General features: G+C 66.0%; 47 protein-coding genes and 1 rRNA gene (1 of these 48 running past the window's edge). 13 read left to right on the top strand and 35 right to left on the bottom strand.

Translation table 11 applies throughout. From position 1 onward, the window contains the following. The 10 genes from EMQ25_RS08590 to EMQ25_RS08635 all read right to left on the bottom strand — a co-directional run. A 16S ribosomal RNA gene (locus EMQ25_RS08590) occupies positions 1–84 on the bottom strand; the annotation flags it as partial. An 804-nt stretch (positions 85–888) separates the two neighbouring features. Then, on the bottom strand, positions 889–2,787 hold the full coding sequence (locus tag EMQ25_RS08595; RefSeq protein WP_127188177.1) for an ABCB family ABC transporter ATP-binding protein/permease: 1,899 nt from the start codon (positions 2,785–2,787) through the stop codon (positions 889–891). Next, the gene (locus EMQ25_RS08600; protein ID WP_127188178.1) at positions 2,784–3,143 is read right to left on the bottom strand and encodes an ArsR/SmtB family transcription factor; all 360 of its coding nucleotides are present in this window, start codon (positions 3,141–3,143) and stop codon (positions 2,784–2,786) included. Before EMQ25_RS08600 ends, EMQ25_RS08595 begins: the two co-directional genes overlap by 4 nt. A 56-nt stretch (positions 3,144–3,199) precedes the next feature. After that, the gene (locus EMQ25_RS08605) at positions 3,200–6,799 is read right to left on the bottom strand and encodes a LysM peptidoglycan-binding domain-containing protein (RefSeq protein WP_127188179.1); all 3,600 of its coding nucleotides are present in this window, start codon (positions 6,797–6,799) and stop codon (positions 3,200–3,202) included. A 45-nt stretch (positions 6,800–6,844) separates the two neighbouring features. Beyond that, complete coding sequence (cimA, locus tag EMQ25_RS08610) at positions 6,845–8,455, bottom strand: citramalate synthase (protein WP_127188180.1); 1,611 nt, start codon at positions 8,453–8,455, stop codon at positions 6,845–6,847. Further along, entirely contained in the window at positions 8,455–8,940 is a 486-nt protein-coding gene (locus EMQ25_RS08615; RefSeq protein WP_127188181.1) for a GFA family protein, read from the bottom strand. The genes cimA and EMQ25_RS08615 overlap by 1 nt, the downstream gene beginning before the upstream one ends. After that, a complete protein-coding gene (locus tag EMQ25_RS08620) occupies positions 8,927–9,301 on the bottom strand; it encodes a VOC family protein (RefSeq protein ID WP_127188679.1) in 375 nt (124 codons plus the stop codon). The genes EMQ25_RS08615 and EMQ25_RS08620 overlap by 14 nt, the downstream gene beginning before the upstream one ends. 8 nt (positions 9,302–9,309) lie before the next feature. Then, the gene (locus EMQ25_RS08625; RefSeq protein ID WP_244606535.1) at positions 9,310–9,642 is read right to left on the bottom strand and encodes an endonuclease domain-containing protein; all 333 of its coding nucleotides are present in this window, start codon (positions 9,640–9,642) and stop codon (positions 9,310–9,312) included. A 473-nt stretch (positions 9,643–10,115) separates the two neighbouring features. Beyond that, the gene (gene cysS, locus EMQ25_RS08630) at positions 10,116–11,531 is read right to left on the bottom strand and encodes a cysteine--tRNA ligase (protein ID WP_127188182.1); all 1,416 of its coding nucleotides are present in this window, start codon (positions 11,529–11,531) and stop codon (positions 10,116–10,118) included. 208 nt (positions 11,532–11,739) lie between these two features. Further along, complete coding sequence (locus EMQ25_RS08635) at positions 11,740–12,747, bottom strand: fumarylacetoacetate hydrolase family protein (RefSeq protein WP_127188183.1); 1,008 nt, start codon at positions 12,745–12,747, stop codon at positions 11,740–11,742. A 142-nt stretch (positions 12,748–12,889) separates the two neighbouring features. Here EMQ25_RS08635 and EMQ25_RS08640 point away from each other — a divergent pair, with 142 nt between their 5' ends. Next, the gene (locus tag EMQ25_RS08640) at positions 12,890–14,053 is read left to right on the top strand and encodes a DUF2865 domain-containing protein (RefSeq protein WP_158626005.1); all 1,164 of its coding nucleotides are present in this window, start codon (positions 12,890–12,892) and stop codon (positions 14,051–14,053) included. On the opposite strand, the gene gltX is transcribed toward EMQ25_RS08640, so the two are convergent. The 3 genes from gltX to EMQ25_RS08655 all read right to left on the bottom strand — a co-directional run bounded on the left by gltX (position 13,998) and on the right by EMQ25_RS08655 (position 17,942). Further along, positions 13,998–15,326, bottom strand: coding sequence for a glutamate--tRNA ligase (gene gltX / locus EMQ25_RS08645; protein WP_127188185.1), 1,329 nt, complete (start codon positions 15,324–15,326; stop codon positions 13,998–14,000). The two genes, EMQ25_RS08640 and gltX, sit on opposite strands and share 56 nt — an antisense overlap. Further along, the gene (locus tag EMQ25_RS08650) at positions 15,323–16,990 is read right to left on the bottom strand and encodes an NAD+ synthase (RefSeq protein WP_127188186.1); all 1,668 of its coding nucleotides are present in this window, start codon (positions 16,988–16,990) and stop codon (positions 15,323–15,325) included. The genes gltX and EMQ25_RS08650 overlap by 4 nt, the downstream gene beginning before the upstream one ends. A gap of 91 nt (positions 16,991–17,081) precedes the next feature. Beyond that, complete coding sequence (locus tag EMQ25_RS08655; RefSeq protein WP_127188187.1) at positions 17,082–17,942, bottom strand: hypothetical protein; 861 nt, start codon at positions 17,940–17,942, stop codon at positions 17,082–17,084. A 220-nt stretch (positions 17,943–18,162) separates the two neighbouring features. Here EMQ25_RS08655 and EMQ25_RS08660 point away from each other — a divergent pair, with 220 nt between their 5' ends. Beyond that, positions 18,163–18,594, top strand: a complete 432-nt coding sequence (locus tag EMQ25_RS08660) for a response regulator (protein ID WP_127188188.1) — start codon at positions 18,163–18,165, stop codon at positions 18,592–18,594. On the opposite strand, the gene EMQ25_RS08665 is transcribed toward EMQ25_RS08660, so the two are convergent. The 5 genes from EMQ25_RS08665 to rpiA all read right to left on the bottom strand — a co-directional run bounded on the left by EMQ25_RS08665 (position 18,585) and on the right by rpiA (position 24,816). Continuing rightward, the gene (locus EMQ25_RS08665) at positions 18,585–20,504 is read right to left on the bottom strand and encodes a PAS domain-containing sensor histidine kinase (protein ID WP_127188189.1); all 1,920 of its coding nucleotides are present in this window, start codon (positions 20,502–20,504) and stop codon (positions 18,585–18,587) included. The two genes, EMQ25_RS08660 and EMQ25_RS08665, sit on opposite strands and share 10 nt — an antisense overlap. 123 nt (positions 20,505–20,627) lie before the next feature. Then, positions 20,628–22,004, bottom strand: coding sequence for a class II 3-deoxy-7-phosphoheptulonate synthase (locus EMQ25_RS08670; RefSeq protein WP_127188190.1), 1,377 nt, complete (start codon positions 22,002–22,004; stop codon positions 20,628–20,630). A 77-nt stretch (positions 22,005–22,081) separates the two neighbouring features. Then, on the bottom strand, positions 22,082–23,458 hold the full coding sequence (gor, locus tag EMQ25_RS08675) for a glutathione-disulfide reductase (RefSeq protein WP_127188191.1): 1,377 nt from the start codon (positions 23,456–23,458) through the stop codon (positions 22,082–22,084). Positions 23,459–23,555: 97 nt separating this feature from the next. Further along, complete coding sequence (locus tag EMQ25_RS08680; protein ID WP_158626006.1) at positions 23,556–24,083, bottom strand: DUF2059 domain-containing protein; 528 nt, start codon at positions 24,081–24,083, stop codon at positions 23,556–23,558. A 37-nt stretch (positions 24,084–24,120) separates the two neighbouring features. After that, the gene (gene rpiA, locus EMQ25_RS08685) at positions 24,121–24,816 is read right to left on the bottom strand and encodes a ribose-5-phosphate isomerase RpiA (RefSeq protein WP_127188681.1); all 696 of its coding nucleotides are present in this window, start codon (positions 24,814–24,816) and stop codon (positions 24,121–24,123) included. 221 nt (positions 24,817–25,037) lie between these two features. On the opposite strand from rpiA, the gene EMQ25_RS08690 reads away from it, so the two are divergent. Continuing rightward, positions 25,038–25,637: a L,D-transpeptidase gene (locus EMQ25_RS08690; RefSeq protein ID WP_127188193.1), complete on the top strand. Its 600-nt coding sequence runs from the start codon at positions 25,038–25,040 to the stop codon at positions 25,635–25,637. A gap of 95 nt (positions 25,638–25,732) precedes the next feature. Continuing rightward, complete coding sequence (moaA, locus tag EMQ25_RS08695) at positions 25,733–26,773, top strand: GTP 3',8-cyclase MoaA (RefSeq protein WP_127188194.1); 1,041 nt, start codon at positions 25,733–25,735, stop codon at positions 26,771–26,773. Positions 26,774–26,776: 3 nt separating this feature from the next. Here moaA and EMQ25_RS08700 read toward each other — a convergent pair whose 3' ends face one another. Next, positions 26,777–27,256: an Lrp/AsnC family transcriptional regulator gene (locus EMQ25_RS08700; RefSeq protein WP_127188195.1), complete on the bottom strand. Its 480-nt coding sequence runs from the start codon at positions 27,254–27,256 to the stop codon at positions 26,777–26,779. Between the two features lie 96 nt (positions 27,257–27,352). Then, positions 27,353–27,901, bottom strand: a complete 549-nt coding sequence (locus EMQ25_RS08705; protein ID WP_127188196.1) for a thermonuclease family protein — start codon at positions 27,899–27,901, stop codon at positions 27,353–27,355. Positions 27,902–28,019: 118 nt separating this feature from the next. Here EMQ25_RS08705 and EMQ25_RS08710 point away from each other — a divergent pair, with 118 nt between their 5' ends. Continuing rightward, positions 28,020–29,549, top strand: a complete 1,530-nt coding sequence (locus EMQ25_RS08710) for a sensor histidine kinase (protein ID WP_244606536.1) — start codon at positions 28,020–28,022, stop codon at positions 29,547–29,549. Positions 29,550–29,552: 3 nt separating this feature from the next. Here EMQ25_RS08710 and cobT read toward each other — a convergent pair whose 3' ends face one another. Next, the gene (gene cobT, locus EMQ25_RS08715) at positions 29,553–30,578 is read right to left on the bottom strand and encodes a nicotinate-nucleotide--dimethylbenzimidazole phosphoribosyltransferase (protein WP_127188198.1); all 1,026 of its coding nucleotides are present in this window, start codon (positions 30,576–30,578) and stop codon (positions 29,553–29,555) included. Positions 30,579–30,663: 85 nt separating this feature from the next. On the opposite strand from cobT, the gene EMQ25_RS08720 reads away from it, so the two are divergent. Together EMQ25_RS08720 and EMQ25_RS08725 are read left to right on the top strand one after the other, a co-directional pair. Continuing rightward, positions 30,664–31,509 carry an adenosylcobinamide-GDP ribazoletransferase gene (locus EMQ25_RS08720; protein ID WP_158626007.1) on the top strand — a complete coding sequence of 282 codons (846 nt, stop codon included), beginning with the start codon at positions 30,664–30,666 and terminating at the stop codon, positions 31,507–31,509. 51 nt (positions 31,510–31,560) lie between these two features. After that, complete coding sequence (locus EMQ25_RS08725) at positions 31,561–32,220, top strand: retropepsin-like aspartic protease family protein (protein ID WP_148114829.1); 660 nt, start codon at positions 31,561–31,563, stop codon at positions 32,218–32,220. Between the two features lie 6 nt (positions 32,221–32,226). Here the strand turns inward: EMQ25_RS08725 and dusA are convergent, their stop codons facing one another. From dusA to EMQ25_RS08765, 8 genes are all read right to left on the bottom strand, one after another. Continuing rightward, positions 32,227–33,216: a tRNA dihydrouridine(20/20a) synthase DusA gene (gene dusA / locus EMQ25_RS08730; protein ID WP_127188201.1), complete on the bottom strand. Its 990-nt coding sequence runs from the start codon at positions 33,214–33,216 to the stop codon at positions 32,227–32,229. A gap of 86 nt (positions 33,217–33,302) precedes the next feature. Then, entirely contained in the window at positions 33,303–34,082 is a 780-nt protein-coding gene (locus EMQ25_RS08735) for an NUDIX hydrolase (protein ID WP_127188202.1), read from the bottom strand. Then, on the bottom strand, positions 34,079–35,146 hold the full coding sequence (locus EMQ25_RS08740; RefSeq protein WP_127188203.1) for an ABC transporter ATP-binding protein: 1,068 nt from the start codon (positions 35,144–35,146) through the stop codon (positions 34,079–34,081). The genes EMQ25_RS08735 and EMQ25_RS08740 overlap by 4 nt, the downstream gene beginning before the upstream one ends. Positions 35,147–35,157: 11 nt before the next feature. Beyond that, on the bottom strand, positions 35,158–36,930 hold the full coding sequence (locus EMQ25_RS08745) for an ABC transporter permease (protein WP_158626008.1): 1,773 nt from the start codon (positions 36,928–36,930) through the stop codon (positions 35,158–35,160). Positions 36,931–36,985: 55 nt separating this feature from the next. Continuing rightward, the gene (locus EMQ25_RS08750; RefSeq protein ID WP_158626009.1) at positions 36,986–39,046 is read right to left on the bottom strand and encodes an extracellular solute-binding protein; all 2,061 of its coding nucleotides are present in this window, start codon (positions 39,044–39,046) and stop codon (positions 36,986–36,988) included. 202 nt (positions 39,047–39,248) lie between these two features. Continuing rightward, entirely contained in the window at positions 39,249–39,458 is a 210-nt protein-coding gene (locus tag EMQ25_RS08755) for a cold-shock protein (RefSeq protein WP_127188206.1), read from the bottom strand. 195 nt (positions 39,459–39,653) lie between these two features. Next, positions 39,654–39,926, bottom strand: coding sequence for a hypothetical protein (locus EMQ25_RS08760; protein WP_127188207.1), 273 nt, complete (start codon positions 39,924–39,926; stop codon positions 39,654–39,656). A gap of 114 nt (positions 39,927–40,040) precedes the next feature. Next, positions 40,041–40,415, bottom strand: a complete 375-nt coding sequence (locus EMQ25_RS08765; RefSeq protein WP_127188208.1) for a hypothetical protein — start codon at positions 40,413–40,415, stop codon at positions 40,041–40,043. 186 nt (positions 40,416–40,601) lie between these two features. Between EMQ25_RS08765 and EMQ25_RS08770 the strand changes: the two genes are divergently transcribed. The 4 genes from EMQ25_RS08770 to EMQ25_RS08785 are packed head-to-tail and all read left to right on the top strand — an operon-like array spanning position 40,602 to position 44,099. Further along, the gene (locus EMQ25_RS08770) at positions 40,602–41,495 is read left to right on the top strand and encodes a metal ABC transporter substrate-binding protein (protein WP_127188209.1); all 894 of its coding nucleotides are present in this window, start codon (positions 40,602–40,604) and stop codon (positions 41,493–41,495) included. After that, complete coding sequence (locus EMQ25_RS08775; protein WP_127188210.1) at positions 41,492–42,418, top strand: manganese/iron ABC transporter ATP-binding protein; 927 nt, start codon at positions 41,492–41,494, stop codon at positions 42,416–42,418. Before EMQ25_RS08770 ends, EMQ25_RS08775 begins: the two co-directional genes overlap by 4 nt. Further along, the gene (locus EMQ25_RS08780; RefSeq protein ID WP_127188211.1) at positions 42,415–43,260 is read left to right on the top strand and encodes a metal ABC transporter permease; all 846 of its coding nucleotides are present in this window, start codon (positions 42,415–42,417) and stop codon (positions 43,258–43,260) included. The genes EMQ25_RS08775 and EMQ25_RS08780 overlap by 4 nt, the downstream gene beginning before the upstream one ends. Positions 43,261–43,304: 44 nt before the next feature. Then, positions 43,305–44,099, top strand: a complete 795-nt coding sequence (locus EMQ25_RS08785) for a metal ABC transporter permease (RefSeq protein WP_280177635.1) — start codon at positions 43,305–43,307, stop codon at positions 44,097–44,099. Here EMQ25_RS08785 and EMQ25_RS08790 read toward each other — a convergent pair. From EMQ25_RS08790 to EMQ25_RS08810, 5 genes are all read right to left on the bottom strand, one after another. Continuing rightward, positions 44,096–44,683, bottom strand: coding sequence for a hemerythrin domain-containing protein (locus EMQ25_RS08790; RefSeq protein WP_127188213.1), 588 nt, complete (start codon positions 44,681–44,683; stop codon positions 44,096–44,098). The genes EMQ25_RS08785 and EMQ25_RS08790 overlap by 4 nt on opposite strands. A 53-nt stretch (positions 44,684–44,736) precedes the next feature. Next, on the bottom strand, positions 44,737–45,645 hold the full coding sequence (locus tag EMQ25_RS08795) for a DMT family transporter (protein ID WP_127188214.1): 909 nt from the start codon (positions 45,643–45,645) through the stop codon (positions 44,737–44,739). Positions 45,646–45,787: 142 nt separating this feature from the next. Then, entirely contained in the window at positions 45,788–46,486 is a 699-nt protein-coding gene (locus EMQ25_RS08800; RefSeq protein WP_127188215.1) for a D-lyxose/D-mannose family sugar isomerase, read from the bottom strand. A 58-nt stretch (positions 46,487–46,544) separates the two neighbouring features. Beyond that, positions 46,545–48,437, bottom strand: a complete 1,893-nt coding sequence (locus tag EMQ25_RS08805; protein ID WP_192895649.1) for an ABC transporter ATP-binding protein — start codon at positions 48,435–48,437, stop codon at positions 46,545–46,547. A gap of 111 nt (positions 48,438–48,548) precedes the next feature. Then, on the bottom strand, positions 48,549–50,399 hold the full coding sequence (locus EMQ25_RS08810; RefSeq protein ID WP_127188216.1) for an ABC transporter ATP-binding protein: 1,851 nt from the start codon (positions 50,397–50,399) through the stop codon (positions 48,549–48,551). A 308-nt stretch (positions 50,400–50,707) separates the two neighbouring features. Here EMQ25_RS08810 and pepN point away from each other — a divergent pair, with 308 nt between their 5' ends. Together pepN and EMQ25_RS08820 are read left to right on the top strand one after the other, a co-directional pair. Then, the gene (gene pepN, locus EMQ25_RS08815) at positions 50,708–53,356 is read left to right on the top strand and encodes an aminopeptidase N (RefSeq protein WP_127188217.1); all 2,649 of its coding nucleotides are present in this window, start codon (positions 50,708–50,710) and stop codon (positions 53,354–53,356) included. A gap of 371 nt (positions 53,357–53,727) precedes the next feature. Continuing rightward, entirely contained in the window at positions 53,728–55,056 is a 1,329-nt protein-coding gene (locus tag EMQ25_RS08820; RefSeq protein WP_158626010.1) for a sensor histidine kinase, read from the top strand. Between the two features lie 3 nt (positions 55,057–55,059). On the opposite strand, the gene EMQ25_RS08825 is transcribed toward EMQ25_RS08820, so the two are convergent. Continuing rightward, on the bottom strand, positions 55,060–57,671 hold the 3' portion of the coding sequence (locus EMQ25_RS08825) for a bifunctional [glutamine synthetase] adenylyltransferase/[glutamine synthetase]-adenylyl-L-tyrosine phosphorylase (protein WP_127188219.1). The gene runs 166 nt beyond the window's last position; the window shows 2,612 of its 2,778 coding nt (coding positions 167–2,778); its start codon lies off the right edge, out of view; it ends in the stop codon at positions 55,060–55,062.

Genomic DNA, 57,671 nt, shown 5'->3' on the forward strand with positions numbered 1-57,671 from the left:
CTCCCTCCGAAGAGGGCGTTCGACTTGCATGTGTTAAGCCTGCCGCCAGCGTTCGTTCTGAGCCAGGATCAAACTCTCAAGTTTGAAATCTGACTATAGTCGACGCATGCACGTTTGCATTGACGAGGACACACAACGCTCAAACACCAAAAGGCGTCCAAGCAAAAGTGTACCTCTTGAAGAAACGTAGCACCGTCGTTGTCGATTAAAACCACACCAGAGCCTCAGCCCCGGCAGGTCTCGCAAGACCACTCGCCGTCCACGTTTCTCTTTCTTCAATCTTCACAATGTCAAAGAGCCGACCTCACAACCCCAAAAAGGAGCGTAACGTCATCGGAGGCAAAACCTCCAAATTCCGCAGAACACAACCTACCATCCGGTCACCCGGCAGCAGACCTGCCCTTTCAGAAAACCGCCAGACAGTGGGAGCAACTCGCTCAACGTCGCCAGCAGTGGGCGGGTTATACTCAGACCATCCGGCCCAGTCAACCCAGTTTTTTCGCAGTCTCCGTTTTTTCTTCCGNACAACCCCAAAAAGGAGCGTAACGTCATCGGAGGCAAAACCTCCAAATTCCGCAGAACACAACCTACCATCCGGTCACCCGGCAGCAGACCTGCCCTTTCAGAAAACCGCCAGACAGTGGGAGCAACTCGCTCAACGTCGCCAGCAGTGGGCGGGTTATACTCAGACCATCCGGCCCAGTCAACCCAGTTTTTTCGCAGTCTCCGTTTTTTCTTCCGGAGGCATCGCCACATTCCCGTTCCGCTTCAGCAGTCTGCCGGGCGGAACCGGATGCGTCGTGGCGACGGATGGGGATGTAGCCCCTCCCCCTTTTCGGGGCAAGGGGCCATCGTGCATTTTTTCCAGCCTGTGGAAAACTTTTCGGCCTATTCGCCCGCCGGGGTCCCCCGCCGCACGAAGCCCTCGGGGTCTTCGGTCGCCTTCCGCAAATGCTCCTCGGCCTCGGTTGCCTCGCGCTGCCGGCTCCACATCTGGGCGTAGAGCCCGCCCTTTTCAAGCAGCTCGGCGTGGCGGCCGCGCTCGGCGATCCGCCCGTCCCTGAGCACCAGGATCTCGTCGGCATTGATCACCGTCGACAGCCTGTGCGCGATGACGAGCGTCGTGCGCCCTGCCGCCACCCGGTCGAGCGCGGTCTGGATGTCGCGCTCGGTCTTGGTGTCGAGGGCCGATGTCGCCTCGTCGAGGATGAGGATCGAGGGCGCCTTGAGGATGGTCCTCGCGATTGCGACGCGCTGCTTTTCGCCGCCCGAGAGCTTGAGCCCGCGCTCGCCCACCGGGGTTTCGTAGCCCTTGGGCAGCGAAGCGATGAAATCGCCCACCTGCGCCATTTCGGCGGCCTGGCGCACGGCCTCGTCATCGGCATCGGGCCGTCCGTAGCGGATGTTGTAGGCAATGGTGTCGTTGAAGAGCACCGTATCCTGCGGCACCATGCCGATCGCGGCGCGCAGGCTCGCCTGGGTCACGTCGCGCAGATCCTGCCCGTCAATGGTGATCGCCCCGCCCGTCACGTCGTAGAACCGGTAAAGGAGGCGCGAGAGCGTCGACTTGCCCGCCCCCGATGGCCCCACCACCGCGACGGTCTTGCCCGCCGGCACCTCGAAATCGATGCCCTTGAGGATCGGCCGGTCCGCGTCATAGTGGAAATTGACGTTCTCGAAGCGGATCACCGGCCCTGCGATCTCGAGATCCTTCGCCCCTGCCCTGTCCTCGATCTCGGGGTTCTGGTCGAGCAGCTTGAACATCTCCTCGATATCGGTCAGCCCCTGGCGGATCTCGCGATAGACGAAGCCGATGAAGTTGAGCGGCCGGTAGATCTGCATGAGGAACGTGTTGAGCAGCACGAAATCGCCCAGCGTCAGATCCCCGTTCATCACGCCCGAGACCGCCATCACCGAGATGATGATGAGCCCGGCATAGAAGATCACCGCCTGGCCGAAATTGAGAAAGCCGAGCGACGTCCAGATGCGGATGGCCGAGCGTTCGTACTTGGCCATGGAGCGGTCGAAGCGCTCGGCCTCCATGCGCTCATTGGCGAAATATTTCACCGTCTCGAAATTGAGCAGGCTGTCGATCGCCTTGGAATTGGCGTCGGTGTCGCTCTCGTTCATGTCGCGGCGGATGGCGATGCGCCAGTTCGAGGCCTTGATGGTGAAATAGAGGTAGAGCCAGATGGTGACGACGAGCACCGAGAGATAGCTCACCCCAAACATCACGACGAAGATGATGCCGACGATGACGAACTCGACGACCGTCGGCGCCGTGTTCAGCATGGTGAACCGGACGATGGTCTCAATGCCCTTGGTGCCGCGCTCGATCACGCGGCTGAGCCCGCCCGTGCGCCGCTGCAGATGGAATCTGAGCGAAAGCCGGTGCAGGTGCTCGAAGGTCTGGAAGGCGAGCTTGCGCACCGCATGCTGGCCGACGCTCGCAAAGAGCACGTCGCGCAATTGCTGGAAGCCGGCATCGATGACGTTGCCGAGCCCATAGGCGATGACGAGCACGAGCGGCACGGCGAGCCCCAGGATCAGCGCGCCATTGGGCGCACTGCCATCGAGCGAATCGATCACCCCCTTGTAGGCGAAGGGCACGATCGTGGTCGCGACCTTGGAGAGCAGCAGCGCCCCCACTGCGAGCAGCACGCGCAGCTTCAGATCGGGCCGGTCGGCCGGCCACATATAGGCCCAGAGATTGCGGACGGTGGAGAGCACCGCCCCCTCGTCGCCGCTGACGCGAGGACGGTTCGGCGCGTCCTGTGGAGAGGTCATGGAGTTCTTTCTGCCTGGCTTTCGCAGGCGGGTTGTTCCGAAAGGGCCCCGAACAGCCGGTCGGCGGCAAGGCTGATCGCCTCGACGCGGTCGGTGCGCAGGGCATAGCAATTGCGGGTGCCGCGCTGATGACGCTCGAGCAGGCCGGCATCGAGCAGCACCTTGAGGTGCTGGGAAACGGTGGACTGGGCGAGCGGCAGGCACTGGGTCAGATCCATGCAGCAGCAATCGCTCTGCCGGCGCGCGGCCAGAATGCGCAGGATGGCAAGGCGCGCCGGATGGCCCAGCGCGCGCAGCATGCCCGCGAGCTGCTCGTCGTCCATCCTTGCGCGATCGTCGACCGGGAGATCTTTCATCGTAACCCTACGATAAAAGAAAGAGCCTTCCGCGGCAAGGCCGCGCCCGCTTGCGGTCAGTCCTCGAGCGCGCCGTCGATACCCTCGCCCACGCCCGGCAGGTCGAACACCTGGCCGGGATAGATGAGCCGCGGAATCCGGATGCGGTCGCGATTGGCCTCGTAGATATCGCGATAGCGCAGCCCGCTGCCATAGACCCGCCGGGCGATCGTCCAGAGATTGTCGCCGCGCCGGATGATGGCCTTGCCCGAAGCGAAGCGCTGCAGTTCCGGATCCCCGAGCGGCGTTGCGACCAGGGTTTCGACCTCCTCGTCGTCGAAGGGCTCGCCCGTCATCTGCGGGACGGGACGAACGGGCTCGAGGCCGGGTTCGGGCGCGACGGGCGCATCCGGCGTTTCGACGGCTGGCACATCCGCTTCGGGCACGACCGGGCTCTCCACCGCAACCTCCGGCGAGACCGGAGCCGCCTCAGGGGTCGACGCCTCGGCCGGCTCGGACAGTTCGGGCCCGACCGGGGCCATCGGCATCGGTTCGGCCGGCGGGGTGTCTTCGGGCTGGTCCACGATTTCCGCGTCTGGCGCGGCGGCCAGTGGCGCAATCGGAGTTTCGGCGTCGCCAAGGTCCGGCGCGGGCGCGCTTTCAGGCTCAAGGTTTGGTTCGAGGGCGGCCGGCGCCTCGACCGGATCCGCCGAAGGCTCGGGGACGACCGGGGCGAACTCGACCGGCTCCGCGGGCTCGGCCTCGGGACCCGCTTCCACCGTTTCGCCCTCGGGCGCAACGACCGGTGCCGCTGCCGGCGCCTCTGGCTCGGGCCGGGTTTCGCGTTCGGCCGCTGGCGCGACGGGTTCGGTCGGAGCTCCCGGCGCCACTGGAGCCAGCTCACCGGCTTCCGCGGGCGTTGGCTCCTGACCGGCGACCACCGGTTCGCCATCGGGCTCGGCAGGTGCCGGCGCAGGCTCTGGCAGGCTTTCAGGGGTGGCCGGCGCCGGAACCGCGTCCGGCGTCACCGGACCATCCAGCGATTCGGCAGGCGCCGCGGGCACGATCGGATCGGACCGAGCAGGTTCGGCAGGCAGGTTCTCTTCGGCAGCCTCCATCGGCGCGCCCGCAGCTTCGGCAGCCTCCATCGGCGCACTCTCGCCGTCGACACCGCTTGCCTGTGGCGCAGTCTCGAGCTCGGGCAATGGTTCTGCTTCGGGTGCTGCGGGCGCCTCGACCGGATCGGCCGAAACCTCGGGCACGACCGGAGCCAACTCCGAGGCTGCCGCAGGCGCGGCCTCCTCCGGGGTATCCACCGTCTCGCGCTCGGGCGCGATGGGGACCACAGGGCTCCCGGCTTCGGGCGCCGCTACGTCTTCGTCCGCAGGCGCCACTGGCAGTGCATCGGACGCTTCGGCCTCGGCCGCAGCTGTCGCGGGTGCCTCGTCGGGCGCCGCCGGCTCGGGAAGAGTCGGCTCGGGCAAAGCAATTGCTTCCGGCTCGGCCTCGACCGGGTCCGGCAGCGCGTCCACCGCCTCCTCGCCCGGGGCCTCTGCAGACTCGGGCAGCACCGGGGCGAGATCGCCATCGCTCTCGGCGTTCGCGGGCGCAACAGGTTCCTCATCGAGAATTTGCACCGGAGCCGTGGCAGGCGGCGTCACCGGCTCGGTCGAGACCGGTTCGGACGCCCCCGGCTCGACCGGCTCTTCGCTCGCGGCCTCGACCGCTGCCGCCGGCGCCGCATTATCAGCGGGGGCAATCGGGGCGGCTTCCACCTCGGGCACGACCGGCGCGGACTCGGTAGTTTCTGCTGTGGGCTGAGGCTCGGTCCCAGGCAGGGCCGATCCGCTCTCGTCAGCGATCGCGTCCGCCTCCGGCGTCGCGGGCACTTCAGACCCGGCACCGGCCACGGGAGAGGTCTCCTCCTCGGTCGGCAGTGCGATCTCCGGCACGACCGGTTGGGGCAGAGCCTCGCCGCCTTCCGCATCCGATGCTGCTGACGCCGCCTCGGTTTCCAGCGCCGCATCGGGCTCGGTCGCCGGCACCTGCGGTTCCGCCGGCGCATCGGCGGCAGGTGAATCGGCGGTGTCTGCGAGGTCGGCCGCGTCGGGCGCGATCTCGTTGACCTCCTGCCCCGGCTGGTCGGGAACGACCGGCTCGGGCAGCGTCGTCTCATCGGCGGCCGGCACGGCCTCTGCCGCCGCAGCGTCGTCTGCAACGGGCTCGTCTGCTACAGTCGCCTCGGTCGGCGTGTTCTCGGCATCCGCTTGGGGCGCGGCCTCCGCCGGAGCCGCCATCGGCGCGACTGGCGCGAGCGGTGCCGCCGGAGCGGTCTCGGCGGGCGCGGCTTCGCCGGCATCGGCCAGCACCAGCGGCGCGGGCGCAGGCTCTAGGGTCTCTTCGGCCTCGGCAACCGCCGGTTCGGCCAGCCCCTCGATGACGAAATTGATTTCCGAGCGCGCGACGACGAGTTCATTGCCGGGCGCGACCATTTCGACGCGAAGCCGCTGGCTCGGCGCGGTCAGCACGCGCCCCGCCTCGACGATCCAGCGCCCGCCCTCGATCGGGCTCTCCCCGACATAGGTTCCGTCGACGAAGAGTCTGATGGTCCCGCCATCGGTGCCAGCACCGGCGATGAAGGTTTCGTCTCCGTCGATTTCGACCGCGTCGATCGTCGGCAGCGTGGTCGGCACAAAGGCCGCCGGGGCTTCGGGAGCCTCGGGCAGGGCCCGCTCGGGGTCGATGGCCGCAATGGCGATCTCGTCTTCTTCGGGCGCCGCCTCGATTGCGGGAGGCTCCTCGGACACGGTCTCGGGCTCGGACGCGACACCCCCCTCCGCGTCCACCGCGACGGCCGGTCCGGCTTCATCCGAAGCTTCGGGCAGGGCCGGCATGGGCACGGTTTCGCCCGCGGGCTCCGCGGCCGGTTCGGCATCGAGCGCCGCGACGGCCAATTCCTCCTCGGCCGTTTCCTGGGCCGGGCTCAGTTCGGCCAGCGCCGCAGCCGCAGCGCTCCGCGTGCTCTGGGACACCTGCGGGGCATTCGTCCCTTCGGGATCGATGACCACGAGATAGGCGGTGTCGCTGCGCGTTTCCTCTTCGGGGCCGCCCAGCGTCAGCGCCGTGCCCCCCGCAGCGAGCGGCGCTTCGGGGATGAACACCCAGTCCCCGCCCGAATCCGCCGTCGTCGTTCCGAGCAGCGTCTCATTGGCATAGACGCCGACTTCACTCCCCGGCGCCGCAGTACCGGCAATCAGCAGCGAGCCATCGGTTTCCGCCCGCACCAGCCCAAAATTCATCGCCTGCACGCCGGGCGCTTCGGGCACCGGGGCGGCATCGGCCGGGCTCTCGAGCGCCGCGACGTCCGTCTCCTCGCCTTCGGCTGGCGCCTCGGCCTCCTCGGCTTCCGCAACTGCGGGCGTTGCGCCGGCCTCGGGCGTCTCGCGATCGGCGACCATGGCCGGGGCCGGCAAGAGCCCCGCATCGATCAGCCGGTCGCGGAAACAGAGCCCCAGCCGCTGGTCGCTCGTATAGCAGCTGACGATCGCCGGTCCCGCGAGAACCCCGAGCACGACCACGAGCGTCGCCCCCGCCGCCCCGAAAGTGAACAATACGCGTTTGTTGGACAGCGGGCTCGGGGTGGGCTTGGGCGCAGTTTCGGTCAGTTCAGCCTCCAAAGGGCGGGTGCGAATAAAGTCCGATCTCCGCCCTGGTCGGGTGTTCTACTCCGCGCCCCCGGCCGCTTGGGGCGCCGCTTTCAGCAGCTTGTAGTTAATCGACTCATATAGCGCCTCGAATGAGGCATCAATGATGTTCGCCGAGACGCCGATCGTATACCAGCGCTCTCCGCTGCCATCGCGACTTTCCACCAGCACACGGGTGACCGCGCCCGTGCCGCCGTCCAGGATACGCACCTTGAAGTCGACCAGTTCAAGATCCTCGATCCGGTCCGAATACTTGCCGAGGTCCTTGCGCATGGCGAGGTCGAGCGCGTTGATCGGCCCGTTGCCCTCGGCCACCGACATCAGCCGCTCTCCGTCGATGCGGATCTTGACCACCGCCTCGGTCACCGTCACCTGCTCGCCGCGCGCATTGTGCCTGCGCTCCACGCTCGCCCGGTAGCTCTCGACGGCAAAGAAATCGGGCAGCGTGCCGAGCACCTTGTGCGCCAGCAGCGCAAACGAAGCATCGGCCCCGTCATAGGAATAGCCGCGCGCCTCGCGCTCCTTGACCGTCTTCAAAAGCTTGTCGAGCCGCGGATCGTCCTTCTCGATCGCGATCCCGTGCCGCTTGAGCGCGGTCAGGAGGTTCGATTTGCCCGCCTGCTGGGAGACCATCACCGAGCGCTCATTGCCCACCGTTTCGGGCGGCACGTGCTCATAGGTCGAGGGATCCTTGGCGAGCGCGGACGCATGGATGCCCGCCTTGGTCGCAAAAGCCGACGCCCCGACATAGGGCATCTGCCGGTCCGGCGCGCGGTTGAGCAGTTCGTCGAAGGTGCGCGACACCGAAGTCAGCCGCGCCAGCTGCTCGGCGCTCACCCCCGTCTCGAAGCGGTCTGCAAAGGCCGGCTTCAGCAGGAGCGTGGGGATGATGGTGACGAGATTGGCATTGCCGCAGCGTTCCCCGAGCCCGTTCAGCGTCCCCTGGATCTGCCGCACGCCGGCATTGACTGCCGCGAGCGTATTGGCCACCGCCTGTCCCGTGTCGTCATGGGCGTGGATCCCGAGCCGGTCCCCCGGCACCTCTGCCGTCACCGCGCGCACGATCTCGTCGATCTCGCTCGGCAGCGTGCCGCCATTGGTGTCGCAGAGCACCACCCAGCGCGCCCCTGCCTCGAGCGCGGTCCTGATGCACCGGAGCGCGTAGTCGGGATTGGCCTTGTAGCCATCGAAGAAATGCTCGCAATCGACCATCGCCTCGCGCCCCGCGGCCGCCGATGCGGCCACCGTCTCGCGCAGGCCCTTCAGGTTTTCCTCGAGCGAGATCCCGAGCGCGATGCGGATCTGGTGGTCCCAGGCCTTGGCGACGAAGCAGTTCGCGCTCGCCGCCGACGCGATGATCGCCTGCACGCCGGGATCGTTGGCCACCGAGCGCCCGGCTCGCTTGGTCATGCCGAAGGCGGTGAACACGGCCCGCCGCGTCCGCTTCTCGGCGAAGAACTGGTCGTCGACCACATTGGCGCCGGGATAGCCGCCCTCGATATAGTCCACCCCGATTTCCTCGAGCAGGCGCGTCACCGCGATCTTGTCCTCGAGCGAGAACTCGACCCCCGCGGTCTGCGCGCCGTCGCGCAGCGTCGTGTCGAACAGGTATAGGCGCTCTTTGGACATCAGGATCGGCTTTCGTCTCGGGGCGGCCATTCGGCCGTGTCATGGTCGGGATGCTGGTTGGAGTGGATGCCCGAGAGGAAGTCGGTCCACTCGCTGTCCTGGTTCTCGCGCACCGGCAGGCTCGTCAGTGTGTCGAAGAAGGAGAGTTTGTCGCGCGGGTTGACCTGGATCTGCGGGGCCACAGCCTCGGGCGTATCGAACGCACCGATGGCGAGTTCGAGCCCGAACCGCGTCTCATAGGCGAGCGGCGTGCCGCACGCGCCGCAGAAGGCGCGCCGCGCCAGGTTCGAGCTCTGGAACCAGCGCGGTTCGCCCCGCGTCCACTCTCCGTCATGGGCCGTCACGAGGGGCCCGAAAAACCCGCCAAACGCCTTCTGGCACATCCGGCAGTGGCAGATCGAACCGCGCCCCACGAGCCGCGCGCGAAACCGCACCGCCCCGCACTGGCAGCCGCCCGTCAGCGCCACCCTTTCATTCTTTTCCATGGCAGACCGCCTCCACATTGTGCCCGTCCGGATCGAGGACGAAGGCGCCATAATAATTGGGGTGGTAGTGCGGCCTGATGCCCGGCGCCCCGTTGTCGATCGCCCCGAGCCCCAGCGCCACGGTGTGAAAGGCATGCACCTCCGCCCGGCTCCGCGCGAGAAACGCGACATGAAGCCGGCCGCGCATCGGCTGGCCCGAGCTGATCCAGAAATCCGGCTTGCCGCGCCCGAACCCCATATGGCGCACCCCGCCGACGTCGTACTGCATCATCGGCTCGATCCCGAGCGCCCCCAGCACCGCGCCGTAAAACGCCTTCGAGCGCTCGAAATCCGAGACCGTGAAGCCCACATGATCGATGATCTGCTCCATCACACCCCCTCCCCTCCAACCCGCACCCAAACCGCGTCCAACACCCCCTCGCGATTGGCGAAGAGCTCGGAATTATAGACCCGCAGGATGTCGAAGCCGCGGCGCCTCAATTCAGCATCCCGCGCCGCATCGTAGAGGCTGCCCGTATGCTGGCTGCCATCCAGCTCAATGATCAGGCGCGCCTGGTAGCAGACGAAATCGGCGATGAACGGGCCTATCGGCACCTGCCGGCGAAATTTGTACCCGGCCAGCCGTCGATCCCGCAGCACCCGCCACATGATCGCCTCCGCCTCGGTCGGATTGCTCCGCATCTGCTTGACGAAACCACGCAACCGCCCCTCCGCGCGCGCCGCTCCCCCCTCACCCGCCCTTCGGGCACCCTCTCCCACAAGGGGAGAGGGAGGCGCAGAGGTGGGATCGGCGCCACCTTCCGACCGCGCCGCTGGCGCAGTTTCATCCTCCACCACACCCCGCAGCGACGCACCCCCCTTCTCCCCCCGTGGGAGAAGGTGCCCCGAAGGGGCGGATGAGGGGGCCGCACCCTCCTCCACCACACCCCGCAGCGACGCACCCACCTTCTCCCCCCGTGGGAGAAGGTGCCCCGCAGGGGCGGATGAGGGGGCCGCACCCTCCTCCACCACACCCTGCAGCGACGCAACCCCCTTCTCCCCCCGTGGGAGAAGGTGCCCCGAAGGGGCGGATGAGGGGGCCGCACCCTCCTCCACCGCACCCCGCAACGACGCACCATCCTTCTCCCCTCGTGGGAGAAGGTGCCCCGAAGGGGCGGATGAGGGGGTTCTCCCCCTCACAGCTTGCGCTCCCATTTCGTCCGCCGCTCTCCGGTCTCGGCGTCCTTGAAATCCATCAGCTGCACACCCTCCGCCAGCAACTCGGCGCGGATCGCGTCGGCGGCGGCGAAATCCCTGGCGTCGAGCGCCGCGAGCCGCGCGGCGACCCGCGCCTCGATGGCAGCATCCCCGCCCTCGGCCGCGCCTTCCGCCCCGACCTCGCCCAGCCCCAGAAACCTCAGCGTCAGCGCGAGGCAATGGGCGGCCTCTCCCTCCCCGCGATTGGCCTTGCGCGCCATCACGTCGATCGCGACCGCCGCGCGGTGGAAGCCGAGATCGTCCGAGAGCGCCTCGATCACCGATGCATCGGGCCCGCTCGCACGCCCTTCGCCGCCCTCGCGCGCGGCGCGCCACCAGCCTTCGAGCTTTCTCGCTGCCTCTTCGAGCCGCGCCACCGAGAAGTCGATCGGCTCGCGGTAATGCGTCATCAGCATCGCAAGGCGCAGCACCGCCCCCGGCCAGCGCCGGCCACCGAAATGCTCGGTCTCCAGCAGATCGTGGATGGTGACGAAATTGCCCTCGGACTTGCTCATCTTGCGCCCCTCCACCTGGAGGAAGCCGTTATGCATCCAGACCTGCGCCATCAGCCTCGTGCCATGGGCGCAGCGGGACTGGGCCAGTTCGTTCTCGTGATGGGGAAAGGCGAGGTCGATCCCGCCGCCATGGATGTCGAAGACCGGCCCCAGATGCTTTTCGCTCATGGCCGAGCATTCGATGTGCCAGCCCGGCCGCCCGCGGCCCCACGGGCTCTCCCAGCCCGGTTCCTCGGGGCTCGAGGGCTTCCAGAGCACGAAATCCATCGGGTCGCGCTTGTAGGGCGCAACATCCACCCGGGCGCCCGCCAGCATGTCGTCGAGCGAGCGGTTCGAGAGCCGTCCATAGTCCGCCATGGTCCCGGGCGAAAAGAGCACATGCCCCTCCGCGGCATAGGCATGCCCCTTCTCGATCAGCACCCCGCACATGGCGATCATCTCGGCGATATGCTCGGTCGCGCGCGGCTGCACGCTCGGTTCGAGGCATTCGAGCGCCTTCACGTCCGCCTGGAACTGGGCATTGGTCGCCTCCGTCACCCGGCGGATCGCCTCGTTCAGCGGCAGGTCCGGAAAATCGCGGGCGGCGCGCGCGTTGATCTTGTCGTCGACGTCGGTGATGTTGCGCACATAGGTCACGTGCGCCTCGCCATAGAGATGGCGCAGCAGCCGGAACAGCAGGTCGAACACGATCACCGGCCGCGCATTGCCGATATGGGCGAAATCGTAGACCGTCGGGCCGCACACATACATGCGCACATTGGATGCATCGAGCGGCGTGAACGCGTCCTTGGTCCGCGTCAGCGTGTTGTAGAGCCTGAGGGGAGTGGTGCCCGAAGCCATGATGTCTTCCTGAAACGAACAAAGCCCACGCGCCGGCGGCGGGGCTCTTCTTGTCTCAGGAAATTCGGGATGAAGAAAACCGCGCCACCGACGATCGTCAGCGGATAATGATGCAGCCCGTAATGATCAGCGCGTCGCCGGTTTTCATGGGCGCCACTCTGATCGCAAACAGAAGCGAAAATCAAGCCTGAGGAAAAGGGCCCGTCGCTTATTTGCCGAGGATGGAGACGCGCTGGGTGATCGCCCCGAAGATCGGCTGGTCCATCCTGTCGAGTGCCGCCATCTTCACGCTGTCCCCGCTTTTCAGAAACGGCGTGCGGGCGCGGCCATATTTGGCCTTCTCCACTGTGCGCGCTTCGGCGATGCAGGCAAAGCCGATGCCGTCGCGCTTGATGGGCAGAGATTCCTCGTGCCGGTTGGCGACCGTCCCCGAGCCGATGATCGTCCCGGGCCCCAGCGTTCGGGTGCGGGCGGCTTCCACGATCAGATCCACGAAGTCGAAATGCATGTCCACCCCGGCATTGGGCTGGCCGAAAAGCACGTCGTTCACATAGACCTGCAGGCGCGCCGAGAGCTTCTGCCCGTCCCAGAGGTCCCCCAGCTCGTCCGGCGTCGCGACGACGGGCGCGAACGCGGTCGCGGGCTTGGCGTGAAAAAAGCCGAAGCCGTTCTGCAGATCATCGACGACGAGCCGCCGCAGCGAGACGTCGTTGCAGATGGTGACGAGCCGGATCGCCGCGGCCGCCTGCTCGCGCCCCGGGCGCATCGGCACCGGGCCGAGAATCGCGGCGACTTCGGCTTCGAAATCGAGCGCGAGGTCTTCCTCGGGCACGATGATCGGGTCGGTCGGCCCAGACAGGCTGTCCGATCCGCCCTGGTAAAGCAGCGGCCGCTCGCTCTGGAGTTCGGCGTCCTTGGAGCCCTGCAGCGAGCGCACCCGTTCGAGGTGGCCCAGATATCCCGCACCGTCGATCCATTGATAGGCGCGCGGCAGGGGCGCCATCGCCATGTGCGCCTCGAAGGGCTGCGCGGCGATCCCGCCTGTGTCGAGCGCTTCGGAAAGCCGGTGCAGTTCGGGCGCCAGCGTCTCCCAGCTGTCGAGCGCCGTCTGCAGATCGGGCGCGATGCGACCCGCCGAGACGAAGTGGCGCAGGTCCCGGGATACGACGACGAGTTGCCCGTCGGGCCGGCCGTTACGCAGCGTTGCGAGTTTCATTCACGCTTTCTCCATGGGCTGGGTTGAGGCTGGCCGAGCGGGGCCTCGGCACTTATACTGGACGGCAGTCCCTTGATCCGGTCTTAAGGGGCACGATTCTGGCGTTGGAGCGTTGAGGCGGCGCTGTGGAGTTATGGAGCGCATGCTGAACACAACCAGAAATGCCTTGCGGATGTTCCTCGCCATCGGGGCGATGGGCGTCCTGTTCGCTACTGACATGTCCGCAGCCCATGCGCAATCGGCCAGCTGCGCCCAGCTCAATGCGAGCCTGCAGAGCCTCGAGCGCAATAATGATTTCCGCAATTCCGGCTCGAACGACCGGCGCGCCCGCGATGTGCAGCGCAGCCTGCAGGCGGCCGAGAGCACCTATGTGCGTTCGGGCTGCAACGACATCGCCCGCTCGGGCCGGCAATTGCCGCGCCAGTGCCAGCAGCTTGCCCGGCAGATCACGTCGGGGCGCGAGGAATATGCCGCCCTCACCCAGTCGGTGCAGACCGGCAGCAACGTCTCCCAGCAGCGCGAGGCGATCCTGCAGGAGATGGCGCGGTTCGGCTGCAATGCCGGCTCCAATTCCCGCGTCGTGCGGCAGGACCAGCCGGGCCTTTTCGACCGGCTCTTCGGCGGGTTCACCCGCGAGGGTCAGGGCGAAGGCTTCAGCAGCGATTCCAACAGCCAGATGCGGGGCGGCCAGTTCGGCGGCTATGGCAATTATTCGACCGTGCGCAGCCTCTGCGTCCGGCGCTGCGACGGGTTCTACTGGCCCATCAGCTATTCGACCGTGCGCGAATATCTCCAGAACGACGCCATGCAGTGCCAGCAGCAATGCCCGGGCGCCGAGGTCGAGCTCTATTATCACGACAATCCCGGGCAGGAGCCCGAGCAGATGGTGAGCCTCACCGGCCAGCCCTATACCGCGCTCCCCACCGCCTTCCGCTTCCGGCGGGAATACGACAAGAGCTGCGCCTGCGGGCAGCAGATGAACCAGGGCACGATCGGCATCGCGGACGTCGCCGGCGGCGGTCAGTCCCAGGCCAGCATCGCGTTCGGGGATGCCAATGTGCCGATGCCCCAGCGCGATCCGCGCGGGCGCATCGCGCCGACCAATATCGAGGTCGCCGAACTCATCAGCGTCCCCCTGCCCCGCCGCCGCCCCGCCGCGCCCGGCGAGGTCGAGCCCCCGCATGCGGTGCCGGCCATGGCCGATGCCGCCAACGCCCAGCCGCGCATCGTCCAGTTCGGCGAGCGGCGCGTCAGGGTAGTCGGTCCGAACACGCCTTACGTCCCAGAAGCGGAAGAAGAGTCCTGAGCTCCGGGCCGTCGGCCCGGCCCGTCAGCGCCAGCCGCAGCGGCAAAAAGAGCGCCTTGCCCTTACGCCCGGTTGCCGCCTTCACCTGATCGGTCCATGCCTTCCAGGTCTCCTCGTCCCAGGGCTCCTCGGGCAATAGCCGCGCGGCCTCGGCAAGGAACGGACGGTCCTCCTCGGCGATCACCGGCTCGACCGGACCCGTCACGATTCGCGCGAGTTCGACGATCTGCGGAAAGCGCGAGAGGTTCTCGCGCAGCGCCTCCCAGAGCGCCGGATCGGCGAGCCCCAGCTCGGCAAGCCGCGCCTCCGCCACCGCGAACGGCATCGCATGCAGGATCCGCGCATTGAGGCTTTCGAGCTCGCCCGGATCAAACCGCGCCGCGCCGTGCGAGACCACCCCGAGCGAAAACACCCTCGCCAGCGCCTCGAGGCTCGGATGGGGCTCGACCGGCAGGCTCGTGCCCGTCAGCACCGCCACCAGCGCCACCGCCAGCGGCTCATACCCGTCTGCCCGCAATTCGGCCAGCGACAGCGAGCCGAGGCGCTTGGAGAGCCCCTCGCCCTCCGCCCCGGTCAGCAGATTATGGTGCGCGAATACCGGCACCGCGCCACCCAGCGCCTCGAAGATCTCGATCTGCGTGCCGGTATTGGACACATGGTCCTCGCCCCGGATCACGTGAGTGATGCCGAGCGCGATGTCGTCGACCACCGAGGGCAGCGTATAGAGATAGCTCCCATCCTCGCGCACCAGCACCGGGTCGGACATCGAGGCGGTGTTGACCGTCTGCCGCCCCTTGATCAGATCCTCGAACTGCACCGGCCGCCCGTCGAGCCGGAACCGCCAGTGAGGCCGGCGGCCCTCGGCCTCGAGCCGCGTACGGTCCGCGTCGGTCAGCGCCAGCGCCGCCCGGTCATAGATCGGCGGGCGCCCGATCGCGCGGGCGCGCTTGCGCTTGCGGTCGAGTTCGTCCTCGGTCTCGTAGCAGGGATAGAGCCGCCCCGCCGCGATCAGCCGGTAACGCGCCTCGTCGTAAAGCGCGGTGCGGTCGGACTGGCGGACCTTGAGGTCGGGCACGATGCCGAGCCAGCCCAGATCCTCCTCGATGCCCGCCGCAAACGCCTCGGTCGAGCGCTGCCGGTCGGTATCGTCGAGCCTCAGCACATAGCGTCCGCCCTCGGCCTTGGCAAAGAGCCAGTTGAGCAGGGCCGGCCGCGCATTGCCCAGGTGCAGTCGCCCCGTCGGGGAGGGCGCATAGCGAACGGTCACGCTCATCGGCCCGATCCGTCGCGATAGCCATTGGTGATCGGATATTTCCGCCCGAGCCCGAAGGCGCGCTCGGTCAGCTTGGGCCCCGGCGCCGATTGCCGGCGCTTGTATTCGGCGATGTAGAGAAGCTTCTCGACCCTCTTGACCAGGTCGTATTCGAACCCGTCCGCGACGATGTCGGACACTGCGCGCTCCTCCTCCACCAGCGCCCGCAAGATCGCATCGAGGACGGGATAGGGCGGCAGGCTGTCCTGGTCCTTCTGGTCGGGACGCAGTTCGGCGCTCGGCGCCTTGTCGATGATCGCCTGCGGGATCACCTCGCCCGCCGGTCCCTTCGCATCGCCGGGCAGATGGGCGTTGCGCCAGGCGGCAAGATTGTAGACCTCGGTCTTGTAGAGATCCTTGATGGGGTTGTAGCCGCCATTCATGTCGCCATAGATGGTGGCGTAGCCCACGGCCATCTCGGATTTGTTGCCCGTCGTCAGCAGCATGGCACCGAACTTGTTGGAAATCGCCATCAGCACGAGCCCGCGCATGCGCGACTGCAGGTTTTCCTCGGTCAGCCCCGGCTCGGTGCCTGCAAAAAGCGCGCCGAGTTCCGCCGTCACCGCCTCGACCGGACTGCCGATCGAAACCGTGTCATGCTTTATGCCGAGCGCCCTGGCGCAGGCCTCGGCGTCCCGCAGGCTCTCCCCCGAAGTGTAGCGATAGGGCAGCATCACCGAATGCACCCTGTCCGCCCCCAGCGCATCGACCGCAAGCGCGGCGACCACAGCGCTGTCGATCCCGCCCGAAAGGCCGAGGAGCACCGATTTGAACCCATTCTTTTCGATGTAGTCGCGCAGTCCGAGCATGGCGGCCCGCCATGGCGCTTCCTCGGGCGAGGGCAGCGGCACGATGTCCTCGCCGGCACACCGCCAGCCTTCGGGTCGGCGGAGCCAGTCGGAAACGAGGAAATCGGGCATGAAGGACTTGCCCTGCAGCACCAGCCGCTCGCCCGGCTCGATCGCAAAGGAGGCGCCGTCGAACACCAGTTCGTCCTGCCCGCCTACCTGGTTGAGATAGAGGAGCGGCACGTTGTCTTCGCGCACGCGGGCGCGCACCAGCTCCTTGCGGATATGCTGCTTGTCGGTCCAATAGGGCGAGCCATTGGGGCAGAGCAGCAGTTCGGCGCCGCGCCGCACCAGAGCCGCGCAGACGCGCGGGTGCCAGATGTCCTCGCAGATCGGAATGCCGATCCTCACCCCGTTGATCTCGACCGGCTCGGGCAGCTCGCCCGCCGCGAAATAGCGCTTTTCAAAGAAGACGTCGGTATTGGGCAGCTCGACCTTGAAGCGGGTGGCGATGATTTCGCCCCCCTGCGCAACAATCACTGCGTTGCGCAGCACCCCCTCCTCCCGCCAGATGGTGGGGAGGATCAGGGTCAGTTCGCCGCCCGCCGTCTCCTCGGCCAGCGTGCCGGCCAGGGTGATCGCATCGGCCACGAAATGCGGCTTGCCCAGGAGATCCTCGGGGAAATACCCGGTGAGGAAAAGTTCGGACAGCATCAGGATGTCCGCGCCGGCCGCGTTCGCATCGGCCATGGCCTTGCGGGCAAGTTCGAGGTTTGCGCCCAGCGCACCCACGGTCGGGTTGAGCTGGGCGAGCGCGATGCGGAGGCTGTCGGTCACGGGGGCGCCTTGCAGGTCCGGGGAAAACGGGGGCAAGACTTAGCCGCTCGCCCATTGGAGGGCAAGCGCGGCGGGCCCCTCCCGGTTGCGGCTAGAAGCGGTAGGTCAATTCGGCGAGCAGCCCGTAGCGCAGCGCCGAGAAATGATCGCTCTCACGGCCTTCGCCCTCGAAGGTGACGGTCGTAGGCCCGGTCAGGTACCAGGCGCGGCCGCCGAACCGCATCGTCATCCAGTCTGTGGCGTGCACGCCGAGCATCACCTCGCCGGCAGCGCCATAGAGCCAGCCCTCGACGTCCGAAAGGCCGAGATATTCGAGCGTGTCGCTGTCATAGGCGCCATAGGTGCCGCGCAGCCCCGCATAGGGGATGAGCGCCGCTTCGGCCGTCAGGTCGACCATGTCGGTGATTTCGGTCCGGCCCGAAATGCCGAGCCGCAGCAGGTTGAAATCGAGCCCGCCGATATCGGTCCCCCCGAGCCGGGGCGACTCGTTCCAGTACTGGTAGCCCACGAACCCGCCAAAGCCCGGCGCGATCATGCCGAACCCCAGATCCGCGCCCGCATAAAGCACGCTGCCGATCTCGGTGGTCTCGGTTCCCACGGGCGAGGTGTATTCGGTCGTCTTGCTGCCCGAATAGCCGATCATGCCCTTGAGGTAGTAGTCGGTCGTGTAGTCGTTGATGCGGAAATGGGCTTCCCCGATATGCGCCGTGTCGTAGCCGCTGGTCAGATTGCCATCGATGCGCGTCTCGAGCGCCCCTTGCGAATACCAGTAGCGCATGCCGATTTCGAAGCCGATCGCCTTGGGATGTGCCTCGGCATACCATTCCTCGCCATAGGCGCCACGCAACGGCGTGCCCCAGTCCGCGCCGACGGCGGGCGCGGCGATCAGGATCCCCGAAAGGGCTAGGCAGATCTGGGTGGCGCAGCGCATGGCGTCCTCGCTCTGGGGCAACTCGACTGCCTAAGAGTTAAAACCGTTAGGGTTAATGTTCCGATAAGCGCACGCCCCCTCCACTGGAGGGCTCAATCGCGTCAACACATTGGAAACCATTCGGTAAAATTTGCGTCGAATTGTTTTCAATTCTGGGGCAGCCGCAGCAACCCTCAGGGGTGCAGCACGTTCACTCTCCCGAGCCGGCAGGTTTGACCGGCACAATATCTAGGCCAAGACCATGAGTTGCCGCGTACTGGTAGTAGAGGACGAAATCTTCGTCGCCATCGAAATCGAGACCGTTCTCGAGGAGATGGGCCACGAGCCGATTGGCATTGCCGCCGATCGGAAGACCGCTTTCGCGCTCGCGGATGCGGCCGAAGTTGCGCTCGTCGATCTCAACCTCAAGGATGGTCCGACCGGTCGGGAGATCGGCGACATGCTCGCGCGTCGGGGGGTCACTGTCCTCTTCATGACGGCAAATCCCTCGCAGCTCGGCGATGGCGTACCGGGCACGGTCGGCGTGCTGCCCAAGCCCGCGAGCGAAGCCGAGCTTCGCGCGGCAATCGACTATGTCATCGCAGCACGCGACCGGCTCGATGCAGAGCCGCCGCAACGCATGCGGCTCTTCACCCTGCCCAAGCCCGATCTGGGCGGCGCCGCCTATTCCTGAGCCGAGCCTTCGGGCTTCCCGAGGCGCATGGAGCGGCGAAGTGCCGATAGCGGTACTTCGATTTCGACTCGAAGCCCGTCCGCGTCCCAGTGCCGCTCATAGCTCCCCTGGAGCTGCCCTTCGACACTGAGCTTCATCAGCCGCGAGCCGAACCCCTCTCCTGTGCCGGGGCCCAGCGTCGGCACGCCCGTTTCCTTCCACGTCAGATGGTAGCGCTCGCCGAGCCCTCGGGCGCGGATGGTCACCTGTCCGCCCGTATGGGCCAGCGCGCCATATTTGGCCGAGTTCGTCGCCAGTTCGTGAAAGATCAGCGCGAGCGGCGTCGCCGGTCCGTCGTCGATCGGGGCATCCTCGCCTTCGAAGACGAGCCGCCCGTCACCCTCGGCGCAATAGGGCTTGAGGAGTTCGGCGACGAGCGCGAACAGCGAGTTCTGGTCGAAGACCGGCCGTGACGCTGTGGAATGCGGGCGCACGAAATCATGCGCCTTCCCCAGCGCCAGGATCCGCTGCCGCAATTGCTCGGCGAACTCCCGCATCTCGGGGTGGGTGCGCGCGGACAGCCCCACGATCGCTGTCACCACCGCAAAGATGTTCTTGATGCGGTGGCTCAACTCCTGCGCCACCACCTCGCGCTCCTCGGCGATGCGCTTGGAATCGTCGATATCGGTACAGGTCCCGATCCAGCGCTGGATCGTGCCGGTCTCGTCGCGGATCGGCAACGCGCGCCCCAGCACCCAACGATAGACCCCGCTATGGTGCCTCAGCCGATACTCGATGTGATAGGGCTCACCGGTTTCGAGCGCCTCCCGCCACACGCCCCAGGCGCGCGGCTGGTCCTCGGGGTGGAAGACCCCGGCCCAGCCCTCGCCGTCGGTCGAGCCGGGCGTCGTCCCGGTGAACTCGTACCAGCGGGCATTGTAGTAGTCGTGGAAGCCGTCCGGCCGCGTCGCCCATACCATCTGCGGCATGGTGTCGGCGAGAATGCGGAAGCGCGCTTCGCTCTCGGCGGCCGCCGCGGCGGCAAGCTTCTGCTCGGTGATATCAACCGCCACGCCCGGGAAATGGGTCGGGGTACCGCTTTCGTCGCGCCGCACCTGGCCCGAGGCCAGCACCCAGCGCGTCCGCTCGCCGCCTCCGAGCACACGGTACTCGCTGCGGTACGACCCGCCCTCGGCGATCGACTTCTCGATTGCCGCGCGAACCGGTCCATGATCGTCCGGATGGATGGCCTCGACGAAGCGCGCAATGGGAATGCCCTGCGCCGCCGCGACCGGGTCGATGCCGTAGAATTCGGCAAACCGCGGATCGGCCGTCACCCTGTCCGCCGCGATGTCCCAGTCCCAGGTGCCCACCATCAGCGAGCCCCCGAGCGCCATTTCGAGCTTTTCCTGGGTCGCCCGCAGCCGGCGCTCGGCCACCACGCGCTCGGTCGTCTCGATGACGACCGCGAGCACGCCGAGCGGCTTGCCGTCATCGTCGAGGATGGGGCTGTAGGTCAGATCGAACCAGGCCGAGGCGAGCTCGCCGGTGCGGTTGAGCGTCAGTTCCTGGTCGGCAAAAGTCACCGTCTCGCCGGTCGAGGCGCGCGCGATCTGCTGGTCGGTGAAATCGGCGATCTCGGGCCAGGCCTCGCAAACCGGCAGCCCGAAGATCTCCGGGTGTTTGGGCCCGGCGATGACCGCATAGCCGTCATTGTAGACGAGCCGCGCGCGCGGCCCGATCATCAGCGCCATGGCGACCGGCGACAGCATCATCGCGCGCACCGCGCCCTTCAGCGCCTCCGGCCAGGACCGGGGCTCGCCCAGTTCCGTGCCGCACCAGTTGAACCGGTCAAAGCGCGCGACCGTGTCGCGGGCGTAAACGCGCTCGCGCAGGGTGCCGTCCGCGATGTGGAACAAGGCATGCGGCATGGTGCGTTCTCTGTCTCCCGGTGACGGAGCGCCGGGCGACGCTCGTGACAGAGCCCTAACGGCCCGCAGGTGATTCTATAGGCGATCACGCCGCGGGCTGCATTTCATTATTTTATGACTGCGTCATCCCGCAGCGCGCTGCCGGTCCCGCGCCGGACGCTGCGATCCGACCTCCTCGGCGACGAGGAAGGCCAGTTCCAGCGCCTGGCTGGCGTTGAGGCGCGGGTCGCAATAGGTGTGATAGCGGTCCTGAAGCGTCGCCTCGGTCACCGCGGCCACCCCGCCCACGCACTCGGTCACGTCGTCGCCGGTCATCTCGATATGGATGCCCCCGGCATAGGTGCCCATCTCGCGGTGGACGTGGAAGAACGCCTTCACCTCCTCGAGCACCCGGTCGAAGGGCCGCGTCTTGTAGCCGTTCGAAGCCTTGATCGTGTTGCCGTGCATGGGGTCCGAACACCACACCACAGTCCGTCCGGCGCGCTGCACCGTCTCGATCAGCCGCGGCAGATGGTCGGCGACCTTCTCGTGCCCGAACCGGCCGATGAGCGTGATGCGCCCTGCCTCGTCCTCGGGGTTGAGCTTGTCGAGCAGCTTCAGCAGGTCGTCCGAGGAGAGGCTCGGCCCGCACTTAATGCCGATGGGATTGCGGATGCCCGAGAAATATTCCACATGCGCGGCGTCCGGCTGGCGCGTGCGATCCCCGATCCAGAGCATGTGGCCCGAGGTCGCGTACCACTCATTGGTGATTGAGTCGCGCCGCGTCAGCGCCTCCTCATAGCCCAGCAGCAGCGCTTCGTGGCTCGTGAAGAACCGCGTCTCGCGCAGCGCCGGCGTGTTCTCGGGCGTCAGCCCCAGCGCGCGCATGAAATCGATCGCGTCGTCGATCTTGGTCGCGAGTTCCTCGAAGCGCGGATAGGCGTTCGAGCCCTTCATGAAGCCCATCGTCCATTCATGGACGCGCGCGAGGTTGGCATAGCCGCCGCTGGCGAAGGCCCGCAGCAGGTTCAGCGTCGCCGCCGACTGGCGGTACGCCATCAGCAGCCGCTCGGGATCGGGCGTGCGCGCGGCTTCGGTGAAGGCGATGTCGTTGATGATGTCGCCGCGATAGCTCGGCAGCGTCACTCCGTCGATCGTCTCGCTGTCGGACGAGCGCGGCTTGGCGAACTGGCCCGCGATGCGCCCGACCTTCACCACCGGCTTGCTCGCGCCATGGGTCAGCACCACGGCCATCTGCAGGAAGACGCGGAAGAAGTCGCGGATGTGGTCCGCGCCATGCTCGGCAAAGCTCTCCGCGCAATCCCCGCCCTGCAACAGGAACGCTTCGCCGCGCGACACGGCGGCCAGCCGCTCCTTGAGGTCGCGCGCCTCCCCGGCAAACACCAGCGGCGGGAAGGTGTGCAACTGCCCTTCGGCATCGCGCAGGCGGTCGGGATTGGGATAGGCGGGCACCTGCGAGATCGGCTTCTGCCGCCAGCTGCTCGGGGTCCAGGTGCTCATGGGCTGCTCGCTATCTGCTCTTTTGGCAATGCCGCGCGGTCTATCAAGCTCGGGCTGGCCTGCCAATAGGCTTTTGGTCAGACCTTTTCGCCCTTCCGGTAACGAATGCTCGGGGATTTGAACGTCACGAGTTCCTCGGCCGCCGTCGGATGCACCGCGATGGCGCGGTCGAAATCGGCCTTGTCGGCCTTCATCGCCATGGGCACGGCGACCAGCTGCACGAGTTCGGCCGCGCCGGGCCCCAGGATATGGCAGCCGATCACCCGCCCGCCATCGGCCAGCGTCACGAGCTTCATCACCATGCGTTCCGAGCGGTCCGAAAGCGTATTGATCATCGGCCGGAAGCGCGCGACGTAGACATCGACATCGCCATGGGCAGCGACCGCATCGGCCTCGGTGAGCCCGATCACGCCGACTTCGGGTTCGGAAAAGACCGCCGTCGCGATCTGGGAATGGTCGACCTCGGTGGGGTTGTCGTTGAACACCGTCTCGGCAAAGGCCGAGCCCTCGCGGATCGCGACCGGGGTCAGCGCCGCACGCCCCGTCACGTCCCCCACCGCATAGATCGAGGGGCAGGAGGTCTGCGAACGCGCATCCACCGCAATGGCGCCCCGATCGGTGAGGCTGACGCCCACCGTCTCGAGCCCGAGCCCCGTCACGTTCGGCGTCCGCCCGGTGGCGAACATCACCGCCCCATAGGGCGCGACCACGCCCGAGGAATAGGTGACCGACACGTCCTCGCCCGCCTTTTCCAGCTTCTGGATCGTGCAATCATAGATGAAGTCGATGCCGCGCAGTTGCATGCCCGCTTCGAGCGCGACGCGGATGTCCTCGTCGAAGCCCCGGAGGATCCGGTCGCCGCGATAGAGCACCGTCGTCTTGACCCCGAGGCCCGAAAAGATTGTCGCGAATTCGAGCGCCACATAGCCCCCGCCTTCGATCAGGATCGAATGCGGCAGGGTCTTGAGGTGAAACGCCTCGTTGGAGGTGATGCCGAGCTCATGGCCCGGGATCGCGGGCACATAGGGCTTGCCGCCCGTCGCGATGAGGATGTGGCGCGCCTCAAGATCGCGCCCTTCGGAGACGAGGTGGACGGTGTTGGGCCCCCGGATCACGCCGCGGTCGCGGATGATCTCGACGCCCGGCTTTTCGAGCGCGGCGACATAGGCGCTTTCGAGCCGGGCGATCTCCTTGTCCTTGTTGGCAACCAGGGTCGGCCAGTCGAAGCTGGCGTCCACCGTCCAGCCGAAAGTCGGGGCGATCTCGAAGAGATCGGAAAACCGGCTTGCATAGACGAAGAGCTTCTTGGGCACGCAGCCGCGGATCACGCAGGTTCCGCCCACCCGGTATTCCTCGATCACCGCCACGCGCGCGCCGAAGCCGGCCGCCATTCGCGCAGCGCGCACGCCACCCGATCCTGCACCGATCACCACGAGGTCATAGGCGTTGCTCACGAGGCGTCTCCGTTGTTCTTCAGGTCCCGGGGGGTAAATGCACACAAAAAAGGCCCCGCACAAGGCGGGGCCCGGTCGCGCCGGCCTGTGGCGGCGCCTAGAATTCGTGTCCGGCGGTGCGCAGCTCCGAGCGCACCCGCGCGAAGAACTCGGTCCGCAGATTGTTCTGGAAAACCTGCATCACCGCGGCGATGTCGCTGCTGATCGTCGAGTTGACTTCGGCAAGCTTGGCGCCCACCGGCGTCTCGTAGAAATCGACGATCGCCTGCAATTCCTCGATGGTGAAACGCAGCGCATAGAGCCGCCCGAACTGGTCGAGCAGTTCGCCCTTGCGCGCGGCATAATGCTGGAGGGTCGTGCTGATCGCGTCGTCGACCGGCTCGCGCAGATCGGGGTTCTGGCGGAGGATCGTCCGCTGGCTCTCGATGGCGGTCTCGATCAGCGCCACTTCATAGATGCCGGCGCGGTCGGTCAGCTCGACATATTTGCGGCCGAGCGCGACATGCTCGGGCGCGAGTTCCTGCGCGGTTGCCGGTGCGGCGAGTGCCAGCATCGGTAGTGCCACAGCCACGGCTGCGAGCCGCACGAATCGCTGTCTGAGCCCCATGGTCGTCCTCTTGTTCATCGTCTGCTTCCCGATGCCTTGGATAAAGGCCCCTCGCCTAGGCGTCCAGTGTCGTGATCCCGTCCGCGCCCGCAACATAGGCCCGCCTGCACAGCGACAGGAACAGGCCATGCTGGACCACGCCCGCAATCTCCAGCAGGGCCGCCGACAGCGCTTCTGGGCGGGAAATGCGGCCAAAAAAAGCATCGACGACGTGATGTCCGCCATCGGTCACGAAGGGTTTCCCGTCGCTTGTGAGCCGCGGACGCAGGTCACCTTCAGCCTCGAAATCTTCCATCACCCGCCGGATCGCCCGTTCGGTCGCCCCCTGCCCGAAGATGTTGACTTCCACCGGAAGCGGAAAGCGCCCGAGCACATCCACGCACTTGCTCTGGTCCGCAATCACGATCATGCGACCCGATGCTGCCGCGACGATCTTTTCGCGCAGGAGCGCCCCGCCACCACCCTTGATGAGGGCGAGCCCCGGGCCGATCTCGTCGGCCCCGTCGATCGTCAGGTCGAGCTCTGGGGTGGCCTCTAAGTCGGTGAGCGGAATGCCGAGCTCGCTCGCCTGCTTTGCCGTCTTCTCGGAGGTGGGCACGCAGAGGACGTCGAAGCCCTTGGCGACCTCGATGCCGAGAAGATCCACGAAATGCCAGGCCGTGGAGCCGGTCCCGAGCCCGAGCCGCATTCCGGGCTTGACCTCGGCCAGTGCCGACCGCGCCGCTTCGCGTTTCAGATCTTCGCTCATCACACCCTCCATGCTCGGAGCGGTGCTATTGAGGGCGGGAATGGCTGTCAACCGGCCCGATCACGCATTGGTGAACGCCCTTCGTAGCAACATGGCAACACATTGCGCATTACGTGGTCATTATGTGGCCGAATCCGGGCAGGGTCGTCTTACGGGGCAGCCGGAAAGCGGTTAGGGGAAATCATTGCGCCCGCGTGGCGCGACTGTCAGAGGCACAGTGAGACATGAGGACTTTGAAATTGTTGGCGGCCGCCTTCGCGGCTCTCCTGGTCAGCTTTTCGCTCGTCGCGCCCGCTACGGCGGCGCGGGTCTACAATTTCGACACCAACACCTGGGAAACCCAGGCCGAGGCAGCGACGACGCGTCGTGCGCCGCGCGGCAGCTCGATCCCGCGTGAAATCGTCGCCTATTCCGGCAAGGAGCGTCCCGGCACCATCATCGTCGAGACGTCCGAGCGCCGGCTCTACCTCGTGCTCGAAGACGGCAAGGCCATGAAGTATGGCGTCGGCGTCGGCCGCGACGGCTTCCGCTGGGCCGGCACCCACAAGATCACCCGCAAGGCCGAATGGCCGGGCTGGACCCCTCCCCCCGCCATGCGCAAGCGCCAGCCCGAGCTGCCCGCCTTCATGCCTGGCGGCCCGGACAACCCGCTCGGTGCGCGCGCGCTCTATATCGGCTCGACGCTCTATCGCCTTCATGGCACGTCCGAGCCCTGGACCATCGGCCATGCCGTATCCTCGGGCTGCATTCGCCTCACCAATGAGGACGTGATCGATCTCTATGAGCGGGCCCGCGTCGGCGCCACGGTCATCGTGCGGCACTGAGCGTTCCATTCGAGACGTCCGAAAGGCCGGCGCGATGCCGGCCTTTTGCTTTTTCGGGGCTTTGTTTCTGAGGCTCGCGCCACTAGATTGATCCGATGGTTACTCTGATCGGCCAACCCGGTGATACCCCCCGCAGCGATGCCCCGCCGCTGATCGACAGCTATGGGCGGCAGATCACCTATCTGCGCATCTCGGTCACCGACCGGTGCGACTTCCGCTGCACCTACTGCATGGCCGAGGACATGCAGTTCATGCCGCGCAGCGAGATCCTGTCCTTCGAGGAAATCGAGACGATCGCCGGCGCCTTCATCGCGCGCGGGGTCCGCAAGCTCAGGCTGACGGGCGGCGAACCGCTCGTGAGGCGCGACATCATCGCTCTGGTCGAGCGCCTCGGCAGCCGGATCGGCCATGGCCTCGACGAGCTGACCATGACCACCAATGGCAGCCAGCTCGTGCGCCACGCCCCTGCCCTGGCAAAGGCCGGGATCCGGCGGCTCAACGTCTCGGTCGATACGCTCGATCCGGAGCGCTTCGCCGCCATCACCCGCCGGGGCCGGCTCGACCAGGTGCTCGATGGCATTGCCGCGGCCGAAGCCGAAGGCATTGCCATCAAGCTCAACATGGTCGTGACCCGCGGCGTCAATGACGACGAACTGGTCCCGATGATGCAATGGGCCCATGGCCGGGGGTTCGAACTCACCCTCATCGAAGGCATGCCGCTCGGCGAGGTCGGGATCGACCGAGTCGACAGCTATCTGCCGCTGCGCAAAGTCCGCGACCGGCTCGCCGAGACCTTCACCCTCGAGCGCATCGAAAAGCGCACCGGCGGCCCCGCGCGCTATGTCCGCGTCGCCGAGACCGGGGGCGTGCTCGGCTTCATCACCCCGATGAGCCACAATTTCTGCGAAAGCTGCAATCGCGTCCGGCTGACCGCCACCGGGCAGCTCTATCTCTGCCTCGGGCAGGACGATCGGGTCGATCTGAGGGCCGCCCTCCGCGATGGCGGCGAGGCCGGCCTCGCCGCCGCCCTCGATCATGCCATGGTCATCAAGCCCAAGGGCCACGACTTCCTGCTCGACCGCGCCCGCCCCGCAGCGCCTGCGGTCGCCCGGCACATGTCGGTCACCGGCGGCTAGCCGCTATTTGTCGTCGTCGCTGACGATGGCGAACTCGAGCGGCAGCGCCGTCGTGTACTTGATCTGCCCCATCGCGAAGGACGAGCTGACATCGGTCAGCGCGATCCGGCTGATCAGCTTCTTGTAGAATGCGTCATAGGCCGCGATGTCGGGCACGACGACCCGGAGCAGATAGTCCACGTCCCCGCTCATGCGGTAGAACTCGACCACTTCGTTGAACTCGTCGACCGCCGCCGCGAATTTGCGCATCCAGGTTTCGTTGTGCTCATTGGTCTTGACCGACACGAACACCGTCACCCCGGCATTGACCTTCGCCGGATCGAGCACCGCGACCCGACCGCGGATCACCCCGTCCTCTTCCATCTTCTGGATGCGTCGCCAGCAGGGGGTGGTGGAGAGACCGACCTTGCGACCGATCTCGGCGACCGGCATCGTTGCATCTTTTTGTAAGATTGATAAAATTTTACGGTCAATCTTGTCCATTTCGGCCCCGAGCCTTTCAGAAATGAGTTTGCGCCAAAACGGCAATTCTGCGGCGCCTTTGGTATATCGCGCGCCCTAACCGCCAAGTCAACGCAACTAAGTTGCGCCAATCAGCGTCAAAAGCCAGTTCCTGAGGCTTTCCACCCAATCAATGCTATCCCCGCCGCTCCGGCGCCAGGCCCGCGGCGATTCGAACTCGCCCTTCCACATGCCCCGGCCCGCATCCCGGGCCCGCCGCTCCTCGGCGGCATAGCCGCCCTCATTGAGCGCCAGCCCCTCCTCCACCATCACCGATCCGAGGTCGCGCCCATCGACCGAGCAGGTCGCGAGGTACCGGTCGAACTGATCCCGACCCGTCGTCTCGCAGGTAAGATTTCCGGAATTCAACAGCTGCGCCATGCGGTTACGTGCCGTGTCGCCGCACGGCCAGGCCTCCCCATCGCGCCTCGTGCAGGTTTGTCCGAGCTCCGGAGCGTCGAGGCCCACGAGCCGGATCCGCTCGCTGCCGAGCCGGAAGGAATCGCCGTCCGACACCCGGGCGCGCCCGCCCATCAGCTCCGGCGCCGGCTGCAGCAGCACCGCAACCGCGCCGGCAATCGCCAGCACCGCAAAGGGAAACAGGCTCCGCCAGAGCCCCCTCCGCACAATCCGGCGGCGTCTTGTCCGAGCCAGTTCACCGCCCCTTAACCACGATCCCGCTAGGGTTTTCACCAGCGTCGCGAAAGCGTTCTTTTTCGCGTTGAATTAGTAAATGAGTACCGCAATGCCGTTGCAACAGGCAACGAAGGATGGCGACGCACGTGCCCCGATCGTCCGCGACGCGCGGCGCGGGGCGCAGCGCGCGGTATTCGATGCCCGCCAGCGACTGACCTCGAGCTCTGGCACCCGCGCGGCGTTCGATTTCGAACTTCTCGACGAATACGCCAATTCGCGCCTCTCCGGCGCGCTCGCAGTGCCTGCCTTGCTCCTCATCCTCGCGCTCTTTGCGAGCCTCTGGGTGCCGCCACTGATCGCGCTTTGCTGGGCTGGCCTCGTGATCGCGGCCAATACCGGTGTCGTGCTCCTGTGCCAGCAGTTCAAGCGCAGCCCGCGCGAGCGCTTCAATGCCGGGCAGTGGACGACGCGCTTCGTGCTCGCCGAGACGCTCTACGGCATGTCCTGGGCGCTTCTTGCACTTGCCGGCTTCATCGTATCGGCCGAAAGCCTGTCGGTCGTCAGCTTCGCCATGGTGCTGGTGGGCATCGCTGCAAATGCCGTATCGACACGCACCCTGCCCGCAGCAACGCTGACGAGCACTGCACCTGCAACGCTCGCGGTCGCAGCGAGCCTCCTGATCGCCGGGGGTCTGCTCGACTATGCGCTTGCCGCGGTGTTGATCGGGGGCGAGATTTTCTTTGTCTACCTCGCCCGGCAACTGCACCGTTCTGAACTCGAGACGGTCGCGCACCAGGCCGAGAAGGACGCGCTCATCAGCGAGCTCGAGGCGGCCCGACAGATGTCTGACGAGGCGAGGCGCCATGCCGAACAGGCCAATATCGCCAAATCCCAGTTCCTCGCCACGATGAGCCACGAGCTGCGCACGCCGCTCAACGCGATCATCGGGTTTTCAGAAGTGCTGAAATCCGAGCTCCTCGGCGCCCATCAGGTGCCGCAATACAAGGAATATGCCGCCGACATCCACAATAGCGGCCAGCACCTGCTGAACCTCATCAACGAACTGCTCGACCTCAGCCGCATCGAAGCAGGCAAATACGAGCTCAACGAGGAGGCCGTGTCGCTCGTCGAGATCGCCGAGGACTGCCGCCGGATGATGGAGATCCGCGCCAAGTCCAAGGGCATCGAGCTCGCCTTTCACTTCGGCAAATATCTGCCCAAGCTCTGGGGCGACGAGCGGGCTATCCGGCAGGTGGTGCTCAACCTCCTGAGCAACGCGATCAAGTTCACACCCGCAGGGGGCAAGGTGGTCCTCGTCGTTCAGCGCAGCGGGGACGGCGGTCAGATGATCTCGGTTCGCGACAATGGCCCGGGCATTCCCGAGGACGAGATCGAGACCGTCCTTTCCTCTTTCGGGCAGGGATCGCTTGCCCAGAAGAGTGCCGAACAGGGCGCGGGGCTTGGGCTGCCGATCGTCCAGAAGATCATGGAGCTGCACCAGGGCCGGTTCGATCTCTTCTCCAAGCTGCGCTTCGGCACCGAAGTGATCGCGACCTTTCCAAGGGCGCGGGTGATGGATGCCCTTGCCCCGATCGTTGAAAAGAAGGACCGCGTCGAGATCATTTCCGACGCGGGTTGATCCTCAGCTCTCGCGATCGCTCACGGCAGCTTCTTCGAAGGTCGCCATGCGATTGTGCAGGTGGAGCGCGGTTTTTGCGAGCACCGCTGCAAGCGCTGCGCCGCTTCCCTCCCCCAGCCGCATGCCAAGATCGAGGAGGGGCCGAACCTCCATCGCGTCCAGCGCGCGGCGGTGGCCCGGCTCGCCGGAGACATGGGCGAAGATGCAATGGGCGATCGCATCGGGATTGACGGCATGGGCGAGGCTGGCCGCTGCCGTCGCCACATAACCATCGACGATGACGGGGATGTTCTGGTGCCGGGCCGCGATCAGAGCGCCCAGCATGGCCGCAATCTCCCGACCCCCGAGCCGGGCGAGAATCGCCATCGGATCGACGAGATGGTCGCGATGAAGGGCCAGGGCCCTGTCGACCATGGCGGCCTTGTGCGCGAGCCCCGCGTCATCGAGACCCGTGCCCGGCCCCACCCAGTCCGCGCCGCTGCCCCCGTAGAGGGCTGCGTTGATGGCAGCGGCAATCGTGGTGTTGCCGATGCCCATCTCCCCGATGCAAAGCAGGTCCGGCCGGCCGGCAATCGCCTCCATGCCATAGGCGATGGTGGCCGCGCACATGCGGTCATCGAGTGCCGGCTCCAGCGTGATGTCCCCGGTCGGAAGTTCGAGCGCGAGCTCGAAGACGCGCAGGTTGAGCTCGTGGAGCGCGCAGATCTGGCTGATGGCGGCCCCGCCAACGGTGAAATTCTTGACCATCTGCGCCGTGACGTCCCGCGGATAGGCCGACACGCCCTGATCGGTCACCCCATGATTGCCGGCAAAGATCGCGACCATCGGATTGTCGAGCGTCGGCTCGCCATTGCCCTGCCAGCGGGCCAGGAATTCGACCAGACCCTCGAGCGCACCGAGCGAGCCTCTGGGCTTGGTGAGCCGGGCGTCACGCGCGCGCACGAACTCGACGGCGGCTTCGTCGCCGGCCGGCAGCACGCTCAGCAATTGCACGATCTCGCCGAATGGCGCGCGGGGAGCTTGGGGCATGGCGCGGGGACTTCCTTGTGCTAGAGCTTGGCAGATACGGCGCACCTGCCCGAAAGGATCGATTTTGCGGCCTTCTGGACGAAGCGTGGATAAATTGCAATCGGACGCAGGCGGGGTGCCCCCCGAGCACAGGCCGGGCAATGACAACGCCGAACCGGCGCCCGGCATCCGGCTCGGCGACGACGTCCTCATGGCGCTGCGATTCTTCTCACGGCTGCCGACCGGGAGCCGGGCCCATGAAAAGCCCGATCTCGGACGCATGGCCCGCGCGCTCGGCTTTGCGAGCCTTGTTATCGGCCTCGTTCCCGCGCTATCCGTTTTCGGGCTCGGCCTCCTGGGCCTGCCCCCCTTCTTTGCCGCCGCCTTTGCGGCCGGCATCGCCATCATCGTCACCGGCGCCATGGGCGAAGACGGGCTGGCTGACGCCGCGGACGGGCTGTTCGGTGGTATTACGCCCGCCCGTCGCCTCGAAATCATGAAGGACAGCCGGCATGGCAGCTATGGGGTCGCCGCCATGGTCATCCTGCTTCTGCTGCGCGTCAGCGCCCTTGCCGCCCTCCTTACCATCAGCCCGCTGGCTGCGGCGCTCGGCTGGCTGTCGGCCATGGTTCTCGCCCGATCGGGCGCACTCACCCTGCCACTGGTGCTCGCCCCTGCCCGCGCCGATGGCGCCGCGGCCACCGCCGGCCGGCTCCGGATCCGCGATTTCGCGATCGGTGCGGTCTTTTCGCTCATCATCGGGTTCATCCTTGCCGCCCCGGTCGTGGGACTACTCGGGCTCGGGCTGGCGCTCGCGCTGATGGGGCTCGCCTGCTATGGCTGGATCGCACTCTGCCGTCGTCTCGTCGGCGGCCAGACGGGGGATCTGACCGGTGCGCTGCAGTCCATCCTTGAAATTGCCGCGCTCAGCGCCTTTATCTTGAGTGTCTGAATCACCGACCGAAAGGGCCGCGCAGTGCTGTTTGTAGGGGTTGCACTGCTGGTGGCCACCGGGCTTGCGCTGCTGATCAGTGCGGATGCGGGGAGCCTCGTGGGCCTTTCGCAGGTGCAGACCGGCCAGCTTGTCCCGCTGCTCGTCCTGCTCATCGTCTTTGCCGGGGGGCTCTTCACCCGGCGCCAGCGCTTTTCGGAGATCCTCGGCAACCTCTTCCTTTGGCTCGGGATCTTCAGTGTCGCGCTTGTAAGCTATGCTTTCCGCGATGAATTGCAGATGGTCGCCGGCCGCGTCTTCAGCGAACTGGCCCCCACCGCCGCAGTGATCGATGCCGAGCGCGGCACCGCCACCTTCCGCAGCGGACGGAACGGTCATTTCCAGCTCGAGACCAGCGTCAACGGCGCGCCGGTCACCATGCTCTTCGACACCGGAGCGAGCGCCGTGGTGCTTTCGATCGAAGACGCGGAAGCCGCGGGGATCGATACCGGCGGGCTGCGCTTCGACATTCCGGTCCAGACTGCAAACGGCACCGGACGCGCTGCCAATGTGGTGCTCGAAACGCTGGAAGTCGGCGGCATCAGGCGCGACCGGGTCCGGGCGTTCGTCGCAGAAGCGAGCGCGCTCGATACCAGTCTTTTGGGCATGACCTTTCTGCGCACCCTCAGCCGCTACGCCGTGAGCCAGAACTCGCTCGAACTGGTGGACTGAGGCGCCTCACCCCGCCATCGCGGCCGCAGGCTCGACCACGGAAAGCGCCTTATGGAGCACGTCGGGGCCTGCACCGGGCCGGCAGGCCTCAACGCTGAGGATCTGTCGGAACTGCCGTGCGCCGCGCATTCCGTTGGCAAGACCCAGCATGTGCCGGGTGATCTGGTTGAGCCGCCCGCCTTGGGCGATGACGCTTTCCGCATAGGCCGCCATGGCCTCGATTACCTCGGCGAGCGCCGGCGACGGGCGGCTGGCCCCGAACACCTCGGTGTCCACGGATGCGAGGAGCCATGGATCATGGTAGGCCGCCCGCCCGAGCATCACACCGGAAGTCACCTCGAGATGAGGCCGGGCCGCCTCCAGCGTCTCGATCCCGCCATTGATCATCACCGGAAGCGGGCGCAGGCGGGCCGCGAGGCGATGGACGCGCGGATAGTCGAGCGGCGGGATCGTACGGTTTTCCTTCGGGCTCAGCCCCTGCAGCCAGGCCTTGCGCGCATGGACGTAGAGTGCGTCGACGCCGGCATCGACGAGGCGATCGACGAACCGATCGAGGCTCTCTTCGGTGTCCTGATCATCGATGCCGATGCGGCACTTCACACTGACCGGGCGGTCGGTTACCCCTTTCATCGCGGCGACGCAGCGCGCGACGAGCTCGGGCTCGGCCATCAGGCAGGCGCCGAAACGGCCCGACTGCACGCGATCGGAGGGACAGCCGACATTGAGGTTGATCTCGTCATAGCCCCAGTCCGCCCCGATCCGCGTCGCCTCGGCAAGCTCCTCGGGATCCGATCCGCCAAGCTGCAGCGCAATCGGATGCTCCTCAGGCGAGAACCCCAGCAGGCGCTCGCGCGGACCGTGAAGCACGGCCGGGCTCGTCACCATCTCGGTGAACAGCAACGCCTCGCGCGTCAGCAGCCGGTGAAAATGCCGGCAATGGCGATCCGTCCAGTCCATCATCGGGGCGACGGAAAATCTGCGGGCTTGTGGGTTCATCACTCATCAATCGCTGGGCAGGCGGTCCTATACACGCTTGGCCGGCGAAGGTCCAAGGCTGGATGCCGCACCTCTGTGTGACCGTTTCAGCTTTTGCCGCGCTCCCCTGCCCGCAGGCGCTCTGCCAGGTCCATGGTCGCAATCCAGGATGCGTATTTGAAGGCGTCCGACGCCCGCAGCAGGTCGCCGAGCGCCTCGAACGCGATTAGCTCGAAGGCCTCGATTTCGCCGTCCACGCAGCGCGGATGAAAGTCCTGCGGGAGAGCGAGGTCGTAGGTCAGGATGCGCTCCTGGTGGAAGCCCTGGTCCGAGGCGTAGTGAAGTTCGATCTCGGTCCGCCGAACGAGGCGCGCCAGACGGCCCTCGTTAAGTCCCGCCTCCTCCCAGGCTTCCTTGACGACCGTCTCCTGTTCGGTCTCGGATGCCGCCTGGCCGCCGGCAACCAGCGTATCAAGACATCCCGGGGCGTGGCTTGCCGCGGCAGAACGCCGGGATAGCCAGAGCCCTGCGAGACGACCCTTTTCATCCTCCACCAGCCCGTGCACATGCACCTTGGTCGCCCAAAGACCCAGATGGCGCATCGCACTGCGGTCGATCCTGCAAAGCACGGGTCCGCGGCTCGTGGCCCGCACGGGCATCAGCTCGCCCCTCAGGGGCTGTATCAGACCTTCCGAAACGAGGAGGGCGCTCGCGTCCGCCAGTTGCGCGTCAAGGTTCGTTCCGGAGACGACCAATCGGCCACCCTCGACGTCGAGAACGCCAGCCTCAACGAGGAGGGACGCCGATCCGACCGGCAGATAACCGAAAGGCGCATCGAAGGACGGGAGATGAAGCGGCCGGAAGCCGCCGGATCGCTGGTCGGTCATACCCGGGCATCTGCCTCGAATGCGATGACGCTGCTTTCGGAGACGAGCACGCGCGCCCTCTGACCGAGGCCAATCCGTGAGGGATGCATGACCGAGAGGTGCTGCCCGCCGAGGTCGATCGCAACGCGCCAGCCATTGCCCTCGAACAGCTCCTGCATCACCGTGCCGCAAAGCGCGTTATCCTGGTGTCCATCAGCGTCGACCAGCCGAAGCCGGCCTGGGTTAACCATCAGCCGGATCGAATCACCCTCGGACACCGGCGCGGTGGGCGGTCGCACGGATAGCGCCTGATCGCCCAGCCTGACGCGGATCTCATGCTCGGCACGCGAAACCACAGTTCCATCGAGCCGCGTGTCATACCCGGCAAGGGTCGCGATCCATGCAGACCTCGGCGCGGCAAAGAGGGCCTCGGGCCTCCCCATCTGCTCTATCCGACCTGCGCTCATGACGACCAGCGTGTCCGCAAAGGCGCAGGCCTCGAGCGGGTCATGGGTCACGTAAAGCACGGTCTTGCCGAGCGCCTTGAACAGCGACCCGAATTCGCGCCGCATCTCGAGCCGCAACTGTACGTCGAGACTAGAAAGCGGCTCGTCAAAGAGAAGCACGTCCGGATCGGTCGCGAGGGCGCGCGCAATCGCGACGCGCTGCTGCTGGCCTCCCGAAATCTGCGATGGCAGGCGATCGGCCAGATCGGCGATCTGCATGAGTTCGAGGAGGCGGTCGACCTTCTCCATCCGCTCTGGCGCGGGCAGGCGATTGAGGCCATAGCCGATGATGTTCCGGACCCTCATATGCGGCCAGAGGGCGTAGTCCTGAAACACCATGTTAAGCCGCCGCTTGTGCGGCTCCAAGGCCCAGCCCGGCTCGGAAATCGTTTCGCCGCCGATCGCGATCGAACCCGCATCGGGCCGGTCGAGCCCTGCAACCAGCCGAAGGAGCGTGGATTTTCCGCAACCCGAAGGCCCTACGAGGCAGGCAACCTCGCCTTCGGGAACCGAAAGACTGAAGACATCGAGCGCGGCAGCAGCGCCGAAGCGGCGGGAAAGGTCTTTGATGGTCAGCATCTTTGCCGTCCTCAGGATTTGGTGGTCGCGCCGAAGAGGCGCCGGATCAGCATGCCCGAAAGAGCCCGGACGCCGACGATGACGAGGATGGTTGTTCCGCCCGCAACCAGCGTCGCCGCCGTCGCGGCCCCGAACATGCCCTGTTCGAAGGCGCGGTTGACATAGACCGGCAGCACGTCGAGGCGCGGCGGGCGAAGGATGGAATTGATCGCGAGGTCGAATACGGCCGAGCCGAAGGCGGTGAGCGTAGCCGAGACCAAGGCGGCCGCGATGATCGGCACGACGATGGTGGCGAGACGGCGGGCGAGGCCGGCGCCCTGCATGGCCGCTGCCGACAACATGGAGGCGGGCACCTGCGCCATCGCCCCGAGCAGGACGCGAACTGCGATCGGCACCGCCCCTGCAGTGCCGGCAAGCACGAGGATGACGGGCTTGCCGTAAAGGGCGAGGCCCAAATCATCGAGAGCAGGGGAATTCCAAACGAAGATGTACCCGATGCCCAGCACGACGCCCGGAACCGCGAGGCTGAGCGTGCAGGTCAGATCGATCAGGCGGTTGAGCCGAAAGTCGGAAAAGGTGACGACATAGGCGGCCATCGCCGCGAGCACGCCGCTCGCGAGAGCGGCCGCAACGGCAATGCCCATTGAATTGCCCAGCGCCGACAGGAACGCACCGCCCGTCTGGAGGACATAGCCATAGTGCTCCAGGGTGAGGTTGGCCGGGGCCAGCCCCTGTGAGAGCGAGCGGGTGAAGGAGACGAGAACGCTCGACCCCAGGGGAACGACGATCGCCAGGCCGAGAGCGACGAGCGCGATCGCATCGGACCATTTGGAGCGCGGACCGCCCGGTGCGCCCCGCAATTGTGCCTTGCCACCGAGGAAGTCATAGCGGCGGTTTCTGAGGATCCAGAAATAGGCCATCACCGCAAGAAGCATGATGCCGGTGACGTAAAAGGCCAGCACGCCGGCAAGATCGAACCGGATCGGCGACTGGTTGATCGCCACGTAGATTGCATAAGTCAGGGTCGGAAACCGATAGGTGGTCGCGAGGGCTGCGGGCAGGCCGAAGTCGCCGAGCACGTCGATGAAAATCAGGATGGCGCCTGAAAGCACCGCCGGCACGAGCATCGGGATCTGGATCGTGGCGAGCACGCGCAGGGGTGATGCCCCGCAGAGCTTGGCGGCATGCGAGAAATCATCCATCCGCCACTGCATGGCGGCAGACACCGTGAGATAGGCGAAAGGAAAGGCCTTGAGGCTCATCACCGCGGCAAGGCCCCAGGGGTTGAACACCATGTCCGGCACGATGCTCCAGCCCAGCCACTGATTTGCGATGCCGCCACGGCTCGCAAACAGGATCCAGCCCTGCGCCAGGATGAAAGAGGGGAGGACGATGATGGCCCAGGAGGCGATGTCGAGCGCCGGCCCGAGCGCCATGCGCGTCGAATGCCGCAGCACGGCCAGCACTGTCCCGAGCAGGCCGCCAGCGACAGCAGAGACGGCGGCAAGAAACAGCGAATTGGTGAGCGAGCGTTGCCAGAGCGGACGGGAAAAGACCTCGAGCAGGCCCGAGAAGCCCGGTTCGGCCATCTGCCGGGTGAACATGCCCGGCCAGAAGGCCTGCACCAGAACCGTCGCCATCGGGCCAAGAACGAGGACGATCAGGGCGAGGACAACGAGCATACCCAGCCCATCCTCGGCCTTGAGGCGCAGGCGGCGACCAAATCCGATGCGTGCGGGCGATGCGGCGAGGCCCGCAGGGCCGCCGCGCGTGAGATCCGTCATGGCGTCCTCGCAAGTGAGAGCCCCGAAGCGCAAGGCGCTCCGGGGCCATGATGCTCTAGTCGAGCGCGCGGTCGGCGAACCAGGTCTTGATCGCCGCTTCGTTGGCGACGGCGAAATCGTCAGGGGCAACGCGATAGACCGAACCCTCAGCCGGACCATCGGCGCGACGCACCGCGCCGGTCACCGTCGGCTCGAACAGGCCATCGGCGGGAGCCGCCTCGCCGAGATAGGTCTGCGTCGCGGGCTCGAGCAGCCATTCAACGAAGGCCTTTGCCGCTTCCGGGCGCGCCGTCTGCGCCTGGATGCCGACGCCACGGACCACGCCGGGCGCACCGTCTTCGGGCCAGACCACTTCCACCGGCACCTCACCTGCGGCCTTGAGCGAGAACGCGACCTGCGAGGTGATCAGCGCCAGCGCGATGTCGCCTGAGCTCAGCGCCTGGCCGACCGGCCCGTTGGTGCGGAAGACGCGGAGGCCGTTATCGAAGAGGCTGGTGAAATAGGCTTCCGCTTCCTCTTGGCCAAGGCTGTTGAAGAACTCTGCGACGCAGGGATAGGCCGGCGCAGCCACGGCGGGATCGGCCATGCCGAACATGCCGTTGAAGGCGGGATCGGCAAGGTCCGCGAAGCTCTGCGGGGGCGTTTCGATCAGGTCGGTGCGATAGAGCATGACGCAGGATGCGGCCAGCCCGATGGGGAACCAGGAGCGGCTCTCGGCAAGATATGTCCGTCCGAGTTCGTTGAGATTGTCGAGATTGGCCGGCTCCACGCCCTGCAGAAGCTGGCCCTGCTGGTCGAGCCCGTGGAAGCTGTAGGAACCGTTGAAGATGAGCACATCCCATTGCGGGTTGGAGGCTTCTGCCGCGATGCGGGCGAGGATTTCCCCGCCACTCATCTGGACCACGTCGATCTCGCGCCCGGTATCGGCTTCAAACCGGTCGGTGATCACGCCTTCGAAGTCATTGGTGTAAAGAACCAGCGGCCCGGAGGCATCCTGGGCGGCTGCCGGGGCGGCGATGGCGGCGGTCAGGGCCGCGGCGCCGATGGCTTTGGTAAAGGTGTTCATCTCGGTCTCGCTCTCGCGCTTTGGAGTGTGTGGCGCGGGCCGGCTCGGTTCTGCGGCGCGCCCGGACTGGCTAAGAGCGGCGGATGACAGTTGGATGAAATCGGAGGTCCGCCCGATCGGGACGCCCTGTCCCGCTTTCGGGAGGGGCTGGCGCTCGAGAATGGCTGATTTCGCTGCTGCGCCGAGCGTGTCGGCCACATGCCGGAGCGTCGGGTTCATCAACCGTCGTGGCGGGCTGAGAAGCGAAATGGTCACCGACGGTCCGGCCCATCCCGGGATCGCCTCCACGAGTTCGCCAGAGCTCAGTGCGGAACGGACCGCATATTCGGGCAGGAGCGCGATGCCCGCCCCTGCCCTGACCAGCGCCACGAGGCTCCTCGTATCGGCTGTGACGACGCGCGGGTCCAGGGCGATCTGGCGACGCTCTCCAGCGTCAACCAGATCAAAGCGTCTCGGCCCGAGCGACAGGCCGTAGGCGAGCAGCGGCGTCCCGGAGAGCACTTCGGCACCACCCTGCACCGAGGGGTCGATGCCCTTCCCTTGGTGCGCAACGAGCATCATGGGATTGCGGCAGATGCGGCGCTGAATGAGCGCGGAATCGCGCAACTCCCAGTCATGGGCAAGCAGATGCAGGTCAAACCCGTCGCCGGCCTGATCGAGATCGCGCGTCGCCATGTCGAGCGCGATCGAGAGGCGGGGATGGCGAGACGTCATCTCGGCGAGCCAGGGGGCAATGATCGGCTCGAGAAGCGTCGAGACGCTGACCGACACGCGGCCGGAAATCTCGTCGCGCTCTGCCAGCAGGTCGGCCTCGGCAGTGCTGGCCGCATCGGTCACGATCCGACCCGCGCGGTAGGCACGCTCACCGGCCGGTGTCAGCCGAAAGCCTTCGCCGCTGCGCACCATGAGGCGGGATTTCAGCTGGTCCTCGAGTGCGGCAAGCCGCCTGCTGATGGTCGACTTCGGCAGCGAAAGGGCTCGCCCCGCTTTCAGAATGCCCTGGTTGTCCACGATGTGGACGAAGAGTCGCAAATCGTTGAGGTCCAGCATCTGCATCTCCGGTCTAGCCGGGGTGCAGATGAAGGGAGGAAGATGACAGTTTGACTACAATGGCGCCTGCTCTGTCATCGAAACGTCGCAGATCGCGCGCGGCGACGCGCCACGGGGAGGACGATCGCCCTTTCACATGCGCCGGAAACGAAATCGGGCGCCCCGAGGGGCGCCCGACTGAAGACTTAGGCGAAACGAACGATCAGGCAGCGCTGATGTTGTTCACGGCCATCTTGCCGCTGCGGCGATCTTCGGCGGTGTCGAAGGAAACCTTCTGACCTTCCGAAAGGCCGCGCAGGCCGGCACGCTCAAGAGCGGTGGCGTGCACGAACACGTCCTTGCCGCCATTGTCGGGCTGGATGAAGCCATAGCCCTTTTGATCGTTGTAGAATTTGACGGTGCCCGTTTCCATGGGTGCTGTCCTCTTGCTTAGTGTCTCAGTGAGCTCAGGACGGCAGAAACAGCGCGCCTTTGCCCGGCCAGTCGATGTTTGGAGTCTAGGTACGTCTAGCCTTGGCAGGGGCGAAACGGCCGAACGTCAGCCAAATGTCGATGGCGCATCGTATTGCTTTTACGGCCTTTTGACAAGCACCTCGCGGCATGCCGATCAGCCATGCTCGCGTTCGCCCGCAATCGCGGACCGGACAAATCCCAGAGTGATCCAGCCGCCCAGCGCGACGCCGGGCAACCCCACCAACGCAAAGGCGAGTACGGATCCGCCAAGCACCATCGCGATCACCCAGCCGATGGTGGCGATGGTGCCCCAGGCGTAACCCAGAACGAGGAATATGGCCGGCAGCGCTCCGAGCACGGCGCGGGTTGTCGACATGGTCTGCGGGGCGGCCGCGGAGGCGCCCTCTTCGGTGATCGAGAGTGTCATGATTTCATTCACTTTCCCGGCGGCACGCGGCACGCCGTTGCGCACGGCGATGGCCGGCGCGCTATCCTGATGGGAGTTTGGAGATGGCCCGATGGGCCAGATGCGCCTCAGGCGCTAGCTCACCTTCACCGGAGGCGCGCAGGCGTCGAAGTGAACGAAACTGGCCGCATGGAGGCGCGGCGCTCCGGCGCAATCGGGCTCGAATGCCAATGCGGCGGGCAGGTCGAGGCCTGACGCGATGCCGGCAGGACCGGGCGCGGCGCCGTCACGATCCTCGGGCGGCGCCGTGCGGAGGTGGGCGGGCTGGAGGGGAACGAGCGCGGTTGCCGAGCGCAGAGCCAGCGGATTGGCAGGCGCGGAGACGGCAGCGAGGCTCGCATCGGCATCAGCGTGCGGCAGCGGGCCCGCAACGAGCGGGCCAAAGCCATGCACGCCCATGCCAACCAGCATAAGCAGTGCCATCGCGATGCGTTGAAGCGTGCCGATCATCTCGTGGGGCAGTCCATGATCCCCGACAGCCTATACTGCGTTTCCCACATGTAGACCTTCGGCAGGCCCGCGCCAAGTCTCTGTTGCATCCTCCCTCAAAGACGCAACCGGGAGCCTGCATGACCGTTGACAAACCACGCAGCATTTCTGCTAATAGGAATTATTCGCAACTGAGAGGACCTGCCTATGCCTGCCGCCTGCCGCCGTCTCATTGCCAGCCTCCTCGCCGGCCTTGCCCTAATCGGGCCCGCGGCAGCGCAGGAGCCGTTCAGGGTGGTGACGACTTTCACCATCATCGCGGACATGGCGCGGAACGTTGCGGGAGACGCCGCCGAGGTTCTATCGATCACGCGCCCCGGGGCGGAAGTGCACGGCTATCAGCCCACGCCGCAGGACATCGTCCGCGCGCAGGATGCGGATCTGGTTCTGTGGAACGGCATGAACCTCGAACGCTGGTTCGAGCCCTTCTTCCAGAACCTGCGCGACGTGCCGCAGGCCGTCGTCACCGAGGGGATTACCCCCATTCCCATCAATGACGGCCCCTATGGCGGCAATCCCAACCCCCATGCGTGGATGTCGCCAGCCAATGCGGTGATCTATATCGAAAACATCCGGGAGGCCCTGTCGCTCCACGACCCCGAGAATGCCGAGGTCTATGCGCGGAATGCCGAACGCTATGCGGCTGAGATCGAAGCCATCGACGCGCTTCTTCGAGAGCGGCTCGCTAGCATTCCCGAGGAGCAGCGCTGGCTCGTGACGAGCGAGGGCGCGTTCAGCTATCTCGCTCGGGATTACGGGCTGCGCGAACTCTATCTCTGGCCGATCAATGCGGATCAGCAGGGCACTCCGCAACAGGTGCGCGCGGTGATCGACGCGGTACGGGCAAACGCCATCCCCGTCGTCTTTTCCGAAAGCACCGTGTCGGACCGTCCAGCGCGGCAGGTGGCGCAGGAGACGGGTTCAGCCTATGGCGGCGTCCTCTATGTCGACAGCCTCAGCGAGCCGGACGGGCCCGTCCCGACCTTTGCCGACCTTCTCTCAGTGACCGTCGAGACCATTGCGGCAGGCTTCGGGCGATGACGCCATTATCGCGCGAGGTGCCGCATGAGGCCTGGCGCGACGCGCGTCCGGAGCCCCTGCCCTCGATCCGGGTCGAGGATGTCACCGTTGCCTATCCCAATGGCACCGTGGCCATGCGGGACGCGCGCTTTCACCTCGAGGGCGGCACGATCTGCGGCCTCGTCGGCGTCAACGGAGGCGGCAAGTCGACGCTTTTCAAGGCGATCATGGGTCTGCTTCGGCCCCAGCGCGGCAGCGTGACCATTGCCGGGCAACCGGTAAAGGCGGCTCTCAAGGGCAATCTCGTCTCCTACGTCCCCCAGGCCGAGGAGGTTGACTGGAACTTTCCGGTGCTCGTCGAAGACGTCGTCATGATGGGGCGCTACGGCCATATGGGCTTTCTACGCCTCCCCTCGCCTGCCGATCGCAAGGCGGTGTCCGAGGCTCTCGATCGAGTGGGAATGGCCGATTTCCGCAAGCGCCAGATCGGAGAACTCAGCGGCGGACAGAAGAAGCGCGTCTTTCTTGCGCGCGCGCTCGCACAGGAGGGCAGGATTATCCTCCTCGACGAGCCCTTCACCGGGGTCGACGTCCAGACCGAGAGCGCCATCGTCGCACTCCTCGGCCAGTTGCGGGACAGCGGGCACTTGATGCTTGTTTCCACGCATAATCTGGGCAGCGTGCCCGACTTCTGCGACCAGGTCGTTCTCGTCAACCGCACCGTGATCGCCTCAGGCCCGACGGCCACCACCTTCACCCGAGCCAATCTCGAGCGGACCTTTGGCGGGGTGCTCCGGCATTTCGAGCTCCAGGGCGCCGATCTGCACGACGACAGCGACCAGCGCCGCGTCACCGTCCTCACCGATGACGAACGTCCGGTCGTCTTTTACGGCGAAGCGGATGCGGGCGGTCCGCATTCGGGCAGCGGACGGCCGGCCAAATGATCGAACTCCTCGCCCCCTTCGAGTACCAGTACATGGTCCGGGCGATGTGGGTGGGCGCGCTCGTGGGAGGGGCCTGCGCCTTTCTTTCGGCCTATCTGATGCTCAAGGGCTGGTCGCTGATCGGCGACGCCCTGGGGCATGCCGTGGTGCCGGGCGTTGCGATCGCCTATCTTGCCGGCCTGCCCTACGCGGTGGGGGCGTTCTTTTCCGGCATTCTCGCCGCGCTCTCCATGGTGCTTGTCCGGCAGCGGACACGGCTCCGCGAGGACGCGATCATCGGTATCGTCTTCACCGCCTTCTTCGCGCTCGGGCTCTTCATCGTCTCGCTGAGGCCCACCGCAGTCGACGTCCAGTCGATCGTGCTCGGCAACATATTGGGCATCAGCGACGCCGACACCGTACAGGTCGTCATCATCGCGGCCGTGTCACTCGTCATTCTCCTCGCAAAGTGGAAGGATCTGATGCTCGTCTTCTTCGACGAGAGCCATGCGCGGACGGTCGGCATCAATCCGCGGGCCCTGCAGATCCTCTTTTTCGCGCTCCTCTCTGCGCTCACGGTCGCCGCGCTCCAGACGGTCGGCGCGATCCTCGTCATCGCCATGGTCGTGACGCCCGGGGCAACGGCCTATCTCCTGACCGACAGGTTCGGCCGCCTCCTCATCATCTCGGTCGCACTGGGCGCCGGAACCTCCTTTTTCGGCGCCTATCTCAGCTTCTTCATCGACGGGGCGACGGGTGGGGTCATCGTCACGCTGCAGACGCTGCTCTTCCTCCTCGCCTTCGTCTTTGCGCCCAAGCATGGGCGGCTCGCTGCGCGGCGCCGTGCGGGGGGGATCGCTTGAGCGCGCTCTGGGACTTCTTCGCCCTTCCGCTGAGCTTTGACTTCATGCAGCGCGCGCTGCTCGTGGCGGTGCTCGTCGGCGCGGTGTCCGCTGCCCTATCGTGTTTCCTCGTCCTCAAGGGCTGGTCGCTGATGGGCGATGCGATCTCCCACGCGGTATTGCCGGGCATCGTGCTGGCCTATGCTGCCGGACTGCCGCTGGCGCTCGGGGCGTTCGTTGCCGGCCTCTTTTCCGCGCTCGCGACGGGCTATCTCAAGGCCAACAGCCGCATCAAGGAAGATACGGCGATGGGCATCGTCTTTTCGGGCATGTTCGCCCTCGGGCTCGTGCTCTTTACGCGCATACCGACGGACCAGCATCTGGACCACATCCTCTTCGGCAACATTCTGGGGGTCACCCCGCGGGATCTGGTCGAAACGGCAGTCGTCGCCGGCGGCGCGCTCGCCATCGTTCTGATCAAGCAGCGCGATTTCCTGCTCTATTGCTTTGATCCCCAGCACGCTCGGACGGTGGGCCTGCCGGTCGGGCTCCTGCATTATGGGCTTTTGACGCTGCTCGCCCTCACTATCGTGGCGTCGATCCAGGCAGTGGGGATTATCCTCGTCGTCGCCATGCTCATCGCACCGGGGGCTATCGGCTTCCTCGTCACGCGCAGTTTTGGGCGGATGCTGGCAGTCGCCATGACGGTGGCGATCGGCGCAAGCGTGATGGGCACGCTCATCAGCTTCCACATCGACGCGGCGCCGGGGCCTACGATCATCCTGCTGCAGACGGCCGTCTTCCTTCTCGCGCTCTTCTTCGCGCCGGGGAGCGGGCTGCTGCGCCGCGCTCGCGCCTAGCGGGAAAAGAGTGCCGTCTCGGTGTGCTCGATGATCGTTGGCATGACGAGATCCTCCTCATCGGCCAGATGCCGCAGCAGCCAGTCGAGCAGGCGGTCCGCGCTTTCCGCATAGGCATCGGCCGCAAACCGGCGGGCGTCGCCTTCCTCTGCCAGCGCCGCAATGAAGGCCTGGCCGGTCTGCGCCGACAGGATCAATTGCTCGTGGATATATTCATGGTCTTCCTCGAGCAGGTCGAACCCAACGATCAAGCGCTTGTCGTAGCTCCTGAAGAGCGGAAAATACTGCGCATCCTCGATGCCGTGATGCCCCTCGAGATGCCCGAGGAAATAGCGCAGGCGCGGCGCAAAGAAGCGGTGGAACTCCTCAGGCGCCATTCCGCCTTCGCGAAAATGATGAGTTGCGGTCTTCAGCATGCCGCCCAGTTCGCGAAACATGTCGTGCATCTGCATCCAGAACCGCGCGGTGTCGCCGAAATTGCGATGCGCGTCCCAGGTCTCGCGCGGGTATTTCTCGCGAAGATAGGCGATATCGGCCGGCAGCGGCGCAGTGCGGTTCGGCAGGATCAGGTGTGGCGTGCTCATGCCCAAGAGCTAGCCGCTCGAGGGCCGCCGCTCAAGAAGGCACGCCGGTGTGACTATTCGATCGGCGCGCTCAATTGCTTTTGAAGCTTGCGCTCGCGCAGCCAGATGTAGAGGCCCGAGCCCATCACGACCGGCGCGCCCACAAAGATCCAGACGTCGGGGGGCTGGTTGAAAATCAGCCAGCTCGAAATGCTGAGGAAGACGATCTGGAAGTACGAGAAGGGCGCGATGACCGAAGCGGGGGCGAGCCTGTGGGCGATGGAGACTAGCATGTGCCCGGCAACGCCCGCCACGCCCATCATGAAGAACGCGACCCAGGTCGCGGGATCGGAGGGCCACATCCACCCGTGGAAGGCGAAGGGCGTGATGCAGGCCACCGCAATCGCTGCCGAGTAGAACTGCTGCGTCGCCGCCGAATCAACCCCCGCCAGTTTGCGGGTGAGCAGCATGTAGAAGGCCGTGAAGCCCGCCGAGAGCAGCGACAGGAGCGCTGCCGGATGAAACGCCTCAGTGCCGGGCCGAACGATGATCAGGACTCCGCCGAAGCCAACGAGAATGGCGAGCCAGCGCCGCCAGCCGACCTTCTCGCCGAGGAACGGCACCGAGAGCGCGCAGATCATCAGGGGCATGGTGAAGGCAATCGACCCGGTGACCGTCAGCGGCAGCACGGAAATGGCGAGGAAGTTCGTGATCGTCGACCCCAGCAGGCAGAGCCCCCGCGCAATTTCGAGGCCCGGACGTGCCGTCTTGACGAGCGCGGTGCCCCGTCGCGGCGCGAAGAGCGCGATGATCAGGACGAAATGCACCGCGTAGCGCAGAAACACGACCTGGTTAGTCGGGAAGCCCTGCCCGCTCAGCCATTTGCTCGAGGTATCGATCAGCGTGAAAAACAGGAAACCGATCAGCACGAGGGCGATGCCGAGCAGGCGGCGCTCCTCGACTGGCGCTATTGCATAAGTCATTTCGGTTCCAAAACGGGCGGCCGGACAATTGGCGGCGGGGCAGCAAAGAAGAGCGTGGCCATATCCACGCCTTCAGACTGCCCCTCACCCGGCCTTCCGACAAGTCCGGCAGCGCCGGATCGGTTCGCTCGCCCGATATTGATCAGAGAAAGGAAGCATAATCGGAGACGAGCAGGCGGGTCGGCGCTACATCCTCTTGCAGCCCGGAAAACCGCGACACGCGCGGGTCGGCGAAATAGTTGTCGCCCGCGTCATCATTGACGGTCGAAACCTCGCCGACGAACACATCCGAACCCTCGGCCCAGAAGGCATGCCAATCTCCGGGCATCAGCGTGACGCTCTCCCCCGGAGAGAGCTTCAGCTTGTCACCGCCCGCAATCCTGCGCTCGATCCCGTCGCAGCGCACCGTCACCGGTCGATCGCGGTCAGGGCTTCCGTCGGCATCCCCGCAGAGTTCGAGCACGAGCGTGCCCCCGCCGCGATTGATGATGTCCTCGGCCTTCACCTTGTGGGTGTGGGTCGGGGTCAGTTGCTCCTTGCGGGCGATCATCGCCTTTTCGGCGTAGAGCATGCCCCGTCCGCGTGCGAGATCGGCCGCCGACCCGTTGCGCACGGTGAAGAGGAAGAGCCCGCTCTTTTCGAAATCGCCAAGGCCGAAATCGGTGATGTCCCAGCCTAGCGCGCCGGCCCTGATGCCCTCGATCTGCCCTGCCCGCGACCGGAAATCCTCGGGAGACCAGTAAGCGAAGGGCGGCAGGATATAGCCGAAAGAGCGGATGAAGGCGTCACCCCTCGCAATGATTTCGTTCACGTCGCTGCGCTTGAGTGTGGTGGCGCCCATGGTCTTCCTCCCCTTTTTCAAGGGAGCTTACCGGGCATTCGCCGGGCGGTGAAGTCCGCTAGACCCCCGCTTCCTCCTCGGCGCCACCATCGGCACCGACATCGATGAAGCCGCCGGACTGGCGCGACCAGAGCTGGGCATAGTGCCCGCCCAACGCCACGAGCTGGGCGTGGGTCCCCTCCTCGACGATCCGCCCCTTGTCGAGCACGATGAGCCGATCCATGGCCGCAATCGTCGAGAGCCGATGGGCGATGGCGATCACCGTCTTGCCGACCATCAGCGATTCGAGCTGGGACTGGATCGCCGCTTCCACCTCGCTGTCGAGCGCCGAGGTCGCCTCGTCGAGCACGAGAATCGGCGCGTCCTTGAGGAGCACGCGGGCGATGGCGACCCGTTGGCGCTGCCCGCCGGAGAGCTTTACCCCCCGCTCCCCGACATGGGCGTCATAGCCCGTCCGGCCCTTGGGGTCGGCCAGCGTCTCGATGAAGCTGTCCGCCTCGGCCATCTCGGCGGCGGTCGTCATCTCCTCGTCGGTGGCGTCGGGTCGACCGAAAACGATGTTCGCGCGCACCGAGCGGTGCAGGAGCGCGGTATCCTGTGTCACCACACCGATATTGCGCCGCAGCGAGTCTTGCGTGACGCGGGCGATGTCCTGCCCGTCTATGGTGATCCGGCCCTGCTCGAGGTCATAGAAACGCAGCAGCAGGTTGACGAGAGTCGACTTGCCGGCCCCCGAGCGTCCGATCAGCCCGACGCGCTCGCCGGGGGCGATCGAGAGATCGAGCCCTGAGATGATCCCCCCGGGCCGGCCATAATGGAAATGGACGTTCTCGAAGCGGATCGCACCTTCTGTAACCTGCAGCTCCGTGGCGTCGGGCGCGTCGACGAGGTCCAGTGGCCGGGCGATAAGTTCGGCCGCGTTCTGCGCCGTGCCGAAATTGCGCATCAGCCCGTTGAGCTGGGTCATCATGCGGCCGAGCAGATTGTAGAGGCGCAGGACGAGCCCCATGGTGAAGGCGACCCCGCCGACGCTGATCGATCCTTGCGTCCAGAGATGGATCGCGAGCGCGCCGATCGCGACGATCATGATCCCGGACAGCATCGCCATCGATGCGCGCACCGCCGTAATCGTCCGCGTCATGCGGATCATGGCCGCAAGGAACGTCTCGAAACCGCGCCTGACGTAGCGATTGTCCTCGTCTGCATTGCCGAAGAGCTTCAGCGTCTGGATGTTGGAATAGCTGTCGACGATGCGGCCAGACAGCGCCGAGGCGCTCTCGGCGGTGGCGGCGGAGAACTTGCGCATGCGCGGGACGAAATAGCGCGCCAGAACGGCGAAGATCGCGATCCAGAGGCCCACCAGCGCCGCCAGCCGCCAGTCGAGCTGGGCGACCAGAACCATGGTGGTGACGGTATAGACGCCGATGAACCAGACGACCTGGATCAGGCTCACCATGAAATCGCCGACCGACCCGCCCGACTGCCAGACCTTGGTGGCGACCGAGCCGGCGAAATCGTTCTGGAAGAAGGAGAGGCTCTGGCGCGAGACGTGGGTGTAGGACTGCCACCGGATGCGATTGTAAAAGCCGGTATTGATGGTCTGTTCCTCGACCAGCGCCGAGGCCCAGGTGACGACGAAGCGGATGAGGAGGATGACGACCAGCATGAAGGTAAGCTCGGCGCCATGCCGGTCGATCAGCCCCGCCCACCCCTCGGCCTGCGTGCTGCCATCGAGCAGATCGACGAGCCGTCCGACGAAATAGAAGAGCCCCGCCTCGACCAGCGCGACGAGGCCGCCGAGGATGAGCAGTGCGATGAAGGGGAGCCGGGCCTGGCGCAAATGATGCCAGAAAAAGGCGACGGTGCCGGTAGGTGGCACGGGTCGCCCCGCCGGACCGAACGGATCGATCCAGGATTCGAACATTCGGTTGATGGCGTCGACGAACTTCATGGGCGGAGGGCAACGGCAGGATCGGGGAAGCGTTCCCCCAGCACTAGCCGATCACGCCTTCCCTGTCGCGGACAAGCGGTCGGGCGGAACCGATGGCCCCGCCCGATGCACTCATTCGGCAGCCTCTTCGGCAGCGTCCATATCGATGAAGCCGCCCGATTGGCGGTTCCAGAGGCGGGCATAGGCACCCCCCTGTTCGAGGAGTTCGGCGTGCGTGCCCTGCTCGATCACCCGGCCCTTGTCGAGCACGACCAGCCTGTCCATGGCCGCGATGGTGGACAGCCGATGGGCGATCGCAATCACCGTCTTGTTCTCCATGAGCATGTTGAGCTGCCCCTGGATGGCGGCCTCGACCTCGCTGTCGAGTGCGGACGTCGCCTCGTCGAGCACGAGGATCGGCGCGTTCTTCAAAAGCACGCGTGCGATGGCGATACGCTGGCGCTGGCCGCCCGAAAGCTTGACGCCCCTTTCGCCCACATGCGCGTCATATCCCCGCCGCCCCTGGGCGTCTGCAAGCTCCATGATGAAGTCATGAGCTTCGGCGAGACGCGCCGCGGCGATGACCTCCTCGTCTGTCGCATCGGGCCGGCCATAGGCGATGTTCTCGCGGACCGATCGGTGGAGCAGCGAGGTGTCCTGCGTCACGACGCCGATATTGGCGCGCAGGGAATCCTGCTTGACCGTGGCGATATCGATGCCGTCGACGCGGATCGCGCCACTCTCCCGATCGTAAAAGCGCAGCAGCAGGTTGACGATCGTCGACTTGCCCGCACCGGAGCGGCCGACGAGCCCGATCTTCTCGCCGGGCCGAACATGCAGGTCGAGCCCTTCGATGACGCCCTTTTCGCTCCCGTAGTGGAAGCCGACCTTTTCGAAACGGATGTCGCCCTCGACCTCGCCCAGCGGCTTGGCGTCCTTCTCATCGGCGACGACGCGCGGCAGCGAGATCGAGTTGATGCCGTCACGCACCGTACCGATGTTTTCAAATAGCGAAGACATCTCCCACATCACCCACTGGCTCATGCCCTGGAAGCGCATGACGAGCCCGAGCGACACGGCGATCGCTCCCGGCGTCATCGCGCCGCCCAGCCAGGACCAGATGCCGATCGCGCCGACCGCAAATAGCAGCAGGGCGTTGAGCGTGTGCACGGCAAGGTAGAACCAGGTGATCATCCGCATCTGGCGGTAGACGGTGTCGAGGAAGCCCTCCATGGCCTCCTTGGAATAGCTTTCTTCCCGGCTCGAATGGGAGAAGAGCTTCACCGTCGCGATGTTGGTGTAGCTGTCGACGATGCGCCCCGTCATGGTCGAGCGCGCGTCGGCCTGTGCCTGCGAAATACGCCCCAGCCGCGGAATGAAATACCACATGACGGTGGCATAGGCGCCGACCCAGACGATGAAGGGCAGCGCGAGCCGCCAGTCACTGGACGCCGCTAGGATCACCGCGCCGGTGAAATAGACGACGACATAGACGACCATGTCGAGCAGCTTCATCACCACTTCGCGCACGGCGAGCGAGGTCTGCATGAGCTTGGTGGCGATGCGGCCGGCAAACTCGTCCTGGAAGTAAGTCATCGACTGCCGGATGAGGTAGCGATGCGCCATCCAGCGAATGCGCTGGGGGAAATTCCCCAGCAGCGTCTGATGCATGATGGCCGAACTCAGAAAGACGAGCGTCGGCATGACGAGGAGCAGGAAGAGCCCCATCAGGCCGAGCTTCCACCCTTCGGTCGCAAGGAAGGTCTCGCGATCGGCATTGGCCAGCCAGTCGACGATGTCCCCGACAAAGCCGAAGAGGATGATCTCGCCGGCCGCGATCGCTGCGGCGAGTAGCGCCATCAAGAAGAGCCAGCGCTTGGCCCCATGGCTATAATGCAGGCAGAAGGCGAGGAGACCCTTTGGCGGCTGGGTCGGATCACCGGGCGGATATGGATCGAGACGCCGTTCGAACCAGGAGAGCATGTTACACCTGTTTTTGTCGTGCACAGGACGCGCGGGCGGCCTTCGGGCCGACATGCGAAACGGAAATATGCCTCCCTCGTGACAGCCGGGAGACGGGCACGAGCGAAGGCCGGGGCGCATGAGGCGCGGTCTGGTGCAGGGCCGGGTCTTTTACGCTCCGAAGTCCGGTTCGTAAACCGCTCGTTTGCCTTTGCCGGGGCGTGCGATCGGGCACCCGGGCGTTCCCCTTGTGACGAGGGCCCCGAGACCGCTAGAAACAGGGACCGGCGCGCCGAACGCGTCCGCCCGAACACAGGGACCCCAGGCCAATGCGCACCGAGACCGACCAGACCATCTACCTCAAGGACTACGCGCCGAGCCCCTACCTGATCGAGCGGGTTGAACTCGACGTGCGCTTCGAGGAATCCGAGACGCGTGTGCGCGCCCTGCTCACCATCCTCCCCAATCGCGATACCGAGCCAGGTACGCCCCTCGTGCTCGATGGGGATGAACTCACCCTCGACACGATCGCGATCGACGGGCTGCCGCTCGTGCTCAGCGCTTATGCCGCCACGCCGGACGCGCTGACGCTGATGGAGCCCCCCCACCGGCGCTTCGTGCTCGAGACCGAAGTGCGGCTCACTCCTGAAACCAACACCCGGCTGATGGGCCTCTACCGCTCGAACGGCGTGTGGTGCACCCAGTGCGAGCCCGAAGGCTTCCGCCGCATCACCTATTTCCTCGACCGTCCCGACATCCTGTCGACCTATAAGGTGACCATGACGGCCGATCGCGCCCTGGCGCCGATCCTGCTGTCGAACGGCAATCCTTCAGGTGGCGGCGATGCGGGCGATGGCCGCCATTATGCGGTCTGGGAGGACCCCTTCCCCAAGCCCGCCTATCTCTTTGCCCTGGTCGCCGGCGATCTCGCCGCCATCCATGACAGCTTCACCACCGCCTCGGGCCGCAAGGTCGCGCTCGCGATCTATTGCGAGCACGGCAAGCAGGAACAGTGCGCCTACGCCATGGATGCCCTCAAGCGCTCGATGGCCTGGGACGAGCGGCGGTTCGGGCTCGAATACGATCTCGACGTGTTCAACATCGTGGCCGTCTCCGACTTCAATTTCGGCGCGATGGAGAACAAGGGCCTCAACATCTTCAACGACAAGCTGGTCTTCGCCCGGCCCGAAACGGCGACCGACGTCGACTATGCGGGCATAGAGAGCGTCATCGCGCACGAATATTTTCACAACTGGACCGGCAACCGCATCACCTGCCGGGACTGGTTCCAGCTCTGCCTGAAAGAGGGGCTCACCGTATATCGCGACCAAGAGTTCACGATGGACGAGCGGTCCCGCCCGGTGGCGCGGATCGAAGACGTGCGGAAGCTCCGCGCAACGCAGTTCCCGGAAGATGGCGGCCCCCTCGCCCATCCCGCGCGGCCCGACAACTATCGCGAGATCAACAATTTCTACACGGCGACCGTCTACGAAAAGGGCGCCGAAATCGTGCGCATGCTCGCAACGCTCCTCGGCGAGGCGGGCTTCCGCAAGGGCATGGACCTCTATTTCGAGCGCCATGATGGGGATGCCACGACGATCGAGGCCTTCATCGCCGTCTTCGCCGAAGCCAGCGGACGGGATCTTTCGCAGTTCGAGCAATGGTATCTGCAGGCCGGCACTCCGGACCTGGAGGTCGGCGAGACCTGGGACGAGGCGACCCGGCGCTACAGCCTGAGCTTCCGCCAGCGGACCCGGCCGACACCGGGCCAGCCCGAAAAGGCGCCAATGGTGATTCCGGTCCGGTTCGGGCTCGTCGGCCCCAATGGCAGCGACATGGGCTGGAGCGGCGTCTCGGGCGGCCGAGTAGAAAGCGACCTGATCGTGCTCGAGGATGGCGAGACCACCATCACCTTCGAGGGAGTGGCGAGCCGTCCCGTGCCATCGCTGCTGCGCGGATTTTCGGCGCCGGTCAACCTCACAAGCAGCCTCGGCCAGGCCGAAAAGCTCTTCCTCGCCCGCCATGACGCGGACCCGTTCAACCGCTGGCAGGCCCTGCAGGACGTCGCGATGAAGCTCATCATCGATGCGGTGGACGGAGCGGCCTTGAGCACTGCGGACGCGGACGCCTTCACCGATGCGCTTGTGGAAACGCTCGGCGCAGAGGGCCTCGACGACGCCTTCAAGGCTCATGCCCTCACCCTGCCCGCCGAAACCGACATCGCGCGCATCATCGGCAAGTCGGTCGATCCGGACGCCATTCATGCCGCCCGCCAGTCGCTGATTGCCGCCATTTCCGAACGGGCCGGCCACGCGCTTGGCGAGGCCTATGACGCCCGATCCGCCGATACCCCCTATTCGCCCGGCGCGGCGGAGGCCGGACGACGCGCGCTGCGCAACACGGTGCTCGGGCTCCTCGTGCGCGGGGGTGCACCTGGCGCTGCTGCACGAGCCACCACCCAGTATCACGAGGCCGGCAACATGACCGATCGGCTTGCTGCGCTTTCGAGCGCGGTCGCGGCCTGGACGGGCGATGCGCAGGCGCTTCTCGAGGATTTCCGCACCCACCACACCGCCGATCCGCTGGTCTACGACAAATGGCTCGCGGCAAACGCCATCGCGCCCCATGGCGGTACGCTCGAACGGCTGCGGGCGATCCTCGCCGACCCCGACTTCCCCCGGAACAATCCAAATCGGCTGCGGGCGCTGGTCGGCTCGTTCGCAAATGCCAACCCCACCCAGTTCGGCCGGGCGGATGGCGCGGGCTTCCGCTTCGTTACCGACTTCGTCGCCGACGTCGATCGGCGCAACCCCAATGTTGCGGCTCGGGTGCTCACCGCTTTCCGCGTCTGGCGCACCTACGAGCCGGGGCGACGTGAGGCGGCGGAGCGGGCGCTGCGCGGCCTCGCCGAGGCGGGCGGGCTATCCCGGAACACCGCCGACATCCTGGCGCGAACGCTCGACACGGCGAGCGGCTGAGGCGAATCAGCCTCTCGCCGCTCGTGGCGTCGTGGGCCCGAACGGCGCCTGGCACAATGCTGTCGGATTTCGACCATCATGGTTAACGAGGCCTTACCGGTAGAAGAATTTTTCTCTCCCCGTAAGTGACTCGCTGGACTCGCAAAATCCGGCCGCCCTGCCGCCCGGCAAAATCAGCCTACTGGACAGCGCGGACGCCACGATTCAATGTCCATTTCGCGGGGCAATCGCACGGGCTATCCCCTGGGTCATTGACGGAGAACTACATGCGGTCGGCGGAGACATCCGGCGCCGAAGGTGATGGATTCGGCAAAAACAAAGCCACGGCCATCGACAAACCCTTCAGCGCTCTGAGTGGCACACTGGGCCATTTGGCCGGTTCGCTCTCTCCGGTCACCCTCGCCATATCTGCATCCATGCTCGGCAGCGCGAGCTTCTTCATCCTCCTCGATGCCAGCGGCGTCCTGGGCACAGAGCGCAGCGGCGTCCTCGGGCGCGCCCTTTGCGCCTTCGGCCTGGCGCTCTTCGTGGTCGCTCTCGCGATCAAGCTCTTCCCCCGGTCAGCCATACTGATCTCGGAAAACCGCAGCTATGAGGATCTCGTCGCGACCATCCCCTTCGGCGTTGCCTGCTGGGACCGTGCGGGAGCGCTCCTCACCTGCAATGATCAGTATCGGCATCGCCTCGGTGGCAGCACGGACGTCATGCCCGGCAGCTCCTACCATCGGGCGGTCAACCAGCTGGTCCGTGGCGGCTACATGCGGGTCGTCAGCGAAGACGAGAACAACCGCGTTCTGGAGCTCCATCGCGAGGATGGCTCGTTCCTCCTCATCGACGAACGCCCGCTGCGCCATGGGGGCTTCATCACACTCGTCACCGACATCACCGAGCGCCGACGCGGCGAACAGCTTCTGACCGCTATCCGGGAGGAGCAGCGCCAGCTGGCCCGGCGCTATCACGAGGAGAAGCTGAAGGCCGAGGCCGCCAGCCGCTCCAAGACGTCGTTCCTCGCTCATCTCAGCCACGACATCCGCACCCCGCTCAATCACATCATCGGCTTTGCCGAGCTGATGCGGCACCAGACCTATGGGCCGCTCGGGGACCCGCGCTATCTGAGCTATGTCGATACCATCAAGGGTTCGGGGGAACGCCTGCTCTCCTTCTTTGCCTCCATTCTCGAGCTTGCCGAGCTCGAAAGCGGCCAGAAGGCACTGAAGGAAGAACGCTTCGGGATCGATGACGTGTTGTTTGCCGCCTCGAGGCGCTTCTCGATGCAGGCGCGCCGGGCCGGCCTCGTTCTGGTCGTCGGCGCAGCCTCGGGCGCGACGGTCAAGGCCGATCGCTATTCGCTCGACCGGATGGTCTGCAACATCGTGGACAACGCCATCCGCTTCACCCCCGCAGGTGGCAAGGTGACGCTCGGGGCCTATGCCGCGCCTGACGGGGTCGTCATCGAAGTGACCGATACGGGCATCGGCATGAGCGAGGAACAGCTCGAGACGCTTTCGCAGCCCTTCGCCTTCGGCGACGCCGCTTTCGCCCGCGAGCACAAGGGGGCGGGCCTCGGCATCGCCATCGCCCGGGCCATTGCCGAGCTCAGCGGCGGACATCTGGCCATCGACAGCCGCCCGGCGCTCGGCACGACCGTGGCGGTTTCACTCCCCATCGCAGCCATGGAGCGCGCCCAGGCGGCCGAATAGGCCCTAGCGCCAGCGGCCGTACCAGTCGGACGCCGCCGCCTCCACTTCACCCCGCATCGCCGCAATGTCGTCGGTCAGCCGCTCGAAGCTCGGATAATGGGTGAGCCCCGCCAGCAATTCGCGGAAGGCGGGCGTCCAGCCGGCGTCCTTGAGCGGATCGACCAGCGCGGCGCTCATGATCTGAAGCACGGCCGAGTATTGCCGGTAGATTTCGGCGAGACGCATGCCCTCGGCCAGCAGTCCCGTCTCTCCCATGCGCGTGAGGACGACGGCAGGTGGCGCCTGCGGCGCATCGATCGTCGCCCCGGCCACGAGCTGCCCCGACTGGGCGATGAATTCAAGATCGACGAGCCCGCCCGAAGCAAGCTTCAGATCGAAAGCGTGGCGCTGCGGACGCTCCTTGGTCATCAGGGCACGCATCTCGAGGACGTCGGCGATTGCCTTGCCGGCATCGCGCGGAGCGGCCAGCGTTTCGGCGATTACCCCGTCGATCGCGGCATCGAGCCCCGCCTCCGCCATCACCACCCGCGCGCGGCTGAGCGCCAGATGCTCCCAGGTCCAGGCATTGTCCTTGTGGTAGGCGGAAAAGCCCGCAAGGCTGGTGGCGAGCGGCCCGGCATTGCCCGAAGGCCGAAGCCGCATGTCGGCCTCGTAGAGCACGCCTTCGGCGGTCGGCGCGGTGATCGCGGCCACGAGGCGCTGCGTCAGCCTCGTGAAATATTGCGGAGGCGACAGGGGCCGCTCCCCATCCGACTCCTCGGTGCCCGCCGGAACGTCGTAGAGCATGATGAAGTCGAGGTCCGACGTCGCCGTCATTTCGCGGCTTGCCATCTTCCCGAAGCCGAGCAGCGCCGCCCGCGCCCCGTCGATATCGCCATGACGTTTGCGGAACTCGCGACGGACCGCGGAGAAGAGCCGCTGCAGCAGGGTTTCGGCCAGCGTGGTGAACTGTTCCCCGGCCCGCTCGGGCGTCACATTCCCGGTCAGCAGCCCCGTTGCGATCAGGAATTTCTGTTCCTGCCCGATGATCCGGGCCCGGTCGATCATCTCCTGATAGTCGGCGCCATCGTCGAGCATGAAGGCATCGATCTTGCCGATCAGCGCCTCGCGCATCGAGACGTCCCCTGCAAAGGCAGGATCGATCAGCGCGTCCATCACATGGGCGCGGTCGATAACGGACTCGGCGATGCGCGGCGCCGATGCCATCAGCGAAACGAGGAGCGAGCGTAGGTGCTCGTGATTGCGCAGGAGCGCAAACAGCTGCACGCCGGCCGGCAGGCGGGAAAGGAAATTGTCGAAGCGCATCAGCGCATCGTCGGCATTTCCAGCTGCCGCGATGGTGGTCAGGAGCGCGGGTAGGAGTTCGGTCAAATGGGCGCGCGCTGCGGCGGCACGGGTCGCGGCATACCCTCCATAGTGCCATTTGCGCACGGTGGCCGAAACCTTGGCCGGGTCGGCAAATCCCATCGCCGAGAGCGTCTCGAGCGTACCCGGATCATCGTCGCTGCCGGTGAAGACGAGGTTGCCCTCCCCCGAGCCGAGGCTTTCCCCTTCGGCAAAAAGCTCGGCGTAATAGCTCTGGATCTGATTCAAGGCGTCGACGTAACGGCTTTCGAACGCTTGCAGATCGGGCTCGCCGAGGAGTGCGGCAATGACCGCGATCTCATCTTCGGTCTCGGGCATGGAATGGGTCTGGGCATCCTCGCGCATCTGGAGCCGGTTCTCGACGGCGCGCAGGAACCAGTAGGTCTCGGTGAGCTCGCGCGCGGCCGTCTCCGTGATCCAGTTGGCCCCGGCCAATGCGGCCAACGCGGCGCAGGTCGGTCGGACCCGCAGGGCCGGATCGCGCCCGCCGGCGATCAATTGCTGGGTCTGGGTGAAGAACTCGATCTCGCGGATCCCGCCTCGCCCGAGCTTCACATTGTGCCCGGCGACCCGAGCCGCACCGACATTCTTGGCGATGTTGATCTGGCGCTTCATCGCCTGGATATCGGCGATGGTCGCGAAGTCGAGATGGCGCCGCCACACATAGGGTGCAAGTTCGGCGAGGAAGGCCTCGCCCACCGCCTTGTCGCCCGCGCAGGGCCGAGCCTTGATCCAGGCGGCCCGCTCCCAGTTCTGGCCGCGGCTCTCATAGTAGGCAAGCGCGGCGTCAAAGGAGATGGCGAGCGGGGTCGAGCCCGGATCAGGGCGCAACCGCAGATCGGTGCGGAAAACATAGCCGTCCGCGTCGCGCTCCTGCATCAGGGCCGCGAGCCGCTGGACGATCCGGGTGTAGCTGCGCGTCGCCTCGGCCCCGTCCACGAGCGCATGCCGCGCCGGGTCGAAGAAGGCGACGATGTCGATATCGGAGGAGTAGTTCAGTTCGCGCCCGCCATGCTTGCCCAGCGCGAAGAGCGCGAGGCCCGAATTGTCGACCTGCGTTTCTGGCTTCAGCACGCCCTTGTCGACGGCGCGCCGTACGAGAAAAGCGAGCCCCGCGTCGAGTGCAGCATCGGCGAGATCGGAAAGCGCCTCGGTTGCCCGCTCGGTGGTCCACCGGCCGCTCGTCTCGGCAATGGCGACCAGCAATGCGGCTCGTCCCTTGGCAAGGCGCAGCGCGCGCGCCACCTCAG

Source organism: Arsenicitalea aurantiaca (assembly GCF_003994485.1).
In the GTDB taxonomy this organism is placed as follows: domain Bacteria; phylum Pseudomonadota; class Alphaproteobacteria; order Rhizobiales; family Devosiaceae; genus Arsenicitalea; species Arsenicitalea aurantiaca.

What these genes read in the sequence shown, in the direction of transcription:
- EMQ25_RS08595 (WP_127188177.1), bottom strand. Translation starts at nt 2,787, where the DNA reads ATGACCTCTCCACAGGACGCGCCGAACCGTCCTCGCGTCAGCGGCGAC.
- EMQ25_RS08600 (WP_127188178.1), bottom strand. Translation starts at nt 3,143, where the DNA reads ATGAAAGATCTCCCGGTCGACGATCGCGCAAGGATGGACGACGAGCAG.
- cimA (WP_127188180.1), bottom strand. Translation starts at nt 8,455, where the DNA reads ATGTCCAAAGAGCGCCTATACCTGTTCGACACGACGCTGCGCGACGGC.
- EMQ25_RS08615 (WP_127188181.1), bottom strand. Translation starts at nt 8,940, where the DNA reads ATGGAAAAGAATGAAAGGGTGGCGCTGACGGGCGGCTGCCAGTGCGGG.
- cysS (WP_127188182.1), bottom strand. Translation starts at nt 11,531, where the DNA reads ATGGCTTCGGGCACCACTCCCCTCAGGCTCTACAACACGCTGACGCGG.
- EMQ25_RS08635 (WP_127188183.1), bottom strand. Translation starts at nt 12,747, where the DNA reads ATGAAACTCGCAACGCTGCGTAACGGCCGGCCCGACGGGCAACTCGTC.
- EMQ25_RS08640 (WP_158626005.1), top strand. Translation starts at nt 12,890, where the DNA reads ATGCTGAACACAACCAGAAATGCCTTGCGGATGTTCCTCGCCATCGGG.
- gltX (WP_127188185.1), bottom strand. Translation starts at nt 15,326, where the DNA reads ATGAGCGTGACCGTTCGCTATGCGCCCTCCCCGACGGGGCGACTGCAC.
- EMQ25_RS08660 (WP_127188188.1), top strand. Translation starts at nt 18,163, where the DNA reads ATGAGTTGCCGCGTACTGGTAGTAGAGGACGAAATCTTCGTCGCCATC.
- EMQ25_RS08665 (WP_127188189.1), bottom strand. Translation starts at nt 20,504, where the DNA reads ATGCCGCATGCCTTGTTCCACATCGCGGACGGCACCCTGCGCGAGCGC.
- EMQ25_RS08670 (WP_127188190.1), bottom strand. Translation starts at nt 22,004, where the DNA reads ATGAGCACCTGGACCCCGAGCAGCTGGCGGCAGAAGCCGATCTCGCAG.
- EMQ25_RS08680 (WP_158626006.1), bottom strand. Translation starts at nt 24,083, where the DNA reads ATGAACAAGAGGACGACCATGGGGCTCAGACAGCGATTCGTGCGGCTC.
- EMQ25_RS08690 (WP_127188193.1), top strand. Translation starts at nt 25,038, where the DNA reads ATGAGGACTTTGAAATTGTTGGCGGCCGCCTTCGCGGCTCTCCTGGTC.
- moaA (WP_127188194.1), top strand. Translation starts at nt 25,733, where the DNA reads ATGGTTACTCTGATCGGCCAACCCGGTGATACCCCCCGCAGCGATGCC.
- EMQ25_RS08700 (WP_127188195.1), bottom strand. Translation starts at nt 27,256, where the DNA reads ATGGACAAGATTGACCGTAAAATTTTATCAATCTTACAAAAAGATGCA.
- EMQ25_RS08710 (WP_244606536.1), top strand. Translation starts at nt 28,020, where the DNA reads ATGCCGTTGCAACAGGCAACGAAGGATGGCGACGCACGTGCCCCGATC.
- cobT (WP_127188198.1), bottom strand. Translation starts at nt 30,578, where the DNA reads ATGCCCCAAGCTCCCCGCGCGCCATTCGGCGAGATCGTGCAATTGCTG.
- dusA (WP_127188201.1), bottom strand. Translation starts at nt 33,216, where the DNA reads ATGAACCCACAAGCCCGCAGATTTTCCGTCGCCCCGATGATGGACTGG.
- EMQ25_RS08735 (WP_127188202.1), bottom strand. Translation starts at nt 34,082, where the DNA reads ATGACCGACCAGCGATCCGGCGGCTTCCGGCCGCTTCATCTCCCGTCC.
- EMQ25_RS08740 (WP_127188203.1), bottom strand. Translation starts at nt 35,146, where the DNA reads ATGCTGACCATCAAAGACCTTTCCCGCCGCTTCGGCGCTGCTGCCGCG.
- EMQ25_RS08745 (WP_158626008.1), bottom strand. Translation starts at nt 36,930, where the DNA reads ATGACGGATCTCACGCGCGGCGGCCCTGCGGGCCTCGCCGCATCGCCC.
- EMQ25_RS08750 (WP_158626009.1), bottom strand. Translation starts at nt 39,046, where the DNA reads ATGCTGGACCTCAACGATTTGCGACTCTTCGTCCACATCGTGGACAAC.
- EMQ25_RS08755 (WP_127188206.1), bottom strand. Translation starts at nt 39,458, where the DNA reads ATGGAAACGGGCACCGTCAAATTCTACAACGATCAAAAGGGCTATGGC.
- EMQ25_RS08760 (WP_127188207.1), bottom strand. Translation starts at nt 39,926, where the DNA reads ATGACACTCTCGATCACCGAAGAGGGCGCCTCCGCGGCCGCCCCGCAG.
- EMQ25_RS08765 (WP_127188208.1), bottom strand. Translation starts at nt 40,415, where the DNA reads ATGATCGGCACGCTTCAACGCATCGCGATGGCACTGCTTATGCTGGTT.
- EMQ25_RS08770 (WP_127188209.1), top strand. Translation starts at nt 40,602, where the DNA reads ATGCCTGCCGCCTGCCGCCGTCTCATTGCCAGCCTCCTCGCCGGCCTT.
- EMQ25_RS08775 (WP_127188210.1), top strand. Translation starts at nt 41,492, where the DNA reads ATGACGCCATTATCGCGCGAGGTGCCGCATGAGGCCTGGCGCGACGCG.
- EMQ25_RS08780 (WP_127188211.1), top strand. Translation starts at nt 42,415, where the DNA reads ATGATCGAACTCCTCGCCCCCTTCGAGTACCAGTACATGGTCCGGGCG.
- EMQ25_RS08785 (WP_280177635.1), top strand. Translation starts at nt 43,305, where the DNA reads ATGCAGCGCGCGCTGCTCGTGGCGGTGCTCGTCGGCGCGGTGTCCGCT.
- EMQ25_RS08790 (WP_127188213.1), bottom strand. Translation starts at nt 44,683, where the DNA reads ATGAGCACGCCACACCTGATCCTGCCGAACCGCACTGCGCCGCTGCCG.
- EMQ25_RS08795 (WP_127188214.1), bottom strand. Translation starts at nt 45,645, where the DNA reads ATGACTTATGCAATAGCGCCAGTCGAGGAGCGCCGCCTGCTCGGCATC.
- EMQ25_RS08800 (WP_127188215.1), bottom strand. Translation starts at nt 46,486, where the DNA reads ATGGGCGCCACCACACTCAAGCGCAGCGACGTGAACGAAATCATTGCG.
- EMQ25_RS08805 (WP_192895649.1), bottom strand. Translation starts at nt 48,437, where the DNA reads ATGAAGTTCGTCGACGCCATCAACCGAATGTTCGAATCCTGGATCGAT.
- EMQ25_RS08810 (WP_127188216.1), bottom strand. Translation starts at nt 50,399, where the DNA reads ATGCTCTCCTGGTTCGAACGGCGTCTCGATCCATATCCGCCCGGTGAT.
- pepN (WP_127188217.1), top strand. Translation starts at nt 50,708, where the DNA reads ATGCGCACCGAGACCGACCAGACCATCTACCTCAAGGACTACGCGCCG.